At 68.7% G+C, this 55566-nt stretch carries 56 protein-coding genes (1 of these 56 cut by a window edge); 27 read left to right on the forward strand and 29 right to left on the reverse strand.

Annotated elements, in window-relative coordinates; all coding sequences use genetic code 11:
- Positions 1-1626, forward strand: the 3' portion of a protein-coding gene (locus EZ313_RS20740; protein ID WP_135265207.1) for an arginine/lysine/ornithine decarboxylase. 639 nt of this gene lie to the left of the window's left edge; 1626 of the gene's 2265 nt are visible here — the last part of the coding sequence; the start codon falls outside the window, past its left edge; its stop codon occupies positions 1624-1626.
- Between the two features lie 12 nt (positions 1627-1638).
- On the opposite strand, the gene EZ313_RS20745 is transcribed toward EZ313_RS20740, so the two are convergent.
- Together EZ313_RS20745 and fabI are read right to left on the reverse strand one after the other, a co-directional pair.
- Positions 1639-2511 carry a DNA ligase gene (locus EZ313_RS20745; RefSeq protein ID WP_240788724.1) on the reverse strand — a complete coding sequence of 291 codons (873 nt, stop codon included), beginning with the start codon at positions 2509-2511 and terminating at the stop codon, positions 1639-1641.
- Positions 2512-2541: 30 nt separating this feature from the next.
- Positions 2542-3333, reverse strand: coding sequence for an enoyl-ACP reductase FabI (gene fabI / locus EZ313_RS20750; RefSeq protein WP_135265208.1), 792 nt, complete (start codon positions 3331-3333; stop codon positions 2542-2544).
- 37 nt (positions 3334-3370) lie between these two features.
- Between fabI and EZ313_RS20755 the strand changes: the two genes are divergently transcribed.
- The 13 genes from EZ313_RS20755 to EZ313_RS20815 all read left to right on the forward strand — a co-directional run bounded on the left by EZ313_RS20755 (position 3371) and on the right by EZ313_RS20815 (position 19713).
- Positions 3371-5167 carry an extracellular solute-binding protein gene (locus tag EZ313_RS20755; RefSeq protein WP_135265209.1) on the forward strand — a complete coding sequence of 599 codons (1797 nt, stop codon included), beginning with the start codon at positions 3371-3373 and terminating at the stop codon, positions 5165-5167.
- A gap of 3 nt (positions 5168-5170) precedes the next feature.
- On the forward strand, positions 5171-6205 hold the full coding sequence (locus EZ313_RS20760; protein ID WP_135265210.1) for a microcin C ABC transporter permease YejB: 1035 nt from the start codon (positions 5171-5173) through the stop codon (positions 6203-6205).
- 103 nt (positions 6206-6308) lie between these two features.
- Complete coding sequence (locus tag EZ313_RS20765) at positions 6309-7328, forward strand: ABC transporter permease (protein ID WP_240788725.1); 1020 nt, start codon at positions 6309-6311, stop codon at positions 7326-7328.
- On the forward strand, positions 7325-8935 hold the full coding sequence (locus EZ313_RS20770; protein WP_135265211.1) for an ABC transporter ATP-binding protein: 1611 nt from the start codon (positions 7325-7327) through the stop codon (positions 8933-8935). The genes EZ313_RS20765 and EZ313_RS20770 overlap by 4 nt, the downstream gene beginning before the upstream one ends.
- A 2-nt stretch (positions 8936-8937) precedes the next feature.
- A complete protein-coding gene (arfB, locus tag EZ313_RS20775; RefSeq protein WP_135265212.1) occupies positions 8938-9357 on the forward strand; it encodes an alternative ribosome rescue aminoacyl-tRNA hydrolase ArfB in 420 nt (139 codons plus the stop codon).
- Between the two features lie 152 nt (positions 9358-9509).
- On the forward strand, positions 9510-10076 hold the full coding sequence (gene rimP / locus EZ313_RS20780; RefSeq protein ID WP_135265213.1) for a ribosome maturation factor RimP: 567 nt from the start codon (positions 9510-9512) through the stop codon (positions 10074-10076).
- On the forward strand, positions 10076-11569 hold the full coding sequence (nusA, locus tag EZ313_RS20785) for a transcription termination factor NusA (RefSeq protein ID WP_135265214.1): 1494 nt from the start codon (positions 10076-10078) through the stop codon (positions 11567-11569). Before rimP ends, nusA begins: the two co-directional genes overlap by 1 nt.
- Before the next feature lie 23 nt (positions 11570-11592).
- Positions 11593-14445: a translation initiation factor IF-2 gene (gene infB, locus EZ313_RS20790; RefSeq protein ID WP_135265215.1), complete on the forward strand. Its 2853-nt coding sequence runs from the start codon at positions 11593-11595 to the stop codon at positions 14443-14445.
- A 131-nt stretch (positions 14446-14576) separates the two neighbouring features.
- Complete coding sequence (gene rbfA, locus EZ313_RS20795; RefSeq protein ID WP_135265216.1) at positions 14577-14942, forward strand: 30S ribosome-binding factor RbfA; 366 nt, start codon at positions 14577-14579, stop codon at positions 14940-14942.
- 2 nt (positions 14943-14944) lie between these two features.
- Positions 14945-15910, forward strand: coding sequence for a tRNA pseudouridine(55) synthase TruB (gene truB, locus EZ313_RS20800; RefSeq protein ID WP_135265217.1), 966 nt, complete (start codon positions 14945-14947; stop codon positions 15908-15910).
- Positions 15907-17742 (forward strand): translational GTPase TypA, encoded by a 1836-nt coding sequence (gene typA / locus EZ313_RS20805; RefSeq protein ID WP_135265218.1) that lies wholly within the window; start codon positions 15907-15909, stop codon positions 17740-17742. The genes truB and typA overlap by 4 nt, the downstream gene beginning before the upstream one ends.
- Positions 17743-17776: 34 nt before the next feature.
- The gene (locus EZ313_RS20810; RefSeq protein WP_135265219.1) at positions 17777-18655 is read left to right on the forward strand and encodes a DMT family transporter; all 879 of its coding nucleotides are present in this window, start codon (positions 17777-17779) and stop codon (positions 18653-18655) included.
- The gene (locus EZ313_RS20815) at positions 18652-19713 is read left to right on the forward strand and encodes an enoyl-CoA hydratase/isomerase family protein (protein ID WP_135265220.1); all 1062 of its coding nucleotides are present in this window, start codon (positions 18652-18654) and stop codon (positions 19711-19713) included. Before EZ313_RS20810 ends, EZ313_RS20815 begins: the two co-directional genes overlap by 4 nt.
- 4 nt (positions 19714-19717) lie before the next feature.
- On the opposite strand, the gene EZ313_RS20820 is transcribed toward EZ313_RS20815, so the two are convergent.
- The 4 genes from EZ313_RS20820 to smpB form a co-directional block, all read right to left on the reverse strand.
- Entirely contained in the window at positions 19718-20539 is an 822-nt protein-coding gene (locus EZ313_RS20820; RefSeq protein ID WP_135265221.1) for an anti-sigma factor family protein, read from the reverse strand.
- On the reverse strand, positions 20536-21051 hold the full coding sequence (locus EZ313_RS20825; protein WP_135265222.1) for an RNA polymerase sigma factor: 516 nt from the start codon (positions 21049-21051) through the stop codon (positions 20536-20538). The genes EZ313_RS20820 and EZ313_RS20825 overlap by 4 nt, the downstream gene beginning before the upstream one ends.
- Positions 21052-21092: 41 nt before the next feature.
- Positions 21093-21485 carry a COG4315 family predicted lipoprotein gene (locus EZ313_RS20830; RefSeq protein WP_420849329.1) on the reverse strand — a complete coding sequence of 131 codons (393 nt, stop codon included), beginning with the start codon at positions 21483-21485 and terminating at the stop codon, positions 21093-21095.
- A 73-nt stretch (positions 21486-21558) separates the two neighbouring features.
- Positions 21559-22032 carry an SsrA-binding protein SmpB gene (gene smpB, locus EZ313_RS20835; RefSeq protein ID WP_135265223.1) on the reverse strand — a complete coding sequence of 158 codons (474 nt, stop codon included), beginning with the start codon at positions 22030-22032 and terminating at the stop codon, positions 21559-21561.
- A gap of 69 nt (positions 22033-22101) precedes the next feature.
- Between smpB and EZ313_RS20840 the strand changes: the two genes are divergently transcribed.
- Together EZ313_RS20840 and EZ313_RS20845 are read left to right on the forward strand one after the other, a co-directional pair.
- Positions 22102-22542 carry a type II toxin-antitoxin system RatA family toxin gene (locus EZ313_RS20840; RefSeq protein WP_135265224.1) on the forward strand — a complete coding sequence of 147 codons (441 nt, stop codon included), beginning with the start codon at positions 22102-22104 and terminating at the stop codon, positions 22540-22542.
- A complete protein-coding gene (locus EZ313_RS20845) occupies positions 22542-22856 on the forward strand; it encodes an RnfH family protein (protein ID WP_135265225.1) in 315 nt (104 codons plus the stop codon). Before EZ313_RS20840 ends, EZ313_RS20845 begins: the two co-directional genes overlap by 1 nt.
- On the opposite strand, the gene EZ313_RS20850 is transcribed toward EZ313_RS20845, so the two are convergent.
- A complete protein-coding gene (locus EZ313_RS20850; RefSeq protein ID WP_135265226.1) occupies positions 22853-23365 on the reverse strand; it encodes a DUF4124 domain-containing protein in 513 nt (170 codons plus the stop codon). The two genes, EZ313_RS20845 and EZ313_RS20850, sit on opposite strands and share 4 nt — an antisense overlap.
- 139 nt (positions 23366-23504) lie before the next feature.
- Between EZ313_RS20850 and guaB the strand changes: the two genes are divergently transcribed.
- From guaB to EZ313_RS20890, 8 genes are all read left to right on the forward strand, one after another.
- Complete coding sequence (guaB, locus tag EZ313_RS20855; protein WP_135265227.1) at positions 23505-24974, forward strand: IMP dehydrogenase; 1470 nt, start codon at positions 23505-23507, stop codon at positions 24972-24974.
- A 72-nt stretch (positions 24975-25046) separates the two neighbouring features.
- The gene (locus EZ313_RS20860) at positions 25047-25295 is read left to right on the forward strand and encodes a type II toxin-antitoxin system Phd/YefM family antitoxin (protein WP_135265228.1); all 249 of its coding nucleotides are present in this window, start codon (positions 25047-25049) and stop codon (positions 25293-25295) included.
- Positions 25292-25726, forward strand: a complete 435-nt coding sequence (locus tag EZ313_RS20865) for a type II toxin-antitoxin system VapC family toxin (RefSeq protein ID WP_135265229.1) — start codon at positions 25292-25294, stop codon at positions 25724-25726. Before EZ313_RS20860 ends, EZ313_RS20865 begins: the two co-directional genes overlap by 4 nt.
- A 4-nt stretch (positions 25727-25730) precedes the next feature.
- Positions 25731-27344 (forward strand): glutamine-hydrolyzing GMP synthase, encoded by a 1614-nt coding sequence (gene guaA, locus EZ313_RS20870; RefSeq protein WP_135265230.1) that lies wholly within the window; start codon positions 25731-25733, stop codon positions 27342-27344.
- An 85-nt stretch (positions 27345-27429) separates the two neighbouring features.
- On the forward strand, positions 27430-28050 hold the full coding sequence (locus EZ313_RS20875) for an FMN-binding negative transcriptional regulator (RefSeq protein ID WP_135265231.1): 621 nt from the start codon (positions 27430-27432) through the stop codon (positions 28048-28050).
- Positions 28017-28271 carry a hypothetical protein gene (locus EZ313_RS20880; RefSeq protein ID WP_240788726.1) on the forward strand — a complete coding sequence of 85 codons (255 nt, stop codon included), beginning with the start codon at positions 28017-28019 and terminating at the stop codon, positions 28269-28271. Before EZ313_RS20875 ends, EZ313_RS20880 begins: the two co-directional genes overlap by 34 nt.
- A gap of 26 nt (positions 28272-28297) precedes the next feature.
- The gene (gene tadA / locus EZ313_RS20885) at positions 28298-29653 is read left to right on the forward strand and encodes a tRNA adenosine(34) deaminase TadA (protein WP_135265348.1); all 1356 of its coding nucleotides are present in this window, start codon (positions 28298-28300) and stop codon (positions 29651-29653) included.
- On the forward strand, positions 29650-30570 hold the full coding sequence (locus tag EZ313_RS20890; RefSeq protein WP_135265232.1) for an LD-carboxypeptidase: 921 nt from the start codon (positions 29650-29652) through the stop codon (positions 30568-30570). The genes tadA and EZ313_RS20890 overlap by 4 nt, the downstream gene beginning before the upstream one ends.
- 12 nt (positions 30571-30582) lie before the next feature.
- Here EZ313_RS20890 and EZ313_RS20895 read toward each other — a convergent pair whose 3' ends face one another.
- From EZ313_RS20895 to mltG, 7 genes are all read right to left on the reverse strand, one after another.
- Positions 30583-30924, reverse strand: a complete 342-nt coding sequence (locus EZ313_RS20895; RefSeq protein ID WP_135265233.1) for a hypothetical protein — start codon at positions 30922-30924, stop codon at positions 30583-30585.
- A gap of 285 nt (positions 30925-31209) precedes the next feature.
- Positions 31210-31869 (reverse strand): ankyrin repeat domain-containing protein, encoded by a 660-nt coding sequence (locus EZ313_RS20900; protein WP_135265234.1) that lies wholly within the window; start codon positions 31867-31869, stop codon positions 31210-31212.
- A complete protein-coding gene (locus EZ313_RS20905) occupies positions 31866-32672 on the reverse strand; it encodes a TatD family hydrolase (RefSeq protein WP_135265235.1) in 807 nt (268 codons plus the stop codon). Before EZ313_RS20905 ends, EZ313_RS20900 begins: the two co-directional genes overlap by 4 nt.
- 42 nt (positions 32673-32714) lie before the next feature.
- Positions 32715-33071 (reverse strand): PilZ domain-containing protein, encoded by a 357-nt coding sequence (locus tag EZ313_RS20910; protein ID WP_135265236.1) that lies wholly within the window; start codon positions 33069-33071, stop codon positions 32715-32717.
- Between the two features lie 17 nt (positions 33072-33088).
- On the reverse strand, positions 33089-34084 hold the full coding sequence (locus tag EZ313_RS20915; protein ID WP_135265237.1) for a DNA polymerase III subunit delta': 996 nt from the start codon (positions 34082-34084) through the stop codon (positions 33089-33091).
- The gene (gene tmk, locus EZ313_RS20920) at positions 34081-34725 is read right to left on the reverse strand and encodes a dTMP kinase (RefSeq protein WP_135265238.1); all 645 of its coding nucleotides are present in this window, start codon (positions 34723-34725) and stop codon (positions 34081-34083) included. The genes EZ313_RS20915 and tmk overlap by 4 nt, the downstream gene beginning before the upstream one ends.
- A complete protein-coding gene (mltG, locus tag EZ313_RS20925) occupies positions 34722-35708 on the reverse strand; it encodes an endolytic transglycosylase MltG (protein ID WP_240788727.1) in 987 nt (328 codons plus the stop codon). Before mltG ends, tmk begins: the two co-directional genes overlap by 4 nt.
- Before the next feature lie 57 nt (positions 35709-35765).
- Here mltG and ygfZ point away from each other — a divergent pair, with 57 nt between their 5' ends.
- Positions 35766-36683 carry a CAF17-like 4Fe-4S cluster assembly/insertion protein YgfZ gene (gene ygfZ, locus EZ313_RS20930; protein WP_135265239.1) on the forward strand — a complete coding sequence of 306 codons (918 nt, stop codon included), beginning with the start codon at positions 35766-35768 and terminating at the stop codon, positions 36681-36683.
- On the opposite strand, the gene EZ313_RS20935 is transcribed toward ygfZ, so the two are convergent.
- From EZ313_RS20935 to EZ313_RS20945, 3 genes are read right to left on the reverse strand one after another with little or no spacing between them, the layout of a single operon-like run.
- A complete protein-coding gene (locus tag EZ313_RS20935; protein WP_135265240.1) occupies positions 36684-38894 on the reverse strand; it encodes an O-antigen ligase family protein in 2211 nt (736 codons plus the stop codon).
- A gap of 12 nt (positions 38895-38906) precedes the next feature.
- Positions 38907-39779 carry a YbgC/FadM family acyl-CoA thioesterase gene (locus EZ313_RS20940; RefSeq protein ID WP_135265241.1) on the reverse strand — a complete coding sequence of 291 codons (873 nt, stop codon included), beginning with the start codon at positions 39777-39779 and terminating at the stop codon, positions 38907-38909.
- Positions 39776-40690, reverse strand: coding sequence for an alpha/beta hydrolase (locus EZ313_RS20945; protein ID WP_135265351.1), 915 nt, complete (start codon positions 40688-40690; stop codon positions 39776-39778). The genes EZ313_RS20940 and EZ313_RS20945 overlap by 4 nt, the downstream gene beginning before the upstream one ends.
- Positions 40691-40789: 99 nt before the next feature.
- On the opposite strand from EZ313_RS20945, the gene EZ313_RS20950 reads away from it, so the two are divergent.
- A complete protein-coding gene (locus EZ313_RS20950) occupies positions 40790-41926 on the forward strand; it encodes an iron-containing alcohol dehydrogenase (RefSeq protein WP_135265242.1) in 1137 nt (378 codons plus the stop codon).
- Between the two features lies 1 nt (position 41927).
- Here the strand turns inward: EZ313_RS20950 and EZ313_RS20955 are convergent, their stop codons facing one another.
- The gene (locus tag EZ313_RS20955) at positions 41928-43025 is read right to left on the reverse strand and encodes a phospholipase (RefSeq protein ID WP_135265243.1); all 1098 of its coding nucleotides are present in this window, start codon (positions 43023-43025) and stop codon (positions 41928-41930) included.
- 5 nt (positions 43026-43030) lie between these two features.
- Positions 43031-45352: a Tex family protein gene (locus EZ313_RS20960; RefSeq protein WP_135265244.1), complete on the reverse strand. Its 2322-nt coding sequence runs from the start codon at positions 45350-45352 to the stop codon at positions 43031-43033.
- A gap of 141 nt (positions 45353-45493) precedes the next feature.
- Here EZ313_RS20960 and EZ313_RS20965 point away from each other — a divergent pair, with 141 nt between their 5' ends.
- The gene (locus tag EZ313_RS20965) at positions 45494-46060 is read left to right on the forward strand and encodes a hypothetical protein (protein ID WP_135265245.1); all 567 of its coding nucleotides are present in this window, start codon (positions 45494-45496) and stop codon (positions 46058-46060) included.
- Here EZ313_RS20965 and EZ313_RS20970 read toward each other — a convergent pair.
- The 10 genes from EZ313_RS20970 to EZ313_RS21015 are packed head-to-tail and all read right to left on the reverse strand — an operon-like array spanning position 46057 to position 55537.
- Positions 46057-46614 (reverse strand): methylated-DNA--[protein]-cysteine S-methyltransferase, encoded by a 558-nt coding sequence (locus EZ313_RS20970; RefSeq protein ID WP_135265246.1) that lies wholly within the window; start codon positions 46612-46614, stop codon positions 46057-46059. The genes EZ313_RS20965 and EZ313_RS20970 overlap by 4 nt on opposite strands.
- 5 nt (positions 46615-46619) lie before the next feature.
- Positions 46620-47525 carry an SDR family oxidoreductase gene (locus EZ313_RS20975; RefSeq protein ID WP_135265247.1) on the reverse strand — a complete coding sequence of 302 codons (906 nt, stop codon included), beginning with the start codon at positions 47523-47525 and terminating at the stop codon, positions 46620-46622.
- Positions 47522-48469, reverse strand: a complete 948-nt coding sequence (locus tag EZ313_RS20980; protein ID WP_135265248.1) for a glutathione S-transferase family protein — start codon at positions 48467-48469, stop codon at positions 47522-47524. The genes EZ313_RS20975 and EZ313_RS20980 overlap by 4 nt, the downstream gene beginning before the upstream one ends.
- Before the next feature lie 14 nt (positions 48470-48483).
- Entirely contained in the window at positions 48484-50157 is a 1674-nt protein-coding gene (locus tag EZ313_RS20985) for an isovaleryl-CoA dehydrogenase (RefSeq protein ID WP_135265352.1), read from the reverse strand.
- A 1-nt stretch (position 50158) separates the two neighbouring features.
- Positions 50159-51193, reverse strand: coding sequence for a fatty acid desaturase family protein (locus EZ313_RS20990; RefSeq protein WP_135265249.1), 1035 nt, complete (start codon positions 51191-51193; stop codon positions 50159-50161).
- 7 nt (positions 51194-51200) lie between these two features.
- Complete coding sequence (locus tag EZ313_RS20995; RefSeq protein ID WP_135265250.1) at positions 51201-52217, reverse strand: NADP-dependent oxidoreductase; 1017 nt, start codon at positions 52215-52217, stop codon at positions 51201-51203.
- 13 nt (positions 52218-52230) lie between these two features.
- Positions 52231-52662, reverse strand: a complete 432-nt coding sequence (locus tag EZ313_RS21000; RefSeq protein ID WP_135265251.1) for a PaaI family thioesterase — start codon at positions 52660-52662, stop codon at positions 52231-52233.
- Entirely contained in the window at positions 52663-53454 is a 792-nt protein-coding gene (locus EZ313_RS21005; protein WP_135265252.1) for an SDR family oxidoreductase, read from the reverse strand. It abuts the gene before it with no gap.
- Positions 53451-53702, reverse strand: a complete 252-nt coding sequence (locus EZ313_RS21010) for a hypothetical protein (protein ID WP_135265253.1) — start codon at positions 53700-53702, stop codon at positions 53451-53453. Before EZ313_RS21010 ends, EZ313_RS21005 begins: the two co-directional genes overlap by 4 nt.
- A gap of 2 nt (positions 53703-53704) precedes the next feature.
- Positions 53705-55537, reverse strand: coding sequence for an acyl-CoA dehydrogenase (locus tag EZ313_RS21015; RefSeq protein WP_135265254.1), 1833 nt, complete (start codon positions 55535-55537; stop codon positions 53705-53707).
- Between the last annotated feature and the right edge of the window lie 29 nt (positions 55538-55566).

A 55566-nucleotide genomic window follows, 5' to 3' on the forward strand; every position in this document is an offset into this window, starting at 1 on the left:
GGTCCGGTGGCGGCCAGCGAGCGCAACGCGGCGCGGATCTTCAACGCCGACCATTGCTTCTTCGTGACGAACGGAACGTCCACGTCCAACAAGATGGTCTGGCACCACACCGTGGCGCCGGGCGACGTGGTGGTGGTGGACCGCAACTGCCACAAGTCGATCCTGCACTCGATCATCATGACCGGGGCGATCCCCGTGTTCATGAAGCCGACGCGCAACCACTTCGGCATCATCGGGCCGATCCCCCAGAGCGAATTCACGCCCGAGGCGATCAAGGCCAAGATCCGCGCCAACCCGCTGCTGGCGGGCATCGACCCGGACCAGGTCAAGCCGCGGATCATGACGCTGACCCAGTCCACCTACGACGGCGTCCTCTACAACACCGAAACGATCAAGGGCATGCTGGACGGCTACGTCGACGCGCTGCACTTCGACGAGGCCTGGCTGCCGCACGCGGCCTTCCACCCGTTCTACGGGCCGTTCCATGCCATGGGCAAGAAGCGGGCGCGGCCGGAGAAGTCGCTGGTCTACGCGACGCAGTCCATCCACAAGCTGCTGGCCGGCATCAGCCAGGCCAGCCACGTGCTGGTGCAGGACGCCAAGAACAACAAGCTGGACCGCCACCTGTTCAACGAGGCGTTCCTGATGCACACCTCGACCAGCCCGCAGTACTCGATCATCGCCAGCTGCGACGTGGCCGCCGCGATGATGGAGCCGCCCGGCGGCACGGCGCTGGTCGAAGAAAGCATCCAGGAGGCGCTGGACTTCCGCCGGGCCATGCGCAAGGTGGACCAGGAGTACGGCAAGGACTGGTGGTTCAAGGTCTGGGGCCCGGACCGCCTGGCCGAGGATGGCATCGGCCGTGCCGACGACTGGATCATCAAGGGCGAGGCGCGCACCGCCAAGTGGCACGGCTTCGGCAACCTGGCCGAGGGCTTCAACATGCTGGACCCGATCAAGTCCACCGTGGTCACGCCCGGCCTGGACCTGAACGGCAAGTTCGCCAAGACCGGCATCCCGGCCTCGATCGTCACCCGCTTCCTGGCCGAGCACGGGATCATCGTGGAGAAGACCGGCCTCTACAGCTTCTTCATCATGTTCACCATCGGCATCACCAAGGGCCGGTGGAACACGCTGCTGACGGCGCTGCAGCAGTTCAAGGACGACTACGCGCGCAACCAGCCGATGTGGCGGATCCTGCCGGAGTTCTGCGCCCAGTACCCGCGCTATGAACGCATGGGCCTTGCCGACCTGTGCCAGCACGTGCACGAGCTCTACGCCAAGTACGACATCGCCCGGCTCACCACCGACATGTACCTGTCGGACCTGACGCCCGCGATGAAGCCCAGCGACGCCTACGCCCACATCGCCCACCGCAAGACCGAGCGGGTGGAGATCGACGAACTGGAGGGCAGGGTGACGACTTCCCTCGTGACGCCTTACCCGCCGGGCATCCCCCTGCTGATCCCGGGCGAGGTCTTCAACCGCAAGATCGTCGACTACCTGAAGTTCTCGCGCGAGTTCAACGCCAGCTGCCCGGGCTTCGAGACCGACATCCACGGGCTGGTGGAGGAGGCCGGGGCGGACGGCAAGACGCGCTTCTTCGCGGACTGCGTGAAGCGCTGAGAGGCGCTGCCGTCAGCTGCCCAGGTCCGGACGCGCGCGCAGGAAGGTGGGGAAGCGGGGGACGCCGGCCTCGGTCAATCCGCGATAGCGGTACGTCACCCAGCTGCCCACGGACGGCGGACGCTGCCGCTGCGCGTCGCTGAACCCGGAGCCGAGTCGGAAGCGCACACCTTCCGCCGATTCGACCAGCAACGCGCCCAGGACGCCCTCGTGCCGGCCGTTGCCGGGCAGGTGCCCGAGCACCCGCGCGTCGGCATCCAGCGAAGTCTTGTATTTGAGGAGGTCGGGGCTGCGGCCCGGGCGGTAGAGGGAATCCCAGCGGTGCAGCATCAGGCCTTCGCCGCCGTCACGCACGGTGCGCTCCAGCCGCGCCCGCAGTGCGGCAGGATCACCCAACGTGGCCTGCTGCACCAGCTGCAGCCGCTCGCCGCCTCCGAATGGAAGCGCACCCAGGGCCCGGTGGCGTTCCCGAAACGTGCCCGGATGCGCCGGCAAGTCGAACACCATGTAGCGCATGCGGCGCCAGGCCGCGGCGTCCGGTGTGCGGGTCCGGGCCGTACCCACCGCTGATTCGAAGCGGCCGCGCCCGGCCCAGAGCTCGCCATCCAGGGGCTGTGCCGGCCAGCCGGCGGTGAACCAGGGTGGCGCGACGACCGGTTCGCCGCCTCGCGTCCACAGCGCCTGCCCGTCCCAGTAGCCGCGCAGGCCGTCGTACTTCTCGCTGACGCCAAACTGCGCCAGGTCGACGCCGGGTTCGTAGGGCTGCGCCAGCATCAGCGCGGGCGGGCCGGCCTGGGCCTCCCCCGCGCGCAGGCAAGCGGCGGCCGCGAGCAAGGCGATGGCTTCGCGGCGCGACAGCTTCGCGCCGGGTGTTGGATCGTTCAAGGTGCACCTCCTGAAAAGGAGGCGCCGATGCTAGGCGGCGGGTTCCGCGATGCCACCCACCACTTGGCTGAAGCCGCCGTCGACATACGTGATCTCGGCGGAGACGCCGCCCGCCAGGTCCGACAGCAGGAACGCGGCGACGTTGCCCACGTCCTCGATCGTCACGTTGCGGCGGATCGGCGAGGTCTCGGCCACGACCGACAGGATCTTGCCGAAACCCTTGATGCCGCTGGCGGCCAGCGTCTTGATCGGGCCGGCGCTGATGCCGTTGACGCGGATGCCCTTGGGGCCGAGCGACTCGGCCAGGTAGCGCACCGAAGCTTCCAGCGACGCCTTGGCCAGGCCCATGGTGTTGTAGTTCGGGACGGTGCGGATCGCGCCCAGGTAGGTCAGGGTCAGCAGCGACGCCTTGTCGTTGAGCATGGGCGCCGCGGCCTTGGCCATCGCGGGGAAGCTGTACGCGCTGATGTCGTGCGCGATGCGGAACGCCTCGCGCGACAGGCCTTCCAGGAAGTCGCCGGCGATCGCCTCGCGCGGCGCGTAGCCGATGGCGTGCACGAAGCCGTCGAACTTCGGCCAGTGGGCCGACAGGTCGGAGAACAGCTTCGCGATCTGGGCGTCGTCGCCCACGTCGCAGTCGAACACCAGCTTCGAGCCGAACTCCCCGGCGAATTCGGTGATGCGGTCCTTGAAGCGCTCGCCCACGTAGCTGAAGGCCAGCTCGGCCCCCTGCGCGTGGCAGGCCTTGGCGATGCCGTAGGCGATCGAGCGGTTGGACAGCACGCCCGTGATCAACAATTTCTTGCCGGAGAGGAAGCCCATGCGTCTTGCGTGTTGAAAAAATCGGCAGAATTGTCTCATGCGAGGTTGGCTGGTCCTGCTGGCGTCCCTGGTGGCCGCGCCCGCCTGGGCGGCCCATGCGTATGCGCAGTTCGGGGACATCAAGTACGGCCCGGACTTCACCCACTTCTCCTACGTCAATCCGCAGGCGCCCAAGGGCGGCGAGATCCGGATGGTGCCGCCCACGCGGCCGACCAACTTCGACAAGTTCAACCCGTTCACGCTCAAGGGCACGCCGCCGTACGGCATCGGCGCGCTGATGTTCGACAGCCTGCTGACCGGCAACTCCGACGAGCCCACCACCGCCTACGGCCTGCTGGCCGAGGACGTCGAGGCGGCCCCGGACGGCCGCTCCGCCACCTTCCGGCTGCGGCCGCAGGCGCGTTTCCACGACGGCAAGCCGGTGCTGGCGGCGGACGTGGTGCATTCGTTCCGCACGCTGATCAGCAAGGAAGCGGCGCCGCAGTACCGCACCATCTACGCCGAAGTGCGGCAGGCGGTGGCGGTCGACGACCGCACCGTGCGCTTCGAGTTCGAGTCGCCCAACCCGGAGCTGCCGCTGGTGGTGGGCGGCATGCCGGTCTTCAGCCGCGAGTGGGGCAAAGGCAAGCCGTTCGACCAGATCGTGTCCGAGGTGCCGATCGGCTCCGGCCCCTACCGCATCGCCAACCCGCGCATGGGCCGCGACATCACCTACCAGCGCGACCCGGACTACTGGGCGAAGGACCTGCCGGTGCGGCGCGGTCACTACAACTTCGACCGCATCAGCTTCAAGATCTACCTGGACGAAACCGCCCGTTTCGAGGGCCTCAAATCCGGCGAATTCGACTTCCTGCGCGAGTTCACCTCGCGCAACTGGGCCCGCCAGTACAAGGGCAAGCAGTTCGACAGCGGCGAGCTGAAGAAAGCCACTTTCGAGAACAGCAACCCCGGCGACTTCCAGGGGTACGTGTTCAACCTGCGCAATCCGAAGTTCCAGGACATCCGCGTGCGCAAGGCGCTCACGCTGGCGATGGACTTCGAGTGGATGAACCGGCAGCTGTTCTACGGCCTGTACAAGCGCGTGCAGGGCTATTTCCCGAACAGCGACTTCCATGCCGAGGGCCTGCCCAAGCCGGACGAACTGGCGCTGCTCGAGCGGCTTCGCGACAAGGTGCGTCCGGAGGTGTTCGGCCCGATGCCGATCTCGCCGAGCACCTTGCCGCCGCGCAGCCTGCGCGAGAACCTGCGTGAAGCCCAGGCCCTGTTGCGGGACGCGGGATGGACGTATCGCGAAGGCGCGCTGCGCAACGAGAAGGGTGAGCCCTTCGTCATCGAGTTCCTGAACGACCAGCCGGGCCTGGTGCGCATCGTCGCGCCGTTCGAGCAGGCGCTGGCCAAGCTGGGCATCGGCTGGGTCTACCGGCAGGTGGACTTCTCGCTGAGCAAGGAGCGGATGGACAAGTTCGAGTTCGAGCTGACCAGCCGCCGCATCCCCGGCATGGTGGCGCCCGGCGGCGAGCTGCTCGAGTACTTCGGCTCGCGCGCGGCCACGACACCGGGGTCGGCCAACTACTGGGGCATCGCCGATGCGGCGGTGGACGAACTGCTGCAGAAGGTGGTGCAGGCCAAGACCCGGGCGGAGCTGAGCGCCGCGATGCGCGCGCTCAATCGCGTGCTCTCGCACGGCCACTATTCGATCCCCCACTACTACAGCGGCGCGTTCTTCATCGGCTACCGCGCGCGCCGCTTCGTGCTGCCGCCGGTGATCCCGCCTTACTACGAGGCCGACGCCTGGGCGATGTCCACCTGGTGGGCTTCGCCGGAGAACCGCTGACCCATGACCGCCTACATCCTCAAGCGGCTGCTGCTCATGGTGCCCACCCTGCTGGGCGTGCTGCTGGTCACGTTTGCCATCGTGCAGTTCGTGCCGGGCGGGCCGGTGGAGCAGATGGTCGCGCAGCTGCAGGGCCGCGATTCGGGCGGCGAGCGGGCGGCGGCCGTCGGCGCCGGGTATCGCGGACGGCAAGGCATCGACGACAAGCGCATCGCCGAGATCCGGCAGCTGTACGGCTTCGACAAGCCGGCCCACGAGCGCTTCTTCCAGATGCTCGGGCAGTTCGCCCGCTTCGACCTGGGGCGCAGCTTCTACCAGCACAAGGACGTGTGGGAGCTGGTGAAGGAGAAGCTGCCGGTGTCCATCAGCCTGGGGCTGTGGACCTTCTTTCTCAGTTACCTGATAGCGGTGCCGCTCGGCGTGGCCAAGGCGGTGAGGGCCGGCACGCGCTTCGATTTCGTCACCACGCTGATCGTGCTGGTGGGCTACGCGATCCCGGGCTTCGTGCTGGGCGTGGCGCTGCTGGTGGTGTTCGGCGGGCAGCTGCAGTGGTTCCCTCTGCGGGGCCTGACGTCGGCCAACTGGGACCAGCTCAGCTGGGGCGGCAGGATCGTGGACTACCTGTGGCACATCGCCTTGCCGGTCACCGCCATGGTGTTCGGCAGCTTCGCCGTGACGGCCATGCTGACCAAGAACGCCTTCCTGGAGGAGATCCGCAAGCAGTACGTCCTGACCGCGCGCGCCAAGGGGCTGGACGAGCGGCGGGTGCTGTGGAAGCACGTGTTCCGCAATGCGCTGATCCCGATCATCACGGGCTTTCCGGCGGCCTTCATCGGCGCGTTCTTCACCGGATCGCTCCTGATCGAGACGCTGTTCTCGCTCGACGGCCTGGGCCTGCTGAGTTACGAGAGCGTGATCCGGCGCGACTACCCGGTGGTGCTGGGCACGCTCTATCTCTTCACCCTGATCGGGCTGGTGACCAAGCTGATCAGCGACCTTTCCTACGTGCTGGTGGATCCCCGTGTCAAATTCGACTAACCCCCCCGAAGCGGCCATCGGCCGCCTCCCCCCCGGGGGGGCGCCACCAGCGGCCCGGCAAAGCCGGTTCCGCGGTGGCCCTGGTAGCCGTCCTGCAGTATCTGTGTCTCCGGGCCAGCGCGCGTGGCAGCGCTTCCGCCGCAACCGCCTTGGTTTCTTCAGCCTGGTGATCTTCTCGGTGCTGGTGGTCCTGAGCCTGTTCGCCGAGGTGCTGTCCAACGACAAGCCGCTGCTGGTGCGCTACGAGGGCAGCCTGTACTTCCCGCTGGTGCGCGACTACCCGGAAACGACTTTCGGTGGCGACTTCCATACGCCCACGGACTACCTGGACCCGTTCATCCAGAACAAGCTGGCCCAGGGCGGCAACTGGGCGATCTACCCGCCCAACCGGTACGGACCGAAGACGCTGAACTATTTCGCCAGCAGCCCGAATCCGGCGGCGCCGTCGCGCGAGAACCTGCTGGGCAGCGACGACCGCGGGCGCGACCTGCTGGCGCAATTGATCTACGGCTTTCGGGTCAGCGTGCTGTTCGGGCTGGCGCTGACGGCCATCGGCGTGGTGCTGGGCGTGCTGACCGGCGCGATCCAGGGCTTTTTCGGCGGCAAGACCGACCTGGCGTTCCAGCGCTTCATCGAGATATGGGGCTCGATGCCGGAGCTGTACCTCCTCATCATCTTTTCGGCAGTGTTCGCCCCCAGCGTGGCGCTGCTGCTGATCCTGCTGTCGCTGTTCGGCTGGATGGGGCTGTCCGATTACGTGCGCGCCGAGTTCCTGCGCAATCGCCAGATGGACTACGTGCGCGCCGCGCGGGCGCTGGGCGTGGGCAACGGCCGGATCATGTGGCGGCACATCCTGCCCAACAGCATGACCCCGGTGGTCACCTTCCTGCCGTTCCGCATGAGCGCCGCCATCCTGGCGCTCACTTCGCTCGATTTCCTGGGGCTGGGCGTGCCGCCCGGAACACCGTCGCTCGGTGAATTGCTCAATCAGGGCAAGGCCAACCTGGACGCCTGGTGGATCTCGATCTCCACGTTCGCGGTGCTGTCGATCACGCTGCTGCTCCTGACGTTCATGGGCGACGCGCTGCGCGATGCGCTGGATCCCAGGAAGGACTCCTCGTGAGCCACGAACCCCTCCTGGACGTCGCCGGCCTGCGCGTCGCCTTCGGCGGCAAGGAAGTCGTCCACGGCGTCGACTTCCGCATCCGCCAGGGCGAAAAGCTCGCGCTCGTCGGCGAGTCGGGATCAGGCAAGACCGTCACCGCGCTGTCGCTCCTCGGCCTGGTGCAGAACGCCACGGTGACGGGCTCCGCCGTGTTGCAGCCCCGCACGCCCGGGCAAGCGCCGAAGGACCTCCTGGCTTTGCCCGAGCGCGAGCTGCTGGGCATCCGCGGCGACGACATCGCCATGATCTTCCAGGAGCCGATGACGGCGCTGAACCCGCTCTACACGGTGGGCGACCAGGTGGCCGAGGTGCTGGAACTCAAACAGGCCCTGACCCGCCGGCAGGCCTGGCAGGCGGCGGTCGAAGCCCTGGCCGCCACCGGCATCCCGGAGCCCGAACGCCGCGCCCTGGCGTATCCGCATCAGCTGTCCGGCGGTCAGCGCCAGCGGGCGATGATCGCGATGGCCCTCGCCAGCAGGCCGCGCCTGCTGCTGGCGGACGAACCGACCACCGCCCTCGACGTCACGCTGCGCGGGCAGATCCTGGCCTTGCTCGCCGAGCTGCAGCGGCAGACCGGCATGGCAGTCCTGCTGATCACTCACGACCTGAACCTGGTCCGCAAGTTCGCGGACCGTGTGGCCGTGATGGAGAACGGCCACCTGGTGGAGGAGGGCGGCGTCAACGTCGTCTTCTCGCATCCGCAGCACGCGTATACGAAGAAGCTGATCGACAGCCGGCCTCGCCGCGAAGTCCATGAAGGCGCGAACGGTGATGACGAGGTGATGAGGGCCGACGGCCTGCGGGTCTCGTACCCGGTGCCGGTGCCAGGGGTGCGCGGCTGGTTCCGTCGCGGCCAGTTCATCGCCGTGCAAGGGGCGAGCTTCGGCATCCCGGCGCGCCGCACCCTGGGTGTGGTGGGCGAATCCGGCTCGGGCAAGTCCACGCTGGCTTTGGCGGCGCTGGGCCTCATCCCGCACCGGGGAGAGCTGGACGTCGTCGGCCACCAGTGGGGCCCGCACTCCGCGGCCAACAAGGCCGCGCGGCGGCAGGTGCAGGTCGTGTTCCAGGATCCGTTCTCGTCGCTCTCGCCCCGCATGACGGTCGAAGAGATCGTCGGCGAAGGCCTGCTGGTACACGAGCCGGAGCTGGGCACTCCCGGCCGGCGCGAACGCGTGCTGTCCGCGCTGGCCGACGTGGGGCTTACCGAAAAGCAATTCCCCGGGCTGCTGGACCGGTACCCGCACGAGTTCTCCGGCGGCCAGCGCCAGCGGCTGGCCATCGCCCGTGCCCTGATCGTCGGGCCGCGGCTGCTCGTCCTCGATGAGCCTACGAGCGCGCTGGACGTCACGATCCAGAAGCAGGTGCTCGGGCTGTTGCAGAGACTCCAGCGCGAGAAAGGGCTGGCCTACCTGCTGATCACGCACGACGTCGACGTGATCCGCGCGATGGCGCATGAAGTGCTCGTGATGAAGGACGGCCAGGTGCTGGAATCGGGCCCCGTCGACCAGGTGCTGGGTCGTCCGTCGCACGACTACACCCGCGCGCTCGTGGCCGCCGCTTCCTGAGCATGGTGCTCGAGCGCAGGCGAACGGTCATCCCGCCGGAAGAGGTGGAGATCACCGCGGTCCGGTCGCAGGGCGCGGGCGGCCAGAACGTCAACAAGGTCTCCAGCGCGATCCACCTGCGCTACGACATCCGCGCGTCGTCGCTGCCGCCCGACCACAAGGCCCGCTTGCTGGCTCTGCAGGACAAGCGGATCAGCCGCTGGGGCGTGCTGGTGCTCAAGGCCCAGACGCATCGCAGCCAGGACATGAACCGGGCCGAAGCCTGGGAGCGCCTGCAGGAGCTGGTGGACAGCGTGGCCGAGCCGCCGCACTTGAGAAAGCCGACGCGGCTCCCAGCTTCGGCAGGCCGCCGGCGCTTGGCGGACAAACGTCGGCGGGCCGACGTGAAGCTCATGCGTTCTGGGCGCGACCCGCTCGGCTGAACCGCTCCTTTCCGGTTGCGCAGGCGGTCCCCTCGCGGTACAATCTTTGCTTCACGACCAGGACGGGCGGGTACTCACCGGCCCTTTTTTTTTGCCCGTCGCCTTTTGGCGTCCGGACCTGGTCGCGAGGCTTGCAAGGGATAGACGCGAACGTGGCGCTGCAGGACATCGCCCAGCAAACCGTGACCGGCCTGGGATACGAGCTGGTGGAGATAGAACGCTCCGCCGGCGGCCTGCTGCGCGTGACGATCGACCTGCCCTGGAAGCCGGGGCAGGAAAATTTCGTGAACGTCGAGGACTGCGAGAAGGTCACGCGGCAGCTGCAGTACGCGCTGGAAGTCGAGGGCATCGACTACAAGCGGCTGGAGGTGTCCTCGCCGGGGCTGGACCGGCCGTTGCGCAGCGAGCGCGACTTCGAGCGCTTCGCCGGCGAGGTGGTGGACATCACCCTGAAGTCGCCGGTGGGTGCGGCCGGCGCGGGCCAGGTCGCGGCCAACCGCAAGAAGTTCCGGGGCCAGCTGGGGCGCGGCGAGAACGGCGCCTGGCAACTGGTGTGGAGCGACGAGCCCGAGCCCAAGCCGGGCCAGCGCGTCAGCCGCAAGAAGGAGCCGGCGCCGCTGCAGGCGATCGGCTTCATGCTGGACGAATTGAAGGAGGCGCGGCTCGCGCCGGTAGTGGATTTCAAGGGCCGCAGGCCCAGGCAGACAGGAGAGTCGTGATGAATCGCGAATTGTTGATGCTGGTCGAAGCGATCTCGCGCGAGAAGAACGTGGAGCGTGACGTGGTGTTCGGCGCCGTGGAGTCGGCGCTGGCCCAGGCCACCAAGAAGCTGTACGAGGGCGACGTGGACATCCGCGTGGCGATCGACCGCGACAGCGGCGAGTACGAGACTTTCCGCCGCTGGCTGGTGGTGCCCGACAGCCAGGGCCTGCAGAACCCCGACGCCGAGGAACTCCTCATGGACGCCCGCGAGCGCGTGGACGACGTCGATGAGGGCGACTACATCGAGGAGCCGGTCGACTCGCTGCCCATCGGCCGCATCGGCGCCATGGCCGCCAAGCAGGTGATCCTGCAGAAGATCCGCGACGCCGAGCGCGAGATGCTGCTGAACGACTTCATGTCGCGCGGCGACAAGATCTTCGTCGGCACGGTCAAGCGCATGGACAAGGGCGACATCATCGTGGAGAGCGGCCGCGTCGAAGGCCGGCTGCGCCGCGGCGAGATGATCCCCAAGGAGAACCTGCGCAACGGCGACCGCGTGCGCGCCATGATCATGGAGGTGGACCTGACGCTGCGCGGCGCGCCCATCATCCTGTCGCGGGCGGCCCCGGAGTTCATGATCGAGCTGTTCCGCCAGGAAGTGCCCGAGATCGAGCAGGGCCTGCTGGAGATCAAGAGCTGCGCCCGCGACCCCGGCTCGCGCGCCAAGATCGCCGTCCTGTCGCACGACAAGCGCGTCGACCCGATCGGCACCTGCGTCGGCGTGCGCGGCACCCGCGTGAACGCGGTCACGAACGAGCTGGCCGGCGAGCGTGTCGACATCGTGCTGTGGTCGGAGGACCCGGCGCAGTTCGTCATCGGCGCGCTGGCGCCTGCCAACGTCACCTCCATCGTCGTCGACGAGGAGAAGCACGCGATGGACGTGGTGGTCGACGAGGAGAACCTCGCCATCGCCATCGGCCGCGGCGGGCAGAACGTGCGCCTGGCTTCCGAGCTCACGGGCTGGAAGATCAACATCATGGACGCCAACGAGTCGGCCCAGAAGCAGGCCGAGGAGCAGAGCGGCCTGCGCACGCTGTTCATGGAAAAGCTCGATGTCGACGAGGAAATCGCCGACATCCTGATCGTCGAGGGCTTCACCAGCCTGGAAGAAGTGGCCTATGTGCCGATCCAGGAGATGCTGGAGATCGAGTCCTTCGACGAGGAAACCGTCAACGAGCTGCGCGCCCGCGCGAAGGACGCGCTGCTCACCATGGAGATCGCCCGCGAGGAGAGCGTCGAGGAGGTGTCGCAGGATTTGCGCGACCTCGACGGCCTGAACCCGCAGCTGATCGCCAGGCTGGCCGAGGCCGGCGTGCAGACCCGCGACGAGCTGGCCGATCTGGCCGTCGACGAGTTGACCGAGATTACCGGCCAGTCCGCGGACGAGGCCAAAGCCCTGATCATGAAAGCGCGCGAACACTGGTTCACCGGTGCGACCGCGCAAGCGTGACGTGATGGAGGGTTCAAGAACATATGTCCAGTACCACCGTCGCCGAGTTCGCCAGCGAACTCAAGAAATCACCCCAGACGCTGCTTGAACAGCTGCGCAGCGCAGGCGTGGCCAAGTCCGCGCCGACCGACGCGTTGTCCGAGGCCGACAAGCAGAAGCTGCTCGGCTTCCTGCAGGCCAGCCACGGCACGGCCTCGCCCGAGCGCAAGAAGATCACCCTGGTCAAGAAGTCGACCAGCGAGATCAAGCAGGCCGACGCCAGCGGCAAGGCCCGCACCATCCAGGTGGAAGTCCGCAAGAAGCGCACCTTCGTCAAGCGCGAAGAGGGCGGCGACACCGCCGTCGTCGAAGCGCCCGAGGCCGAGCTGCGTGAGCCGCCGTCGCCCCGTGCCGACGACGCCGAACTCGCCCGCCGCGAGGAAGAAGCGCGCCGCCAGGCCGAACTGATCCGCCGCCAGGAGGAAGACCTGGCCGAGAAGCGGCGCCTGCGCGAGGAGCAGGAGCGCCGCGAGCGCGAGGCCGAGGAACGCGCCGCCGCGTACGCCGCCAACGAAGAACAGAAGAAGGCCGCCCAGACCCAGGCGGAGGCCGAAGCCAGCGCCGAGGCTGCGGCTGCCGCTGCGGCCCGCGCCGCGGCGGCGGCGGAAGCCCGTGCGCGCGCGGATGCCGAATCCAAGGCCCGCGCCGACGAGGAAGCCGCGCGCGCCAAGGACCTCGAGGAACGCCGCCGCAAGGCGTTGGCGGAAGCCGAGGCCATCCGCGCCATGATGGCCGCGCCCAAGAAGGTGCTGGTCGCCAAGAAGCCCGAGGAAGCCAAGCCGGTCGCCAAGCCCGGCGACGCGGCCAAGCCGGCCGCCAAGGGCACGCTGCACAAGCCCGCCGTCACCGCGCGCGCCACCCCGGGCGCCGCGCCCGCCGGCCCCGGTGCCGGCAAGGAAGTCAAGTCGGCCAAGCTGTCCTCCAGCTGGGCCGCCGATCCGGCCAAGAAGAAGGGCATCCCGACCCGCGGCGACTCCTCGGGCGGCGTGGGCCGCAACAGCTGGCGCGGGGGCCCGCGCGGCCGCCGCGGCAATGACCGCGACCAGCGCGACGACTCGCCGCAGATCCAGCTCGAGCAGCGCGTCATCGAAGTGCACGTGCCGGAAACCATCACGGTCGCCGAGCTGGCCCACAAGATGGCCGTCAAGGCTTCGGAAGTGATCAAGGCGCTGATGAAGATGGGCCAGATGGTCACCATCAACCAGCCGCTGGACCAGGACACGGCCATGATCGTGGTCGAGGAAATGGGCCACAAGGCGGTCACGGCCGCCCTGGACGACCCCGAGGCGTTCACCGAAGAGGAAGTCGGCCAGGCCAACGCCGAGGCGCTTTCGCGCGCCCCGGTGGTCACCGTCATGGGCCACGTCGACCACGGCAAGACCTCGCTGCTGGACTACATCCGCCGCGCCAAGGTGGCGGCGGGCGAAGCCGGCGGCATCACCCAGCACATCGGCGCGTACCACGTGGAAACGCCGCGCGGCACGATCTCGTTCCTGGACACCCCGGGCCACGAGGCGTTCACCGCCATGCGTGCCCGCGGCGCGCAGGCCACCGACATCGTCATCCTGGTGGTGGCGGCCGACGACGGCGTGATGCCGCAGACGAAGGAAGCGGTCAAGCACGCCAAGGCGGCGGGCGTTCCCATCGTCGTGGCGGTCAACAAGATCGACAAGCCCGGCGCCAACCCCGACCGCGTCAAGCAGGAGCTGGTGGCCGAGGAGGTCGTGCCCGAGGAATACGGCGGCGATTCGCCCTTCGTCAGCGTCTCGGCCATCACCGGCCAGGGCATCGACGACCTGCTCGAGCAGGTGCTGCTGCAGGCCGAAGTGCTGGAACTCAAGGCGCCGGTGGATGCCGCCGCCAAGGGCCTGGTCATCGAAGCGCAGCTGGACAAGGGCCGCGGTCCCGTGGCCACGGTGCTGGTGCAGTCCGGAACGCTGAAGGTGGGCGACGTGGTGCTCGCGGGCCAGACCTACGGCCGCGTGCGCGCCATGCTCGACGAGAACGGCAAGACCATCAAATCGGCCGGCCCGTCCATCCCGGTGGAGATCCAGGGCCTGACCGAGGTGCCGCAGGCGGGCGACGAGTTCATGGTGCTGACCGACGAGCGCCGCGCGCGCGAGATCGCGACCTACCGCGCGGGCAAGTTCCGCAACACCAAGCTGGCCAAGCAGCAGGCCGCCAAGCTGGAGAACATGTTCTCGGACATGACGGCCGGCGAGGTGAAGACGCTGCCGATCATCGTCAAGGCCGACGTGCAGGGTTCGCAGGAAGCGCTGTCGCAGTCGCTGGTCAAGCTGTCGACCGAGGAGGTCAAGGTGCAGCTGGTCTACGCGGCCGTGGGCGGCATCAGCGAGTCCGACATCAACCTGGCCATCGCTTCCAAGGCGGTGATCATCGGCTTCAACGTGCGTGCCGACGCCGGCGCGCGCAAGCTGGCCGAGGGCAACGGCATCGACATCCGCTACTACAACATCATCTACGACGCGGTGGACGACCTGAAGGCCGCCATGTCCGGGATGCTGGCGCCCGAGAAGAGGGAAGAGGTCATCGGCACCGCCGAGATCCGCACCGTCTTCGTGGCGTCCAAGATCGGCACGGTGGCCGGCTCGTACGTCACGTCGGGCGTGGTCACGCGCAGCGCGCATTTCCGCCTGCTGCGCGACAACGTGGTGGTCTACACCGGCGAGATCGAGTCGCTCAAGCGGATGAAGGACGACGTGCGCGAAGTCAAGGAAGGCTTCGAGTGCGGCATCAAGCTGAAGAACTACAACGACATCAAGGAAGGCGACCAGCTGGAAGTCTTCGAGATCAAGGAAGTGGCTCGGACGCTGTAAGGCGGATAGCCGATCGCGGAAAGCGCAGAAAGGCCGCAGAAAGCACGAAAAGAGATCCCGAAGGATTCGCGGCTCTCCTGCGCTTTCTGCCCGTGATTTCAGCGTTTTCTGCGTTCCTGCCCCGTTTCCCCATGCCGAAGAAGAGCACCAAGCCCAACCGCAGCTACCAGGTGGCCGACCAGATCCAGCGCGATCTGGCCGAGCTCATCCGCGAGATAAAGGATCCGCGGCTGGGCATGGTCACGATCAACTCGGTGGAGGTCACGCCCGATTACGCCCACGCCAAGGTGTTCTTCAGCGTGCTCGTGGGCAACCCGCAGGAATGCGAGGACGCCCTCAACCACGCCGCCGGCTTCCTGCGCAACGGCCTCTTCAAGCGCCTGCACATCCACACCGTCCCCACGCTGCACTTCCAGTTCGACCGCACCACCGAGCGTGCCGCCGACATGAACGCGCTGATCGCCAAGGCGGTCTCTTCCCGCAGCAAGGACGACTAGGTTTGAAAGCGCCACGCACCAGGGTGCAGCGGCGCCCTGTGCATGGGGTGCTGCTGCTCGACAAGCCCAAGGGTCTGTCCAGCAACGACGCGCTGCAGAAATGCAAGTGGCTGCTGCGGGCGGAGAAGGGCGGCCACACGGGCACGCTCGACCCGCTGGCGACCGGGGTGCTCCCCCTGTGCTTCGGCGCAGCGACCAAGTTCAGCCAGCTTCACTTGGAAGCGGACAAGACCTATGAAGCCGTGGCCGTGCTTGGCGTGAAGACCAGCACCGGCGACGCGGAAGGGCAAGTGGTTGCCGAGCGTCCGGTCTGGGGGATCAGCGCCGAGCAGCTGGGGGCCGTTCAGCGGCAATTCACCGGCCGCATCCGCCAGCTCCCGCCGATGCACAGCGCGTTGAAGAAGGACGGCAAGGCCTTGTACGAATACGCGCGCGCCGGCGAGGAGGTCGCCCGCGAGCCGCGCGACGTCACCATCCATGCCCTAGAGCTCTCGCTGGCCGAGGACGCCGGCCGCCCGGCGGTCCGGTTGATCGCGAGGGTGAGCAAGGGCACCTACATCCGCACGCTCGGCGAGGAGATCGGCGAGGCCCTCGGCTGCGGGGCGCACCTTTCGCTGCTGCGGCGCACGGCGACCGGTCCTTTCGGCGTCGCCCGCTGCGTCACGCTTGAAGCCTTCGAGGCCTCGGACGAGGACGAGCGCGAAGCGGCGCTGCTGCCGCCCGAAGCCCTTCTCGAAGGTCACTCGCGCGTCACGCTCGACGCCGAAGATGCGGGCCGGTTCCTGTCCGGCCTGCGCCGGCGGGGCGCATGGCCCGACATGTCCGCCGTGGCCGTCTTCGGCCGGAACCCGCCGGCGCTCCTGGGCACCGCCCACGTGCGCGCCGGTGAACTGATCCCCGGGCGTCTGCTGAGCCCGATCGAAATCCAGCAAATCCTGCAGTCGCCAACCGCGACCACGACCCCATGAGCAACAACAAGCAGATCCGCAACATCGCCATCATCGCCCACGTCGACCACGGCAAGACCACCATGGTCGACCAGCTGCTGCGGCAGTCCGGCACCTTCGCCGAGCACGAGAAGGTGGTCGACACCGTGATGGACAACAACGCCATCGAGCGCGAGCGCGGCATCACCATCCTGGCCAAGAACTGCGCCGTGAGCTGGAAGGGCACGCACATCAACATCGTCGACACGCCCGGCCACGCCGACTTCGGCGGCGAGGTGGAGCGCGCCCTTTCGATGGTCGACGGCGTGCTGCTGCTGATCGACGCCCAGGAGGGCCCGATGCCGCAGACGCGCTTCGTGACCAAGAAGGCGCTGGCCCTGGGCCTGCGGCCCATCGTGGTGGTGAACAAGGTCGACAAGCCCGGCGCCAACCCCGACAAGGTGATCAACGCCGCGTTCGACCTGTTCGACAAGCTGGGCGCGACGGATGAACAGCTGGACTTCCCCGTGGTCTACGCCTCCGGCATCAACGGCTGGAGCTCGATGGAAGCGGGTGAGGCCGGCCAGCAGTGGGGCCCGGACATGTCGGCGCTGTTCGACACCATCCTGGAGCACGTGCCGGCGCACGAGGGCGACCCGCAGGCGCCGCTGCAGCTGCAGATCTCGGCGCTGGACTTCTCCACTTTCGTCGGCCGAATCGGCGTGGGCCGCATCAACGCCGGCACGCTCAGGCCGATGATGGACGTGCTGGTGATGGAGGGCGCCGACGGCAAGTCGCTCAAGGGCCGGGTCAACCAGGTGCTGACGTTCCAGGGGCTGGATCGCGTGCAGGTGACGGAGGCCGGCCCGGGCGACATCGTGCTGATCAACGGCATCCCCGAAATCGGCATCGGCGTGACGGTCACGGACCCGCTGGATCCGGCGCCGCTGCCCATGCTCAAGGTCGACGAGCCGACGCTGACGATGAACTTCTGCGTCAACACCAGCCCGCTGGCCGGCCGCGAGGGCAAGTACGTCACCAGCCGCCAGATCTGGGACCGGCTGCAGAAGGAACTGCAGTCGAACGTCGCGCTGCGCGTGAAGGAAACCGACGAGGAGGGCGTGTTCGAGGTCTCCGGCCGGGGCGAACTGCACCTGACCATCCTGCTGGAGAACATGCGCCGTGAAGGCTACGAGCTGGCGGTCTCCAAGCCGCGCGTGGTGTTCAAGGACATCGCTGGAGATCGCTGCGAGCCGATCGAACTGGTCACGGTCGACGTGGAAGAGCAGCACCAGGGCGGCGTGATGCAGGCGCTGGGCGAGCGCAAGGGCGACCTAGTGAACATGGAACCGGACGGCCGCGGCCGCGTGCGGCTGGAGTACCGCATCCCGGCGCGCGGGTTGATCGGCTTTTCCAACGAGTTCCTGAACCTCACCCGCGGCTCGGGGCTGATCTCCAACATCTTCGACAAGTACGAGCCGTTCCGCGGCGAGATCGGCGGCCGCAAGAACGGCGTGCTGATCTCCATGGACGACGGCGAGATCTTCACCTACGCCCTGGGCAAGCTGGACGACCGCGGCCGCATGTTCGTCAAGCCGAACGACCCGGTCTACGAGGGCATGATCGTGGGCATCCACAGCCGCGACAACGACCTGGTGGTCAACGCCACCCGGACCAAGCAGCTGACCAACTTCCGCGTGTCGGGCAAGGAAGACGCGATCAAGGTCACGCCGCCGATCGAGCTGACGCTTGAGTACGGCGTCGAGTTCATCGATGACGACGAGCTGGTGGAGATCACGCCCAAGTCGATCCGGCTGCGCAAGCGGTTCCTGAAGGAGCACGAACGAAAACGTGCCTTGCGCGAAGCGGCCTGAAAGCCCTGGACCGGCGCTTCCTCCAACAACAAGAATGAAGCTCAAGCTCTCCCACACGCAAGCGGTGTTCCTGATGGTCGCGGTGACCCTGATGTGGTCCATCGCCGGCGTCATCACGCGCCACCTGGAGCAGGCCCGCAGCTTCGAGATCACCTTCTGGCGCAGCTTCTTCACCGTGCTGTCGCTGCTGGTGATCCTGCCGTTCTTCCAGGGCCGTGCCGTGTTCGGGAAGATCCGCTCCGGCGGGGCGGCCCTGTGGCTGTCGGGCCTGTGCTGGAGCGTGATGTTCACGGCCTTCATGGTCGCGCTCACCCTTACCAGCGTGGCCAATGTGCTGGTGACGATGGCGGTCGGCCCGTTCCTGACGGCATTGGTCGCCCGCATCTTCATCGGCCACCGCATCCCGGGGCGCACCTGGCTGGCCATCCTGGTGGCCGGCGCCGGCATCGCCTGGATGTATGGCGCGCAGGTGTCCGGCGGGCAGCTGGCCGGCACGCTGGTGGCGCTGTGCGTGCCGCTCGCAGGCGCTGTGAACTGGACGATCACGCAGCGTTCGCACGCGCATGGGGCCGATGTCGACTTGGTGCCGGCCGTGCTGGTGGGCGCGGTGATCTCCTCGCTGGCCACGTTGCCGCTCGCGATGCCGTTCGCGGCCTCCTGGCACGACATCGGGCTGCTGGCGCTGCTGGGCCTGGTGCAACTCGCGATTCCCTGTGCGCTGTCCGTGGTCTGCGCCCGCGTGCTCAAGGCGCCGGAGATCGCCCTGCTGGCGCTGCTGGAGGTGATCTTCGGAATCCTGCTCGCCTGGGTAGGCGCGGACGAGGTGCCGACGCAGACCGTGCTGGCGGGCGGCGCGCTGGTGATCGGCGCGCTGGTGATGAACGAAGTGGTGGGGTGGAGGCGACGCGCATGAGCGATGTCATCGCGGAAATCGCGGGCAAGGCCGGCCGCATCACGCTGAACCGGCCCAGGGCGCTGAACGCGCTCTCGCTGGCGATGATCCGCGAGCTCACGGCCACGCTGCGGGCCTGGCGCGATGATCCGCGGGTGGAGGTGGTCACGGTCCGCGGCGTCGGCAAGGAAGGCCCGTTCGGCGCCTTCTGCGCGGGCGGCGACATCCGTTTCTTCCACTCGGCCGCGCTGGCCGGCGACCCGCAGCTGGGCGACTTCTTCACCGAGGAATACACGCTCAACCACCTCGTGCATCACTACCCCAAGCCGTACGCGGCTTTCATGGACGGCATCGTGATGGGCGGCGGCATGGGGATCTCGCAAGGGGCCCGCTGCCGCATCGTCACCGAGCGCACGAAGATGGCCATGCCCGAGACCAACATCGGCCTGTTCCCGGACGTGGGCGGCGGCTATTTCCTGTCGCGATGCCCCGGCCGCCTGGGCGAGTACCTGGCGCTCACGGGCGAGGTGATCGGCGCGGCCGACGCGGTGGACGCGCGGCTGGCGGACGTGGTGGTGGACTCGGATGGATTGCCGGGATTGTGGGAACGGCTGTCGACCGAGGGCGCCGCGGCCGTGCCGACGCCGCACCGCGTCGAGGGCTCGAAGCTGGCCGATCACCGGCCGGAGATCGACCGCGTGTTCGCATTGCCGACCGTCCGAGCGATCGTGGCCGAACTCGAGACAGGCGCGACCGACTGGAGCCGGCACACCGCTGCCGCCCTGCGCAAACGCTCCCCGCTGATGCTGCACGTCGTGCTGGAACAGGTGCGCCGCGCGCGCAGCATGAACCTGGCCGACGACCTGCGCATGGAGCGCGACCTGGTGCACCACTGCTTCCACCTGCGGCCCGGCGCGGCCGGCGAGACGGTGGAGGGGATCCGCGCGCTGGCCATCGACAAGGACCACGTGCCCCGCTGGAATCCGCCCCGCATCGAGGACGTGACGCCGGAAATGGTCGCGCCGTTCTTCCGCAGCCCCTGGCCCGCGAACGAGCATCCGCTGCGCCGGCTGGACTGACGGATCAGAGCTGGCGGTAGACGCTGTTCGCCAGTGGCAGCAGCTCCGCGCGGGCGAGCCGGCCGGCCAGCGCATACCCGAAACCCTGGTCCACCCAGTAGAAGCTGGAGGCTTCGCCTTCAGTGGTGAACCGGAACGCGGTTTCGCCCGTCGCGGGGGCGCCGTTCCTGCCCGGCGTGACGGCGCCGACGTACAGCGTGATGCGCTCGGCGCGCGCGTTCTGATACATGAACTGCGCGCGGGCGCCCTGTTCGCCGGGGAGCAGACGGCCGCCCACGAGTTCATAGCCCTGCGCCGTGAGGTCCGGGATCTTCAACGGCCGGCCCAGGCGCTTGGACAGCCACTGGACCAGGTGCTCCTGTTCGGCCACCGACACTTCAACCGGATGCCGCACCTCCGGCGCATAGACCCTGTGCGCGACGACCGCCTGCCGGCCGAAGTCGGCCAGGGGCCTTGCACGCGCGACAGAGCTGGATCCCTGACTGCCCCACTCTCCGTGGGCGAGCCAACCGGCGCCGAACGCAACCAGCACCGAAGCGGCCACCCCGCCCCACTGCTGCCACCGGTGGACCTGTATGCCTCGCTGTCCCATCCGGCCCGCGGCTTGCGCCAGGGCCGGGGGCACCGGTTCCTGCAGCACGTCGTCGTGCAGGGCGCGGAGCAGCTCGCGCTGCTCCTGCCAGTCCTGCAGCGCCTGCGCCGCGGCTGGATCCGTGGCGAGCTGCGCCCGCAGTTCGGCGGCGGCGTGCGGGTCGAGCTGGCCGTCGACCAGCGCGTGCAGCCGGGCTTCGTCGGGAGAAGAGGGGTCCTTTTTCATCCAGTTCATTTCATGCGCTTGAGCGGCACGATCGCGGCGCTCGAACGCGGGCCGGCATCCATCAATTCGCGCAGCCGGGTGCGCGCCCGGGACAACCGCGACATCACCGTGCCCACCGGCGTGCCGGTGATGCGCGCGACGTCCTCATAGCCCAGGTCCTGCAAGGTCACGAGCAGCAGCACCTCGCGCTGCTCCTCGGGCAGCCGCATCAGGCAGCGCTGCAGGTCCAGCAGCTGGTCGGGCGCCGAGGACGGGGCCACCAGCTCGGAATCGGCCTCCTCGATGTCCAGGCGGTGGCCCGCCTGCCGCACGGCGCGCCGCACGCCGTCCACGAACAGGTTGTGCATCACCGTGAACAGCCAGGCGCGCAGGTCGCTGCCGGCGCGCCACAGCTGCCAGCGGCCGCAGGCCCGCTCCAGCGTGTCCTGCACCAGGTCGTCGGCCGCCCACGGGTCGCCCGTCAGCGCCCGCGCGTAGCGGCGCAGGTGCGGGATCTGTCCTTCGAGGTCGGCGGGCTGCATCGGCCAGAGGCTATCCCAACCAGCGCCGGCCAGGCTCGGCTTCAGGGGCGGGCGAGACGCCAGACGTTGTTGACGTTGTCGCCGGTCTTGTCGCCGGGCTTGGTGTCCTTGACCCAGTAGTAGAGCGGCTTGCCCTTGTAGGCCCACTGCTTGGCGCCGTCGTCGCGCGTCACCACGGTCCAGTCGCCGGAGTTGCTCGCGCTGCCCTGGGCCATCAGCGGCGGCCAGGCAGTGGCGCATTGGCCGTTGCAGACGGACTTGCCGCTGCCGGACGAGTCGCGGTCGAAGGTGTACAGCGTCATGCCGTTCGGACCGACGAGCACGCCGTCCGACACCTTGGCGGGCGCCGTGCCGTTGGCCATGGAGGCGCAGGCGACGAGGCCGGCGCCAAGCACGATGGCGGCCATGCGGGTGGGAAGCGAGGACAGGACCATTGGGTTTCTCCGGTGTTGTTCCTGCCCGGATGAACGAAGCCGCCGCGCCGTTTATTCCGCGCCCGCCAAAAAGTCAGCGGTGGCGGCTCTTCATTGCGCGCTCGACCTCGCGCTTGCCTTCGCGATCCTTGATGGTGTCGCGCTTGTCGTGTTCGGCCTTGCCCTTGGCCAGCGCGATCTCGCACTTCACCCGGCCGTCTTTCCAGTGCAGGTTGATCGGCACCAGCGTGTAGCCCTTCTGCTCGACCTTGCCGACGAGCCGCCGGATCTGGTCCTTGTGCATCAGCAGCTTGCGGCTGCGCAAGCTCTCCGGATTGACGTGGGTGGAGGCGGTCTTGAGCGGGTTGATCTGGCAGCCGATGATGAAGAGCTCGCCGTTCCTGATGACCACGTAGCCGTCGGTGAGCTGGACCTTGCCTTCGCGCAGCGCCTTCACCTCCCAGCCCTGCAGCACCATGCCGGCCTCGAACCGCTCCTCGAAGAAGTAGTTGTAGGCAGCTTTCTTGTTCTCGGCGATGCGTGCGGCGCCGTCTTGCTTGGTGGCCATGGACTGACAGATGGGGGACGCGGGCCCTCTCTACAATCCCGCGCAGGCCCGCAGGGCCCCGCATTCTGTATGAAAACCGTCCACCGCTCAGTTCTCATCTGGTTCAGCGCGGAAGAGATGTACAGGCTGGTCACCGACGTGGCGCAATACCCGAAGTTCCTGCCCTGGTGCGACCACGCCAAGGTTCTGGAGCAGGACGATCACGGGATGAAGGCGGAGATCGGCATCGCGTTCAGCGGCATCCGCCAAAGCTTCGTCACGCGCAACGAACACGTGCCGGGGCGCCGCGTGGCGATGAAGCTCGTGGACGGGCCGTTCTCGAATCTCGATGGCCGCTGGAATTTCGTGCCCGTGGGCAGCGACGGCCAGCGCGCCTGCAAGGTGGAACTGGACCTGAACTACGGCTTCAAGAGCGGCGCGCTCGCGGCGATGGTGGGGCCGGTCTTCGATCGCATCGCGGGCAGCCTGGTCGATGCTTTCGTCAAGCGCGCCGAACACGTCTACGGCTGATGCCGCGCGTCACCGTCTGTCATTCGCCCGGGCCGCGCCAGGTTCGCGAGCAGGTTCTGGACCTTGCGGACGGCGCCACGGTCGCGGATGCCTTGCGTTGCTGCGGCCTCTCGCCGGCCGAGGGTGAAATCGTGGGGATCTGGGGCCGGCGGGCCGACGATGCCCAGGTGCTTCGAGACGGTGATCGCGTGGAGCTGGTCCGGCCGCTGCAGGTGGACCCGAAGGTGGCGCGCCGGGAGCGATTCCGGCGGCAGGGCAGCCGCGCCGCGGGCCTGTTCTCGGGACGCCGCCCGGGCGCGAAGCCTGGCTACTAGGCCGGCTTGCAGTCGCTCGCGATGATGCCCTCGATGCGCTTGAGCTCGCTCTGGCGCTGGCTGTCGTCGACGACCTCGCGCTCGCCCTTCGCGTTGATGCGGGCGATGCGCTGCCCCGAGTCGTAAGTGGCCTTCGCCTGGCGGGCGCGGGCGCAGTTGTCGGCTTGCACCTTGGCCTGGGCTTCGGCGGCCGCCTTGGTCTTCTCGGCCTCGGCGGCCTCGGCCTGCTTACGGCGGTCTTCCAGCGCCTTGTCCTTGCCGATGATTTTCGGCGCGCTGGCCGCCGCCGCGGTTTGGGCAGCCACCGGCGTGGCCTGCGGCTCCGCGGTCGCGGATGCGGACGACTTCATGCCCGGCTGACGCAGGATCTTGCCGGGAGGCGTCTCCGGCGGCGGCGCCTTGTCGCTGAAGACCTTGCGGCCGTGCTGGTCGAGGTACATCCACTGCGCGGAGGCGAGGACCGGGAGGGCACAGAGGCCGGCGAGGGCGAGGGCGCGAAGGGCGGTCATGGGGCCAGTGTAGTGGGGCGGCTCAGCCGTTGAAAGCCGCGCGCGCATCCGCACGAGCACTGCGTCACGCCGGGGCCACAGCCGGGCACTGGGGTTAGTACCAAGTGCCTGAGTACAATCCTTTTTTTGGAGCACTGACATGCGCCTTCTCGGCAAAGCGCTGACCTTCGACGACGTGTTGCTGGTCCCGGCGTTCTCCCAGGTCCTCCCCAAGGACACCTCGCTGGCCACGCGCCTGTCGCGGAACATCCCGCTGAACCTGCCGCTCGTCTCGGCGGCCATGGACACGGTGACCGAGGCGCGGCTGGCGATCGCGATCGCGCAGGAAGGCGGCATCGGCATCGTCCACAAGAACCTCACGCCCCAGCAGCAGGCGGCCGAGGTGTCCCGCGTCAAGCGCTATGAGTCGGGCGTCTTGCGCGATCCGGTCGTGATCACGCCGCAGCACACGGTGCGCCAGGTCGTGGCCATGCAGGAACAGCTGGGCATCTCGGGCTTCCCGGTGATCGACGGGGGCAGGGTGGTCGGCATCGTCACGGGCCGCGACCTGCGCTTCGAGACCCGCTACGACGTGCCGGTGAGCCAGATCATGACGCCGCGCGAGCGCCTGGTGACCGTGCGCGAGGGCACCAGCGCCGCCGAGGCCAAGGCCCTGCTCAACAAGTACAAGCTGGAGCGCCTGCTGGTCATCAACGACGCGTTCGAGCTCAAGGGCCTGATCACCGTCAAGGACATCACCAAGCAGACCAGCTTCCCGAATGCCGCACGCGATGCCTCCGGCCGCCTGCGCGTGGGCGCCGCGGTCGGGGTGGGCGAGGGCACCGAAGAGCGTGTCGAGGCCCTTGCGAAAGCCGGCGTGGACGTGATCGTGGTGGACACCGCGCACGGCCACAGCAAGGGCGTGATCGACCGCGTGCGCTGGGTGAAGCAGAACTACCCGGACGTGGACGTGATCGGCGGCAACATCGCCACGGGAGGCGCCGCGCGCGCCCTGGTGGAAGCAGGCGCCGACGCGGTCAAGGTCGGCATCGGGCCGGGCTCGATCTGCACGACCCGCATCGTGGCCGGCGTGGGCGTCCCGCAGATCACGGCGATCGACAACGTGGCCACCGCGTTGCAGGGCAGCGGCGTGCCGCTGATCGCCGACGGCGGCATCCGCTACTCCGGCGACATCGCCAAGGCCATCGCCGCGGGCGCGAACACGGTGATGATGGGCGGCATGTTCGCCGGCACCGAGGAAGCGCCCGGCGAGATCGTCCTGTACCAGGGCCGCAGCTACAAGAGCTACCGCGGCATGGGCTCCATCGGCGCGATGCAGCAGGGCAGCGCCGACCGCTACTTCCAGGAAGCGACCAGCACGAACCCGAACGCCGACAAGCTGGTGCCCGAAGGCATCGAAGGCCGGGTGCCGTACAAGGGGTCGCTCGTCTCCATCGTGTACCAGTTGTCCGGCGGCGTGCGGGCCGCCATGGGGTATTGCGGCTGCGCCGGCATCGACGAGATGCGCAGCAAGGCCGAGTTCGTCCAGATCACCGCGGCGGGCATGCGCGAGAGCCACGTGCACGACGTGCAGATCACCAAGGAAGCGCCGAACTACCGGGCTGAGTGACCACTCTGGCCAGAGTTGTGAAGTCTGGCCTGAACGGCTAGAATGGCCAGACTTCCACATTTCTGGCCAGCCATGCAGCGTACCGGCATCTACGAAGCCAAGAACAACTTCTCCGCCCTGATCGAGATGGTCGAGAAGGGCGAGGAGGTCCGCATCACCCGCCACGGCAAGGAGGTGGTGCGCATGGTGCCGGTCCGTCGCCGGCCCGTGATCACGGACGAGCAGATCAGCCGTGAACTGGAGCAGATTGACGCCCTGCACCGCACGATCGCCCCCGGCCCCGGCTGGCGGGAACTGCGCGACGAAGGCCGGCAGGAATGACCGCCTTCGTCCTGGACGCCTCGGTCACCGCCGCATGGCTCCTTCCCGACGAGGCCAGCGAGCACACGAGGCGCCTGTACGCCTTGATCCGGCGGGACGAAGTGGACCCGCAGGCCCCCAACCTCTGGCAATGGGAGTGCGCCAACATCATCGCCAACGGCGTGCGGCGCGGCCGGATCCCGACCTCCAGCGTGGAGGGCCTTTGGAGCGTGCTGGAGGCGGTGCGCCATCGGGTCGAACTGCACGAACTCGCTCCTGCGCAGCACAAGGCATCGCTCGCCGTGGCGCTCGATGCCGGGCTTTCGGCCTACGACGCGGGCTACATGTGGCTCGCGCGATCGCTCAACCTGCCGCTGCTGACGTTCGACCGCCGACTTTCCGAGGCCGCGCCCGCCTGCGGCGTGCGCCTGCTGGACATCGCTTCCCTCTGACCTCATGCAACACGACAAGATCCTCATCCTCGACTTCGGCTCCCAGGTCACGCAGCTGATCGCGCGGCGCGTGCGCGAGGCGCACGTCTATTCCGAAGTCCATCCCTGCGACGTCTCGGACGAGTGGATCCGGCAGTACGCGGCGGACGGCAAGCTGCGCGGCGTGATCCTCTCGGGCAGCCATGCCAGTGTGTACGAGGAGACCACCGACAAGGCGCCGCAAGCCGTCTTCGAGCTGGGCGTGCCGGTGCTGGGCATCTGCTACGGCATGCAGACCATGGCGCACCAGCTCGGGGGCAAGGTGGAGGGCGGCCACAAGCGCGAGTTCGGCTTCGCGGCCGTGCGCGCGCGCGGCCACACCGAGCTGCTGCGCGACATCGCCGACTACACCACGCCGGAAGGCCACGGCATGCTCAACGTCTGGATGTCGCACGGCGACAAGGTCGTGGAGATGCCGCCCGGCTTCAAGCTGATGGCCTCGACAGAGAGCTGTCCGATCGCGGGCATGGCGGACGAGGCCCGGCGTTTCTACGCCATCCAGTTCCACGCCGAGGTCACGCACACGGTGCAGGGCAGGGCCATCCTCGAACGGTTCGTGCTGGGCATCTGCAAGGCGCGGCCCGATTGGGTGATGCGCGACCACGTCGCCGAGGCGGTGGCGGCAATCCGCAAGCAGGTGGGCAACGAGGAGGTGATCCTCGGACTTTCGGGCGGCGTCGATTCATCCGTTGCCGCGGCGCTGATCCACCGCGCCATCGGTGACCAGCTCACCTGCGTTTTCGTCGACCACGGCCTGCTGCGCCTGAACGAGGGCGACAAGGTGATGGAGATGTTCGCCGGCAAGCTGCACGCGAAGGTGGTGCGCGTCGATGCCGCCGACCTGTTCCTGGGCAAGCTCGCCGGAGTGAGCGACCCCGAGGCCAAGCGCAAGATCATCGGCGGCCTGTTCGTCGACGTGTTCAAGGCGCAGGCCGAGAAGATCAAGCAGAGCCATTCGCGCCACGTGGCGTGGCTGGCGCAGGGGACCATCTATCCGGACGTGATCGAGTCCGGCGGCGCCAAGAGCAAGAAGGCCGTCACGATCAAGAGCCACCACAACGTCGGCGGCCTGCCCGAGCAGCTCGGGCTCAAGCTGCTGGAGCCGCTGCGCGACCTGTTCAAGGACGAGGTGCGTGAGCTGGGAGTGGCCCTGGGCTTGCCGCCCGAGATGGTCTACCGGCATCCGTTCCCCGGGCCCGGCCTGGGCGTGCGCATCCTGGGCGAGGTGAAGAAGGAGTACGCCGAGCTGCTGCGCCGCGCCGACGACATCTTCATCCAGGAACTGCGCAACTTCCGCGACGAGTCCACGGGCAAGAGCTGGTACGACCTGACGAGCCAGGCCTTCACGGTGTTCCTGCCCGTCAAGAGCGTCGGCGTGATGGGCGACGGCCGCACCTACGACTACGTGGTGGCGCTGCGCGCCGTGCAGACCAGCGACTTCATGACGGCCGACTGGGCCGAGCTGCCGTACGCGCTGCTCAAGCGGGTGTCGGGCCGCATCATCAACGAGGTGCGCGGCATCAACCGCGTCACCTACGACGTCTCGAGCAAGCCGCCCGCCACCATCGAATGGGAGTGATCGCCGGTTTCGCATCGCACTGATGCGGAATCGGCGGTGCGTGCGGCTGGAGTTGTCGCTACATTTGCGCCGAGGAGGACCTCGCATGTACCAGCCACCGCACTTCCGCTCGGAGGACCCCGCGATCGCCGCGGACCTGATGCGCGCGTATCCGTTCGCCAGCCTGGTCTCGGTGGACGACACCGGCTTCCCGTTCGTGACCCACCTGCCGCTCCATCTGGAGGAAAGGGAAGGGCGGTTCGTGCTGTTCGGACACTGCGCCAAGCCCAATCCGCACTGGCGCTACCTGAAGGAAAGGCCGCAGGCGCTGGCGGTCTTCATGGGGCCGCATGCCTACCTCAGTCCCAAGGTCTACCCGGACCGGCAGCGCGTGCCGTCCTGGAATTACCTGACCGTCCATTGCCGCGTGCGGGCCCAGATGGTGGAGGAGCCGGCGGCGAAGGACGCGCTCCTGAAAAAGCTGATCGGCGACCATGAGCCCGCCTACGCCGAGCAGTGGCGCAGCCTGGGCGACGAGTTCGCCCAGAAGATGCTGGCGGGGATCGTGGGCTTCGAGCTGCACGTGGAACAGTGGTCCTGCAAGCTCAAGATCAACCAGCACCGGCCCGAATCGCACGCGAACCTGCGCGAGGCTTACGGGGCCGGCAACGAGGACGAACGGGAACTTGCTGCATGGATGAAGCGGCTTGGAATGGAGGGCAGGTGATGCGCGCGGTGTTTGGAATCCTCAGTCTTGTCGTGGTGGTCGCCATCGTGGGCGTGCTCGCGAAGAAGCAGCTTTCGGCGGGAGTCGCTCCCGCGGCAGCGGCAGGCACTGATTCGGCGGCGGCTCGCCCGGCAACGCCCCAGCAGCAGGTCAAGCAGTTCGAACAGGCCGTGCAGGGGGCGATTCAGCCGGCGCGGGCCATGCCCAGCGACGACAAGTGAGCGCCGCCGCCCGCGACGAAGGCTTCATGCGCGAAGCGCTGGCGCAGGCCGGCCTGGCGCTCGCAGCGGGCGAAGTGCCGGTCGGCGCGGTGGTGGTGCAGGGCGATCGCGTGGTCGGACGAGGCCACAACCGCCCGGTGGCGGGGCACGATCCCACGGCTCACGCCGAGATCATGGCGCTGCGCGAGGCCGCGGCCGCGCTCGGCAACTACCGCCTGGACGGCTGCGAACTCTTCGTCACGCTGGAGCCGTGCGCCATGTGCTCCGGAGCGATGCTGCACGCCCGGCTCAAGCGGGTGGTCTTCGGCGCGCCCGATCCCAAGACCGGCGCTGCGGGCTCGGTGCTGAACCTGTTCGAGGAGCGCCGCCTCAATCACCGCACGCAATCGACGGGAGGCGTGCTGGCGGCCGAATGCGGGGAGCCGATCACCCGCTTTTTCGCCTCGCGGCGGCAGGAGGCGCGGAGCACCCAACATCCCTTGCGCGAGGACGCCGTGCGCACGCCGCAGGAGCGGTTCGCCGGCCTGCCCGGTTATCCGTGGGCGCCGCAGTACCTGAGCGACCTGCCGTCGCTGCGCGGGCTGCGGATGCACTACCTGGACGAAGGCCCGAAGGAGGCGCCGATCACCTGGCTGTGCCTGCACGGCAACCCGGCCTGGAGCTACCTGTACCGCAAGATGATGCCGGTGTTTCTCGCCGAGGGGCATCGCGTGGTCGCACCCGACATGATCGGCTTCGGCAAGAGCGACAAGCCGAAGAAGGATTCGGCCCACGGTTTCGGGTTCCACCGGCAGATGCTGCTGGAGTTCGTCGAGCGCCTGGACCTCCACGACATCGTGCTCGTGGTGCAGGACTGGGGCGGCCTGCTCGGGCTGACGCTGCCGATGGAAGCGCCCGGCCGCTACCGCGGGCTGCTGGTGATGAACACGGTGCTGGCCACCGGCGAGGTGCCGCTCAGCGAAGGCTTCCTGGCCTGGCGCGAGATGTGCGCGCGCAATCCGGAGTTCGACGTGGCCAGGCTGTTCGCGCGCGGCAATCCGCACCTGAGCCCGCAGGAATGCGCGGCCTACAACGCGCCTTTCCCGGACCGCGGCCATCGCGCGGCGCTGCGGGCCTTTCCGCCCATGGTGCCGGAGTTCCCGCATTCGGAAGGCGCGGAGGTCTCGCGGCGCGCGCGCGACTTCTGGCGCGACGACTGGCAGGGCCGCAGCTTCATGGCGATCGGCGCGCAGGACCCGGTGCTCGGGCCGCCGGTGATGCATGCGCTGCGAGCGCAGATCCGCGGCTGCCCCGAACCGATGGTGCTGCAGCAGGCCGGCCACTTCGTGCCGGAGCATGGCGAGGAGATCGCGCGCCGGGCAGTGGGATACTTCCGGCCGTGACCGACCGCTCGCGCATCTACATCTTTTCCCCCTCCAGTGCCGTTCGAGACAAACCCGCCGTCCGGCGCGGCATCGCCCGCCTGCGGGCACTGGGCCATGAAGTCGAACTCGATCCGGCTACGTTCGCCACCCACATGCGCTTTGCGGGTGACGACGATACGCGGCTGGCGGCGATCGGCCGCGCGGCGGCGAGCGGCGCGGACATCGCGCTGATCACACGCGGCGGCTACGGCCTCACGCGGCTTTTGCCGCGTCTGCCGTACAAGGCGATCGCGAAGGCGGTTCGCGGTGGAACGCGCTTCGTGGGCCTGAGCGACTTCACTGCATTCCAGTGTGCGGTGCTGGCGAAAACCGGCAGCGTCACCTGGGCGGGCCCCGCCGTCGGCGAGGATTTCGGCGTCGAAGGCGAGCCCGACGACATCATGCAGGCCTGCTTCGAGGACCTGTCCAGCGGGCAAGGCGAGGGCGCGGGCTGGCAGTTGCCGGCATCTGAGCGGGTGGAGGGATTCCGTCCTTTCAAGGGTCTGCTCTGGGGCGGCAATCTCGCGATCCTGGCGACCCTGGTCGGTACGCCATGGCTGCCGAAGGTCCGCGGCGGCATCCTGTTCATCGAGGACGTTTCGGAGCACCCGTACCGCGTCGAGCGCATGCTCACGCAGATGCTCTATGCCGGCGTTTTGCAGCAGCAGAAGGCCATCGTGTTCGGCCAGTTCAACAACTACAAGCTGGTGCCGCACGACAAGGGCTTTCGCATGAAGACCGTCGTCGAATGGCTGCGGACGCAGGTCAAGGCGCCTGTGTTCACCGGCCTGCCTTTCGGGCATGTGCCGACGAAGGTGGCGCTTCCGGTGGGCGCCGAAGTCCACCTGGCGGTGGAGGGGCGCGACGCTTTCCTACTCTGGGGGCACCGGCACTAGCCGGCCCGGAGTTCAGCCGAAAAGCGGGCTGGGGCGCGACGTCAGGCTCCCGGGCAGCAGGCCCCGGAACATGTCGGTGATGCCGCGGACCTGGCGCCGGGCCTGCGCCTCGCCGTGCATGCCGGCCAGCACCGCCATCAGATCCCCGCGCAAGTACCAGAGCGCCTGCAGGTCCGTGGCGTAGCGGATCCGCCGGATGACGTGCGGATGGCGCGGGCCATCGTCGCCGTCAATCAACTCGAGCATCTGCTCCCGGATGTCCTCCAGGCGGTTGTCCAGGAGCGATTCGCTCGGTTGCGAGTGACCCAGAAGCCCGTAAAGGCTGTTGCGAAGACTTGGTGTGATCCAGCTCATGACTGCCACTTTTGGTCCCTGATGTGCCGTAAATCGACAGCGGGCTGACAAGGTAGGTCCGGGCTCTTCAGGAAGCAAGGCCAGAAAGTGAACTACTTCACAAGCTTTCGAAGGGCTAGCCCGGCAGTTGGTAACCAAACATGGAGGCTTTGCAGGGTGTTTCTGCCAAGTAGTACGTTGGTATTGCCGTCTAGGTGCAAGCGGGCGGCCCGCATCCAGCTGCGGTCCCCGCGCAATTTGACATAATGCACATCGTATCAACTCAGAACGACAGCAAAAAGCCGCTCACCACTTGCCCTTGGGCTGCTGGCCCCGGATGTGCGCCGCGATCAGCTCCGCCGCATCCGGCCGGTTCCCGCGCCGGGCGAAATCAATCGCCGTCATCCCGAGCTTGTTCTTCATGGCCGTGTCCGCGCCGGCCTCGAGCAGCAGCTTGACCGCCGCGGTCGTGCCGTAGTGCGCCGCCATCATCAGCGGCGTGGTCCCGTTGGGCGACTCCGCGTCGATGAACGCATGGTGCTCCAGCAGGAATTCCATGATCTCCAGGTGCCCGCCGGTCGCCGCGTAATGCAGCGGCGCCCAGCCAGGCTTGTTGATGTCGGCATCGCGCTCGACAAGCTTCTTGACCATGGCCATGTGGCCCTTCAGCGCCGCAATCATCAGCGGGCTTTCGTCGTTGGCATTTCGGGCTTCGACATTGGTCTTGGGCCAGTCGATCAGCGCCTGCGCCGCCTTCAGCGAGCCTTCCCGCAGCGCCAGGTAGAGGCCGTGCTGTCCGTCCGGGCTGGGCGTGTTGGGGTCGAATCCACGCTGCAGGAGCTGGGTGATCGCCGGGCCGTCGTCCTGCTTGATGGCCGCGAAGAAGTCTTCGTAGGAACCGGCATGGGCCAGAGAAACCCAAGCGGAAACATAGAGGTAAACGGCGAACCTGAAGTACTTTCTCATGTTCGCACCCCCGCGAAAAGCCGCTCGAAATTGCGGCTCGTCAGCTCCGCGATGGCTTCCAGCGGCACCCCCCGGACCTCCGCGATCTGCCGCGCCACATAGGGAACCAGCGACGGATCATTGGTCTTTCCCCGGTACGGCACCGGCGCCAGGTACGGGCTGTCGGTTTCGATCAGCAGCCGGTCCTCGGGCACAAAGGCGGCGACTTCCCGCAGGTCGGCCGCATTCTTGAAGGTCACGATCCCGGAAAACGAAACGTAGAAGCCGAGGTCCAGCGCAGCGCGCGCCACTTCGGCGGTTTCGGTGAAGCAATGGAACACGCCCCCCGCGCTGCCAGGGGACCCGTCTTCGCCCTCCTCCTTCAGGATCGCGATGGTGTCCTGCGACGCCGCGCGGGTGTGGATCACCAGCGGCTTGCGGCATTGCCGAGCGGCCCGGATGTGCGTGCGGAAGCGCTTCCGCTGCCATTCCAGATCGGCCACGCTGCGTCCGCCCTTGCGCTCATCCATCTGGTAATAGTCCAGGCCGGTCTCGCCGATCGCGACCACCTTCGGCCGCGCGGCACGGTCCAGAAGGTCGTCCAGGCTCGGCTCCGTGACTCCCTCGTTGTCCGGATGAACGCCCACCGTGGCCCAGAAGTTGCCGTAGTCCATCGCGAGCGCGTGGACAGTCTCGAACTCCTCGAGCGTCGTACAGATGCAAAGGGCTGTGTCCACCTGCGCCTGCGCCATGGCGGCGCGGATCTCGGCCAAGCGGTTGGACAGTTCAGGAAAGCTCAGGTGACAGTGCGAATCGACGAACATCCGTCGATGATGCACCAGCGCCCGCGCGGTCCGCGGGCGGGATCAGATGGTCTGGGTGGGCCGCTCGGAGGCCAGGTGCCCGCCCAGGATCTCCTCGATCTTGAGCTTGAGCAGCTTGGACTTTTCGTCGGCCGGGAACCGGACGCCGACGCCCTGGGTGCGGTTGGCCGCCGCCCGAGGCGGTGTCACCCAGGCCACCTTGCCGGCCACGGGGTAGCGCTGCGGGTCGTCCGGCAGCGAGAGCAGCACGTAGACGTCGTCGCCCAGCTTGTAGTCGCGCGTGGTGGGAATGAACACGCCGCCGTCCGCGAAGAGCGGGATGTACGCCGCGTACAGCGCCGCCTTCTCCTTGATGGCGAGCTGGATGACGCTGGGGCGGGGCGTGGAGGGGGTGCTCATGGGCAAGGCTGAACGGATCAGCTTGCCGAGTGTAGGGCCGACCGCGCCCGGCTCACAAGCGATTCGAGCATCAGGCCGGCGTTGAACGGGTGTTCCGCTGTTTTTTGTTCCTGCGCGAGTTCACGCCACCACGCGGTGAGCGACTCGTAGCTGCCCGTGCGGGGCAGGTCGGTGGGATCGAAGAAGCGCGGGGCTGCGCCGGCGCGAGCGGCGAGCATGTCGTGGCAAACCTTCTGCAGGACGTCGATGGCCTCGGCCGGCGTGCAGTCGCCCAGGGCGGCAACATCGCCGCGCGAGATCGCCTTCGGCAGCTGGGCCCAGGCCTTCGCACTGCGACCGGCTTGCGCGAGCGCCAGCGCCTGTTCCGGGCGGCCGCCGGCAGCGCGCAACAGCACGGGCACGTCGGCCGCCGGCACGCCCTGCTCCGCCAGCCAGGCCTCGCTCTGCGCCGGCTCGGGCCAGCGCATCGTGTGTCCCAGGCAGCGGCTGCGGATCGTGGGCAGCAGCTGGTGGGCCGCCTCGCTGGCCAGCACGAAGCGCACGTCGCCCGGCGGCTCCTCCAGCGTCTTGAGCAACGCGTTGGCGGTGACCGTGTTCATCCGCTCGGCCGGATAGACCAGCACGGCCTTGCCGCGCCCGCGAGCGCTGGTGCGCTGGGCGAACTCGATGGCATCGCGCATCGCCTCGACGCGGATCTCGCGGCTCGGCTTGCGCTTCTTGTCGTCCAGTTCCTGCTGCGCCTTCTCCGGCAGCGGCCAGCCCAGCGCCTGCATCGCCGTCTCCGGCATCAGCACGCTCAGGTCGGCATGGGTCCGGACTTCGACGGCGTGGCAGCTCCCGCAGGCGCCGCAAGCGCCTTGCGGTGTCGGCTGCTCACAGAGCCAGGCCCGCGCGAGCTCCAGCGCCAGCGCGTACTGGCCCAATCCCGAGGGACCCTGCAGCAGCCAAGCGTGTCCGCGCTGCGCCAGCAAGACCTCGGCTTGCTGCGTGATCCAGGGGGCGGTCGCGCTCATGCCAGCCACCCCTTTCGCCGAACCGCATCCAGCACCTGCTGCCAGACCTGCTCACGCGGAAGGCTGCCGTCGATGCGTGCGAAGCGCCCCGGATCACCCGCGGCACGCCGGGCGTAGCCGTCGGCGACCTTGCGGAAGAACTCCACCGGCTGCGACTCGAACCGGTCCGGCGCCCTCGCCCCTGCGAGCCGCTGCGCGGCCGCCTCCGGCGACAGCTCGAACCACATCGTGAGCTGCGGCTGCCGCAGCTGCCCTGCCGGCAATGCGTCCACCGCCTGGACCCAACGCTCCAGTTGAGCCAGCACCGCGAGGTCGAAGCCGCGACCGCCGCCCTGGTAGGCGAAGGTGGCATCGGTAAATCGGTCGCACAGCACCACCTCGCCGCGCGCGAGCGCCGGCTCGATCACCTGCTGCAGGTGGTCGCGGCGCGCGGCGAACATCAGCAGCGCCTCGGTGAGCGGGTCCATCGCGGTGTTCAAGGCCAGAACGCGAAGCTGCTCGGCCAAGGGTGTGCCGCCGGGCTCGCGCGTGAGCGTCACGCTGCGGCCTGCGTCGCGGAAGGCTTGCGCGAGCGCCTCCACGTGGGTCGACTTGCCGGCGCCATCGATGCCTTCGAAGCTGATGAAGAGGCCGGCCGTCACTGGCCCCTCTGGTAACGGTTCACGGCGCGGTTGTGCTCGTCGAGCGTCTCGCTGAATTGGCTGCTGCCGTCCCCCCGCGCCACGAAGTACAGCGCCTTGCTCGGCGCCGGCTGCACCGCCGCGATCAGCGCGGCCTTGCCCGGCATCGCGATCGGCGTGGGCGGCAGGCCGGCTCGCGTGTAGGTGTTCCAGGGCGTGTCGGTCTGCAGGTCGACCTTGCGCAGGTTGCCGTTGAACGCCGCGCCCATGCCGTAGATCACCGTGGGATCGGTCTGCAGCGCCATGCCGATGCGCAGCCGGTTGTTGAACACGGCCGAGATCAGCGGCCGGTCCGCGCCGCGGCCGGTTTCCTTCTCGACGATGCTGGCCAGGATCAACGCCTCCTCGGGCGACTTGACCACGGCCTGCGGCGAGCGCTGTGCCCAGGCGTCCTGCAGGCGGCGGTCCATGGCACGCATCGCACGACGCAGCAGCGCCGTGTCGGTGCTGCCCTTCGCGTAGGTGTAGGTATCGGGGAAGAAGCGCCCTTCCGGATGCTGGCCCGCCCGGCCCAGCAGCGCCATCATCGCCGTGTCATCCAGCTTTCCCGCTTCCTGCCGCAGGCTCTCCTCCTTGGCCAGCGCGGCGCGCAGCTGGCGGATGTTCCAGCCTTCGACCAGCGTGATCGCGCGCAGGCTTTCCTCGCCGCGCGCCAGTTTCGAGAGCAGCCGGCGAGGCGTGATGCCCGCCTCCAGCTCGTAGCTGCCGGCCTTGATCTGACGCGCCTGCCCCGAGAGGCGGAAGAAGGCATAGAGCAGCTCCGGGTTGACCTTCACGCCCGCATCGCTCACCGCCTGCGCGACGCCGCGCGGCAGCGTGCCGGGCTCGATGGAAAGGTCGACGGATGGCGCCGGAAGCCGCAGCGGCTGGTGGACCCACCACCAGCCCGCGCCGGCGGCGGCCAGCAGGGCCAGCACGCCGAGCAGGAAGACCGTCTTGAGCAAGCGTGCCACTGTCCCTGATCACCCGAATGGAATTCGAGCGGCCATGATAATGGAGCGATGGTCCACCCTCTCGAAGGCCGCTGCGCACTGTCGCATCTAGGCGTGATCCGGGCGCAAGGCGAGGACGCCGCGCGCTTCCTGCACAACCAGCTCACCCAGGATTTCGCGCTGCTGCCGCCGGGCCAGGCGCGGCTGGCGGCTTTCTGCAGCGCCAAGGGCCGCATGCTGGCCAGTTTCGTGGGCGTGCCCTCGGGTCCCGAGCAGATCCTGCTGGTCACCTCGCGTGACCTGCTCGCGCCCACGCTCAAGCGGCTCTCGATGTTCGTTCTCCGGTCCAAGGCGAAGCTCAGCGACGCATCGGCGGACTTCTCGCTGTTCGGCCTTGCGGGGGATGCGGCGGTCGAGGCGCTGCAGGGCCCGGGGGAGCCGTGGACCGTGCGCCAGTCCGGCGCCGCCCAGGTCGTGTCGCTGTACCCCGCGGACGGCCAGCCGCGAGCGCTCTGGATCGCCCCCGCGGGTGAGCCGGCCCCGCCGGGCGCCGATCTGCCCTTCGAAACCTGGCAGTGGGGCGAGGTGCGCAGCGGCATCGCCACGATCACCGCACCGGTGACCGAGGCCTTCGTGCCGCAGATGCTCAACTACGAATCCGTCGGCGGCGTGAACTTCAAGAAGGGCTGCTACCCCGGCCAGGAAATCGTCGCGCGCAGCCAGTTCCGCGGCACCCTCAAGCGGCGCGGCTACGTGGTGCACGGGCCGGCCCCGATGCAGGCCGGCCAGGAGGTGTTCCACGAGAGCGACCCGTCGCAGCCGGTCGGCACGGTGGCCGAAGCGGCGCCGGCGCCGCAAGGCGGCTGGGACGCGATCGTCTCCATGCAGACGACGGCTGCGGAAGGCGGGCGCCTGAACGTGGGCAGCCCCGACGGCCCGATCCTCGATCGGCTGCCCCTCCCCTACCCGCTGCTCGCGGACGTCTGATCAGCGCTCGACGCGGGGCCGCAGCGCCGGCGGCACTTGCGCCAGGATCGCGCCCCGGCGCGCCGCGGGCGCGAGGGCCAGTGCCTCGCGCCAGCTGTCCACCGCCTTCGCCTCGTCCCTCAAAGCCCGGAACTGGAAGTCGGCCAGCAGCAGCAGGCTGTCGGCGCGCGCCGCCGGGTAGTCCTTCAGCAGGACGTCCATTGCTTCGCCGAGCAGCGAAGCGTCGCCCGTGCGCCAGCCGATCAGGAAGGCGTTTCGCAGCAGGTCCACGTCGTGGAAGCCTTCGCGGATCGCAGTGCGTGCGAGCTCGATGGCCCGAGCGTCCTGGCCCTGGCGCGAAAGCATGATCACCTCGAGCGAGCGCACCGAAGGCGCATCCGGCGAGATCGCCTTCGCGTGCTCGAGCGTCTGCATCGCTTCTTTCGGCCGGCCCAGCTGTGCATGTGCGCGCGCCACGTTCGTGAGGATGGCCACCACGTGCGGCCGCGATTCGAGCACCGATTCCCAGATCCAGGCGGCGTTCTTCCAGTCGCCCCAGCCGGCCAGTTCGTCCGCGACCAGCGGCGTGATCTTGCGGTAGTGCGGATTGATCGCGATCGCCTCGCGGGTCAGCTGCAGCATCCGCGCCTTGGACGGCTCCCATTGGGGCGCGCCCGGGCGGCCGGACGCGGTGATCTGCAGCGCGATGCTGGCGGCCTGCACGATCTTGCGCTCGCACTCGGCGGCCTGGTGCGTGATGTAGGCGGCCAGCACGGTGCAGGCGCCTGCGCCCGCCAGGGCGGCTGTCGACCAGCCGCGTGTCCACGGGAAGGCGACCGGAGCAGTCCGCCCTTGCACGCGCAAGCGCGCGTCCGATGCTGCCACCACGCCCAAGGCCAGCGCGAACAGCGCGCCCGTCGCAGCCATCCGCCACGGAAATCCCACATTGCTGACGACCAGCATTGCGAGCAGGGTGCACAGCGCGGTGGCGCGCCAAGGCCCCTCCTCGCGCGACTCGGCATCGCCGGCGTGCCAGGTGCGCCACGCCGCCTGCAGCAGCCAGCCGAACAGTCCGGCCAGGAACACCAGGCCCGCCAGCCCGTATTCGGCGAGCGCCTGCAGCACCTCGTTGTGCACGTAATAGTCGGTCTCCACCTGCGTGCCGCGGGGGAGGTACAGCGGGATCTGCACCTCCCACGCCCCGGCGCCCACACCCGTGACCGGCCGGTCGGCGATCATGCCCAGCGTCGCCTTCCACATCACCATCCGTATGCCCAGCGATTCATCGCCGGGCGCGATGGAGGCGGTGCGTTGCAGGCCCCGCACCAGCGGCGTGTCGCCGCGGCCCTCCGCCAGCAGGCGGTCGTTGCCGCTCGGGATCATGCCCAGGCCGAGCACACCGGCGAGCAGGACGCCCGCGGCCAGCGCGCGCCGGGCGGTGTCCCACCCGGCCATCGCAAACCCGTCCCGGTATCGCCACAGCATGAAGGGCAGCACGACCAGCAACTGCAGCCACAACGCGAGCAGCGCTGCGCGCGTGCCGGTCATGAGCACGGTCACGATCACCAGCGCCGTGCTGGCCGACAGCAGCGCGATGGCCGCGCTCTGCCGGGCCCGTGCGAGCAGCAGCGCCGAGAAAGGCAAGGTGCACACCACGAACTCGGCGAAGAAGTTGCGGTTGACGAAGGTCGACGCCGGCGGCGGGCCCTGCGGGAAGAAGCGCCAGTCCACCCAGAACTGCAGCGCCGCCCACAGGGAACACAGCACCGCACCGCCGTGGATGCCCCAAGCAACCAAAGGCAGCCGCGATTGCGTGAACGTGTTCAGTCCGAGCCACACCAGCAGCGCGAACACGAACCAGCGGATCGCTTCGACACCCGCCAGGTAGGTGTGCGACCAGGCCATGCTGCCGATCGCGCAGGCCATCAGCAGCAGGGGCAACCAGATCACGGGATGCCACAGCACCGGCTGCGGCCGCCGGCGCCGCTCGAAGAAGAAGACCAGTGAGGCGATCAGCGCGCCGAAGGAAACGATGATGGACTTGAGCGTGTCCTGCAGCATCAGCTCGTTGGGCACGCCCAACGCGGGCGCGAGCAGCATGATGGCCGCGAGCAGCAACGCGACCGTGCCCGATCCTCCTTGGCTGCGAGCCGCCAGGGGTGGCGCTGCCGCCGCAGGCCCGGGCGCCGCCATCGTTGCGGCTGCAGCGACGCGCGGCTTCTTCCTGGCCATTGCGGCCGCCGCTCAGCGCGCCTGAAGCGGCAGCGGCGCGGACATCTCGATGTGCGGGATGCCGGCTTCGTCGAAGGGCTCCCCCTGGGGCTGGAACCCGAGCCGGCGGTAGAAGTCCTCGGCGGTCCTCTGCGCATGCAGCACGACGCGCGTGTCACCGTGAGCCGCGGCCGCGTCCGACAGCGCCTGCAGCACCTGCCGCCCCAGCCCGCTTCCGCGCAGCACCTGGTGCACGGCCATGCGGCCGACCTTGGCTTCGCCGGGACGCGCCTGCAGCAACCGGCCGGTAGCCACGGGTTGGCCGAGCCGGTTGTAGGCGACGGCATGCACCGCGTCCTCATCCGCCTCGTCCCATTCCATCTCGGCGGGGATGCGCTGTTCTTCGACGAAGACGCTGGTGCGGATCGCGGATGCATCCTTGCCCAGATCGGCCCAGCGGCCCGTGCGCACCTCCACCACCGGTTCGCCGGCCTCGAAGCCGGTCAGGATCGCCCGCAGCGCCTGCGGCACCGGCCGCGACGTCTGCGTCGCGGGGTCGGCGAAGACATAGACCAGCTCGCAGGTGATGAGGAGTTGCTCGCCACGGAAGATCGCGCCCTGGAATGCCATGGACGAATTGCCGATGCGGCCGCAGCGCAGCCCCACGTCGAGCATGTCGTCCATGCGGGCCGAGGCGTTGAATTCCACCGTCGCCTTCTTGACGTAGAGGTCGCCGTCCAGCTGGTGCATGGCTTCCTCGTACGGCAAGGCCAGCGCGCGCCAGTAGTCGGCCACCGCGGTGTCGAAGTACATCAGGTAGTGCGCGTTGAAGACGATCTTTTGCATGTCCACCTCGGCCCAGCGCACGCGCAGGCGGTGGAAGAAGCGGAATTCGTTTCGTTTCATGGTGTGCGCAAGGCGTTGGCGAGGGCCCGGGCGGCGGCGGCATGGGCCTCGCGGGCTTCAGGGAGCGCGCGGCCCATCTTGATGAACTCGTGGGTGACGCCGCGCCAGACCTCCAGCTCGACGGCCACCCCCGCGCCGCGCAGTTTATCCGCGTAGGCGATGCCTTCGTCGAACAACGGATCGCATTCGGCCAGGCCTATCCACGTCGGCGCGACACCCTCGACGTCGGACGCGTTCAGCGGCGCGAATCGCCAGTCGTCGCGCTGCGCCGGCTCGATGTACTGGCCGAAGAAGTAGTCGATGTGGGCCTGCTCGAGCACGAGGCCGCGCCCATACCGCCGGTGCGAGCCGCTGTCCTGCCGCGCCGCCGTGCCGGGATAGAACAGCAGCTGCAGGGCCAGCGGCAGCCCTGCGTCCCGCGCGCGGATCGCGTTCACGGCCGCCAGCGTGCCGCCTGCGCTGTCACCGCCGACGGCTATGCGCGCGCCACCGAAACCCAACACCGGGCGCTGCTCCGCCAGCCAGCACAGGCCGGCCCACGCGTCCTCCACCGCGACGGGGAACCGGTGCTCCGGCGCGAGCCGGTAGCCCAGCGAGAGCACGGCGCAACCCGAGAGCGCCGTGAGCTCGCGGCAGAGGATGTCGTGGGTGGCGACGCTGCCGATGGTGAAGCCCCCTCCATGCAGGTACAGCAGCACGCCAGGAGGCGCACCGTCGAGCTGGTACAGCCTGGCCGGCAATCGAGCGCCGTCGCCCGCCGGAATTTCGAGGTCCTGCACGTGCGGCAAGGCGCGGCGCGGCAGCTCCAGCACTTCGGCCGAAACCTCGTAGGCCGCCCGCGCCGCCTGCGGCGATAGCTCGTGAAGAGGCTGCTGCCGCACCCGGGACATGCGCTCGAGCAGCGAGCGCATCCTGGGGGCCAGTTCCGGGATTTCCGGGAGGTAGGTCACGCTGACGTCGGTTTGCGGCTCGGATACAGTCGAACGGCATCTTAGGACAGCGACCGCACCATGGCCCTCATCAACTACGTCACCCAGATCCAGTTCGACTTCGGCGCCGTGCGCCTGCTGCAGGACGAATGCAAGCGCGTGGGCATCACCCGCCCCCTGGTGGTCACCGATCCCGGCGTCAAGGCCGCGGGCGTGCTGCAGAAGGCGCTGGACGCGCTCGGGCCGCTGCCGTATGCAGTGTTCGACCAGACGCCTTCCAACCCCACCGAAGCGGCGGTGCGCGCGGCCGCCAGGATCTACCAGGAGCAGCGTTGCGACGGCCTCATCGCCGTGGGCGGCGGCTCGTCCATCGACTGCGCCAAGGGCGTGGCGATCGCCGCGACGCATGAAGGTCCCCTCACCCACTACGCCACCATCGAGGGCGGCTCGCCGCGCATCAGCGAGAAAACCGCGCCGCTGATCGCCGTGCCCACCACGAGCGGCACCGGCAGCGAAGTGGCCCGGGGCGCGATCATCATCGTCGACGACGGCCGCAAGCTCGGCTTCCACTCGCCGCACCTGATCCCGCGCACCGCGATCTGCGACCCCGAGCTCACGCTCGGCCTGCCGCCAAAGCTGACGGCCGCCACCGGCATGGACGCCATCGCCCACTGCATGGAGACCTTCATGTCGGCCGCCTTCAACCCGCCCGCCGACGGCATCGCGCTGGACGGCCTGGAGCGCGGCTGGGCCAACATCGAGCGCGCCACCCGCAACGGCAGCGACCGCGAGGCGCGCTCCCAGCTGATGAGCGCTTCGATGCAGGGCGCCATGGCGTTCCAGAAGGGCCTGGGCTGCGTGCATTCGCTCAGCCACAGCCTGGGCGGCGTCAACCCGCAGCTGCACCACGGCACGCTCAACGCCATGTTCCTGCCGGCCGTCGTGCGCTTCAACGCGCAGGCCGAGTCGGTTCAGAAGGAGCGCCGCCTGGAGCGCATGGCGCATGCGATGGGGCTGTCCTCCGCAGGCGACATCCCCGATGCGATCCGCGACATGAACGCCCGCCTGGGTCTGCCCAAGGGCCTGGCCGAGATGGGCGTGCAGCGCGATTGGTTCGACAAGATCATCAAGAACGCGCTGGCCGACCACTGCCACAAGACCAATCCGCGCATCGCGGATGCGAAGGACTACGAGCGGATGCTCGCCGAGTCGCTCTGATCTAGAGCGCTTCCACGCGGCCCGGGTCCGGCCGCTCCAGCCACTGCGAGAACTCTTCGGCCAGCTGCGCGCTGGCCGAGGCCGCGGCCTGCCACACCTTCATGCGCGAGGCGAGGTCGGTGCCGTACCGCGCGAAGTCCCTGCGGTCCGGCAGCCTGCCATTTGGCAGCCCGCGAACCCACTCGGGATCAGGCGCCAGCACTACCGTGTTCTCCAGGAACGCCGTCGCGCCGTGCCGCCAGCGCCAGGCCTTGTCCAGCCAGCCCGGCACGACCGCTTTCTGGAAATGCGGGTACAGCACGAGCCCCTGCGGATGTGCCGCCGCGTAATTGAGGTGCAGGTGGTAGTCGGTGATGCCGCCGTCCCAGTAGGCGCCGCGCGGCGCGCCGGGGATGTCGTGGATCGCCTGTAGCACGAAAGGAATCGAGCAGCTCGCCTGCAAGGCCGGATGGAAGTTCTCTTCGGTCAGGTGCACCTGGCGCGTGCTGAAGTCCTGCTCGTCGAATGGCAGGCTGAGCGCCTCCGGGTCCGGTCCTGACGAAAACACCACCCGCTCCAGCCAGGCGCACAGCGCCCGGCGGTGCAGGCTGTTGGAAAGGTAGGCGCCCAGGTAGCCCACCGGCGTGCCGAAGCGGTGTTCGCGCGACAGCAGGTGGCGGCCGCGCGAGGTGACGATGTGCAGCCGGTACCGCGGATGGTCCAGCACCTGCCGCACGCGGCCGCCGTAGAAGGACGCGAGGTTCTCCGAAAATCGCTGGCTCACGTGCCGGGCCGTCGGCGTCTTACGTCCGGGCTCCAGCTCGTAGTCCTGCGCGATGTAGTCGCGCTCGAGCCGTTCGAAGGCGGGGATCGCCTCGTCGAGGCAGGCCGTGGCCATCCGCCACGCGCCGATCGAAGCGCCGACCAGGTGCACCGGCTGCTGCGAGCGAGGCAGCCATTCGCCGAAGATGAAGCGGTCGAGCGGCCCCAGCACCAGGCCCTTGGGCCCGCCCGCAGCGCCCGGGATGACGCTGATGTCCTGCGGACGCAGCCCGTGCTGCTCGATGTGGCGTCGCGCGCGCGGCCCGGCGTGGATCCTGAGCGCGCGCGCCGCGGCCATGGGCCCTACTTGCGAACCTGCTGCAGTTTCGCGAAGGCGCCCGCCATCGCGGTGTTCAACTGCTGGTTGCTGGGTGCGCGCTGGCCCCGGCCCGCGCCTTCGAAGCGGTTGTCGCGCGGGCCATCGCGCCGCGGCGTGCCCTTGGCGTCCATCTTCATGGTCAGGCTGATGCGCTTGCGGGCGGCGTCCACTTCCAGCACCTTGACCTTGACGATGTCGCCGGTCTTGACCACCTCGCGCGCGTCATTGACGAAGCGGTTGGACAGCTGGCTCACGTGCACGAGGCCGTCCTGGTGCACGCCGAGGTCGACGAAGGCGCCGAACTGCGCCACGTTGCTCACCGTGCCCTCCAGCACCATGCCTTCCTTCAGGTCGGCGATGTCTTCCACGCCGTCGTTGAAGCGGGCGACCCTGAAGTCGGGGCGCGGGTCGCGGCCGGGTTTCTCGAGTTCGGTGAGGATGTCGCGCACCGTGATGACGCCGAAGCGCTCGTTGGCGAACAGCTCCGGCTTGAGCGTCTTGAGCATCTCGGCGCGACCCATGAGCTCGGCGACGGGCTTGCCGGTCGCGGCGATCATCTTCTCCACCACCGGATAGGTCTCGGGGTGCACGCCGGTCATGTCCAGCGGGTTCTGGCCCTCGCGGATCCGCAGGAAGCCGGCGCTCTGTTCGAAGGTCTTGGCGCCCAGCCCGCTCACTTCCAGCAGCTGCTGGCGGCTGCGGAACGCGCCGTTGGCTTCGCGCCAGCGCACGAGCGACTTGGCCACGGACGATGTCAGCCCCGACACGCGCGTGAGCAGCGGCACGCTGGCCGTGTTGAGGTCCACGCCCACCGAGTTCACGCAGTCCTCGACCACCGCGTCCAGCGTGCGCGCCAGTTCCGTCTGGTTGACGTCGTGCTGGTACTGCCCGACGCCGATGGACTTGGGATCGATCTTCACCAGCTCGGCCAGCGGGTCCTGCAGCCGCCGCGCGATGCTGGCCGCGCCGCGCAGGCTGACGTCCACGTCCGGCATCTCCTGCGAGGCGAACTCGCTGGCCGAATAGACGGAGGCGCCGGCTTCGCTGACCACGATCCGCTGCAGGCCTTCGACCCGCTTGCCGAGGTCGGCCGCGAGCTTGTCCGTCTCACGGCTGGCCGTGCCGTTGCCGATGGCGACCAGGTTCACGCCGTGCTTGCGGCACAGGCGCTCCAGCGTGTGGAGGGAGCCGTCCCAGTCGCGGCGCGGCTCGTGCGGATAGACGGTGGCCGTGTCCACCAGCTTGCCGGTGGCGTCGACCACCGCGACCTTCACGCCGGTGCGGATGCCCGGGTCCAGGCCCATCACCACCTTCGGCCCCGCCGGCGCGGCGAGCAGCAGGTCGCGCAGGTTGTCGGCGAAGACCTTGATCGCGACCTTCTCCGCTTCTTCGCGCAGCCGCGTGAACAGGTCGCGTTCGAGCGACAGCGACAGCTTCACGCGCCAGGTCCAGGCCACGCACTTGCGCAGCAGATCGTCGGCGGGCCGGCCCTGGTGCGACCAGCCCAGCTGCAGCGCGATCTTCCCTTCCGCGATCGAAGGCTTGCCGGGCTCCGGCTCGACCGGCAGGGCGAGCTTGGCATCGAGGATCTCGAGCTGGCGGCCGCGGAACACCGCCAGGGCGCGATGCGAAGGCACTCGGCCGATCGGCTCGTCGTAGTCGAAGTAGTCGCGGAACTTGGCGACGTCCGGGTTGTTCTCGTCCTTGCCCGCGGCCAGCTTGCTGCGAAAGAGTCCTTCCTGCCACAGCCATTCGCGCAGGGACTGCACGAGCGCGGGCTCTTCGGCCCAGCGCTCGGACAGGATGTCGCGCACGCCGTCGAGGACAGCCGCGACGGTGGTGAAGTCCTCGCCGCCCTCGCCCTTCTCGGCCTTGACGAATGCCTGGGCTTGGGCCGCAGTGTCCAGCCCTGGATCGGCGAACAGCTTGTCCGCCAGCGGTTCGATGCCGGCTTCTCGCGCGATCTGGCCCTTGGTGCGGCGCTTGGGCTTGAAGGGCAGGTAGAGGTCTTCCAGCTCCTGCTTGGTCGGCGCGGCCTCGAAGGCGGCGCGCAGCTCGGGCGTGAGCTTTCCCTGTTCCTCGACGCTTCGGATCACCGCCTCGCGGCGCTCTTCCAGCTCGCGCAGGTAGCCCAGCCGGAACTGCAGTTCACGCAGCTGCACGTCGTCGAGGCCGCCAGTGGCTTCCTTGCGGTAGCGGGCGATGAAGGGGACCGTGGCGCCGCCGTCGAGCAGGTCGACGGCCGCCCGCACCTGCTGTTCGCCGACGCGGATCTCGGCGGCGATCTGGCGGGTGATCTTGTTCATGGGTACTGCTGGGCTGCCAACGAAGCGCGCGAGTTTGCCACAGGGAACGCACAGCAAAACGGGACTGTGGCTGACATCGGGAGAACTTGCGCATTCCAAGAATCGTTTCATCCCGTTGTTGCATTTTTCCTGGAGAACCCCATGCGCGCCCGAATGATCATCCTGGTGCTCGTGATCCTGGCCGTGGCTGGATTCGCGGCACAGAACTGGCCGGAAATCAACCGGACCTCGACGCTGAACTTCGGCGTCGTGCAAGCCGATGCCCCGATGGGCCTGATCCTGCTGACGCTGCTCGGGCTGACGCTACTGGTGTTCCTGGCGACGGCGGCCACCATGCGCAGCCGCAACCTGGTCGAATCGCGCCAGTACGCCAAGGACATCCACGTGCAGCGCGAGCTGGCGGAGAAGGCCGAAGTCTCGCGCTTCACCGACCTGCGGCAGATGCTGGACAGCCACCTTCGCGACGAGAAGCAGCGCGAGAGCGTCGCCCATTCGGAGCTGGAGCGCAGCATGGCGCAGCACCAGCGCGAACTTCGCAACCAGCTGGAGCAGATGTACCACCTGCTCACGTCCCGGCTCAGCGAGCTGGAGCGGCGGCTCGACTCGCGCCCGGGCCGGGTGGAGCGGGTCGAGGAGGTTCAGCCGACGCGCGTCGTCGAGCCGGCGCCTGCCATGCACTCGCCGCAGCAGGGGCGCGAGCGGGTCTAGGCCTCGTCGAACAAGCCGGGGCCCTGCGGACTGAGCACGGCCCTCTCGATCTCGAGCAGCCGCAGCTTCGTCACAGCCCCACCTTCGGCCGAGAAGCCACCGCTCGCGCCGTGCGCGGCGAGGATGCGGTGGCACGGCACGACCGGCGCAAATGGGTTGTGCCCCAAGGCTTGGCCGACGGCGCGTGACGCTCCGGCATCCCCGAGCTCACGCGCCAGTTCGCCGTACGTCTTCACCTTGCCCGGCGCAATCGCGCGGGCCGCTTCGTACACACGCTGCTGGAACGGCGGCACGCCTTCGTAGTCCAGCTCGACGTCCAGCATCGGATCGCGCTCGCCCTGCAGGAGCTTGTGCACACGCCCGATCACGGCGGCGATGACCGGAGGTGGTGCGGACTCCGGCACGTCGCCGCCGCGGCGGCGCAGCCTCGCCAGCGTCTTCTCGTCAGTGCTCTCCGGCAACTGCACGGCCTGCACCGCTCCCGCCGCCGTCCACGCGATACCGCAGCGGCCGATCGCGGTGTCGAACAGGCAGCAGCCAACCGCACTGGCCATCGAGATCAGCTTTCGCGCAAGGCCGCGCGCAGCTGCGTGCCGACCTCGGGCCGCTCGAGGAAGGGGTCGGGCGGATTGCGGATGTCGACGATCGCCTCCATCCGGCTGCGCACGTTGCCCAGTGCCTTGGGGTGGCTGAAGATGTAGAACTGGTCGGCGGCGATGGCGTCGAACACCTTCTGCGCCACTTCCGGCGCCGTGACCTTGCCCGAGCTCACCGCCTTGTCGCTCATGGCCTGGCCGATCAGCTGGCTCTTCGTCGGCTTCGCGGCCGGCAGCTCGCCCGGCCGGTTGCGCTGGCTCTGGTGGATGCCGGTCGGCACGAAGTACGGGCACAGCACGCTCGCGCCGATCTGGTCGGTGACCAGGCGCAGGTCCTGGTACAGCGTCTCGGTCAGGCTCACGACGGCATGCTTGCTCACGTTGTAGATGCCCATGTTCGGCGGCGTGAGCAGGCCGGCCATGCTGGCGGTGTTCACGATGTGGCCCTGCCACTTCGGGTCGGCCTTGGCCGCGGCCAGCATCATCGGCGTGAACAGGCGCACCCCGTGCACCACGCCCCAGACGTTGACGCCCAGCACCCACTCCCAGTCGGCGATGCTGTTCTCCCAGACCAGGCCGCCGGCACCGACGCCCGCGTTGTTGAAGACGAAATGCGGCGCACCGAAACGCTCCTGCACGGCCTTCGCCAGCGCCTCCATCTCCGCGGCCTTGGACACGTCGACACGGCGCGCAAGCACCTGGGCACCGGCCTGGCGCATCTCGGCCTCGGCCTTGTCCAGCGCGTCCTGCTGCACGTCCACCAGCACCAGGTTCATGCCCAGCCGGGCGCCGATGCGGGCGCATTCCAGGCCGAAGCCCGAGCCGCCGCCGGTGAGGACGGCGGTCTTGCCTTTGAAATCCGAGATCATGTCGGGTCTGCCTTTCTGAGCACGTAGCCGATGCGGGGGAAATGGACGTGGATGGCGCCGATGCGAGGGTCTTCGCGGCGGATGCTGTAGTGCGTGCGCGTCGCCGCCATCAACACGCCTTCGGTGGGCTCGGGACCGAAGGCCTCCGCAGTGATGGTCACCCGCGTGCCCAGCGGGATGCCGTGGTCGTCCTGGAATGCGCTGTCCACCAGCAGGTTCTGGCCCGGCGGCAGCGGCTCGGCGCGCTCGGCCACGGTGAGCGCATCCTCGGGCGACAGCTTCTCGAAACGGCCGTGCCCGAGCGCCGACATGCGCTCCATCCACTCCAGCAGCGAAGGCGTGGCCTGCAGGATGTCGGCCAGCACGGGCGTGCGCATGCGGGTGAACCACAGCGGGTGGTACGCCGCGAAGTCGGCCACGCAGGGTTCGGCGCCGAACAGGAAGTCGTGCTCGTCGGCCATGTGGGCGACGCGCCGCAGGTAGGAGCGATAGGCCGAAGTGGCGTCGCCCAGGCGCAGCTGCGTCATGTTGGTCCGCATCGCCTTGCGGTCGGCGAAGAACGCCTGCCCGATCTCCGGGGTCGGGAACAGCTGCGCGGCGCCGCGGGGCTGGCTGCTGTACGTCATCGCGGCCCAGAACAGCGTGGTGTCGGCCCACTGCGCGAAGATGCGCGCCACGCCCTTGATGTGCGGCGGGTACAGCGCAGGCTCGGGCTGCACGTGCTCCAGCACGTCGCAGATCAGCGCCGTGTCGCAATAGATGTCGGCGCCGACCTGCAGCACGGGCGCGCGGCGGTAGCCGCCGGTCAGCGTCACGAGATCGGGCTTGGGCATGACGGCCGGGACGCGGACCGATTCCCAGGGCAGCTTCTTGTGGCCGAGGATCAGGCGCACCTTTTCCGAGAACGGGGACTCCGGGTAGTGGTGCAGGATCAGTTCCGTCATGCAGGTCCTTGTCTTCAGCGCGGCATGGCCCGCGCGAGCAGGGTGTCGAAGTCGGTGCGGCCGCCCAGGGTGCCGAAGGCCTGACCCCAGTCGCCGCCGAGGCGCGAGTCGCAGAAGGCCGCGAACACCGCCGACGGCGCGGATTGGTACAGCAGCGCGGCCTGCACGGCCAGCGCCACGTCCTGTGCCAGCCGGCGGGCCTCGGTCTCGGTGGCCATCTCCTCGACGCGGGTCGGCAGGGCCGCCGCCATCCGGTCGAGCGCCGCATGCGCACCGCGCGCCGGGGCGAGTTCCTGCGCCAGCGCCGCGGCGGCGTCGGCCTTACGCAACGCGCGCAGCAGGTCCAGCGCCATGATGTTGCCGGCGCCTTCCCAGATCGAGTTGAGCGGCATCTCGCGGTAGATGCGCGCCATCACGCCTTCGCCGCCCTCCTCCACGTAGCCGTTGCCGCCCAGGCATTCCATCGCTTCCTGGGCGAAATGGCTGCCGCGCTTGCAGATCCAGAACTTGGCCACGGGCGTGAGCAGGCGCGCCATCGCGGCCTCGTGCGCGTCGCCCCGGCGATCGAACGCGCGGGCGAGGCGGATGGCCAGGGCGGTCGCAGCTTCGCTTTCCAGCGCCAGGTCGGCCAGCACGTTGCGCATCAGCGGTTGCTCGATCAGGCGCTTGCCGAAGGCCTGACGCTGCGAGGTGTGGTTCAGCGCCAGCGCGAGCGCGTGGCGCATCAGGCCGCCGGTGCCCAGCGCGCAATCCAGGCGCGTCATCGTGCCCATCTCCAGGATCTGGGGCACGCCGCGGCCTTCGTCGCCCACCAGCCAGGCGGTAGCGCCTTCGAACTCCACCTCGGAACTGGCGTTGGCCTTGTTGCCCAGCTTGTCCTTGAGGCGCTGGATGCGGATGGCATTGAGGCTGCCGTCCGGCAGCACGCGCGGCAGGAAGAGGCAAGAAAGGCCCGAGTTCGTCTGCGCGAGGATCAGGAACGCGTCGCACATGGGGGCGGAGAAGAACCACTTGTGGCCGGTGACGCGCATGCGCTGGCCCCAGTCGTCACTGCCGGCCGGCTCGGCGCGCGTGGTGTTGGCCCGCACGTCGGAGCCGCCCTGCTTCTCCGTCATGCCCATACCCATGGTGACGCCGGGCTTGTCGCGCCACGGCTTCAGTTGCGGGTTGTAGAGACGGCTGGTGAGCTTCGGCGCCCAGTCCCGGTAGATCGCGGCGTTGCTGCGCAGGGCGGGGGTGACCGCGTAGGTCATGGAGATGGGGCACAGGACCGAGGGCTCGAGCTCGGTGAAGAGCATGAAGCCGGCGGCGCGAAGGACGTGCGGGGAGCCAGCACCCGTCCCTTCACCGGCGGCAGGAGGGACTGGGGCGCCGGCCCACGGCGTGCCGTGCAGGCCCGCCTCGACCGCGGCGGACATCAGCGCGTGGTAGCTGGGATGGAACTCCACGACATCGACGCGGCGGCCGAAGCGGTCGTGCGTGCGCAGCTGCGGCGCGTGGACGTTCGCGAGCCGGGCATGGGTCTGCATCTCAGCGGTGCCCAGACGCGCGCCGAGTGCGGACAGCGGCGCGGTGTCCAGGCCGGGCGCGTTGAACTTCAGCGCGTCGCGCAGCGCGGCGTTGTCTGCGAACAGGTCGTAGCCGACCAGCGGCTCCGGCTGGTTGAAGACCTCGTGGGTGGCGAGCATGTCAGGCACGGGACCTCCTCGGTGCGAACACCTGGCGCCAGGTGTCCGCGAAATCGCGCACCTCGGCGGATTCGAGCGCGCCCTTCTCCACCAGCAACCGGTGCAGCGCCGGCAGGGAGTAGTGCGGCACGGCCGGGTACAGGTGGTGCTCCACGTGGTAGTTGACGTGGTGCGGGAACAGCACCAGCCGCCCGAGCCAGTTCCCGAACGACCCGGCAGTGCGGTTCGTGCGTGCGGCGGTAAGCGGCGAGCTCAGGTCCTGCGCCGCGCCGTGCTCGCAGATCGCGCGCAGCCGCAGGATGGGCTGCAGGACCGTCACGAGCGGCACGACCCACAGGACCAGGTACATCAGCAATCCGCGCGACCCGCCCACCGCGAACGCCAGCAGCGGCGCGGCCAGATGGAACCCCACGACCCACAACCGATCAGCCCGCGCGGCGGCGCGAAGCTGCGGCGAGGTGTCGTCCAGCGGGCGGATCTCGCGATTCGTCTCCGCGTTGATCGCCGGCGCACCGAAGAAGTACTTGTAGGTCTTCCAAGCGTTCAGCCCGAACAGGTCCTGCACCAGCTTGTTGAGCAGGTAGGCCCTGCCTCTCGGATAGCCACCGTGGATGGCCGTGTCCGGGTCTTCGTCGGTGTAGAGGTTGTTGTGGTGCAGCCGGTGCGTGACGCGGTAGGTGCACATGGAGACGCCGCCGATCATGCCGATGAAGCGCCCGGCCAGGTCGTTGGCGATGCGGCCGGTGAACAGCCGGTAGTGCGCCGCCTCGTGCGCCAGGACGAACAGGCCGTGCTGCGCGATGCCGATCACCACGATGGACAGCAGCATCCAGACGCTTGGCCAGGTGGCGATCGCGAGCCAGATCGCCAGTGCGATCAGCCCGAACGTGTGGACGATGGAGAGCAGCGACCGCCAGGTGGACAGGCGCGTGAGCGGCGCCAGTTCCTCTGGCCGCAGCAGCCGCCGCGCCTGGGCGTTGCGCGAGCCCGGCGCGCGGTGGTCGTCGCGGAACTCCTCGCCCTGGCGCGCTTGCACGGCCGCCTCAGACCAGCTGGACGAGCTGCTTGCCGAAGTTGCGGCCGCGCAGCATGCCGAGGAAGGCCTCGGGCGCAGACTCCAGGCCCCTGGCGATCGTCTCGCGCGGCCGCAGCTTGCCGCTGCCGACCAGCTCGCCCAGTTCCTTCAGGGCGTCGGGCCAGACCTCCAGGTGCTCGCTGACGATGAAGCCTTCGACCCGCATCCGGTTGGTCAGGATCAGCTGCGGATGCTGCATCGGGATGGGATGGCCTTCGTAGCCGGCGATCATCCCGCACATGGCGATGCGGGCGAATGCATTGGCGCGAAGCATCACCGCATCCAGCACCAGGCCGCCGACGTTCTCGAAGTAGCCGTCGACGCCGCCGGGGCACGCTTCCTTCAGGGCACCGGCGAGCGAGGTTGCATCGCGGTGCTGCTTGTAGTCGACGCAAGCGTCGAAGCCGAGTTCGTCGGTGACGTAGCGGCATTTCGCGGGGCCGCCCGCCACGCCCACGGCGCGGGCGCCGCGCGCCTTCGCGAGCACGCCGACCGCGCTGCCGACGGCGCCGCTGGCCGCGCTGACGACCACCGTCTGGCCCGGCTTGGGATCGATGATCTTCACCAGGCCGTACCAGGCGGTGACGCCCGGCATGCCGACCGCGCCGAGGTAGTGCGAGATCGGCACATGCGTCGTGTCGACCTTGCGCAGCGCGCCGGGCTGGCCGGCGTCGACCACGCTGTACTCCTGCCACCCGCCCATCCCCTGCACCTTGTCGCCGGGCTGGTACTTGGGATGCCGGCTCTCCACGACTTCGCCGACGGTGCCGCCGATCATCACCTGCCCCAGCGGCTGCGGCTGCGCATAGCTCTTGCCCTCGTTCATCCGCCCGCGCATGTAGGGATCGAGGCTCAGGAAATGGTGGCGGACCAGCACCTGGCCGTCGCGCAAGGGCGGCGTGTCCTCGGCGATCAGCCGGAAGTTGGTGGTGCTGGCTTCGCCGTGCGGGCGGTTGTCCAGCAGGATCTGGCGGTTGCGGGGCATGGTGCGGACTCCTTCAGTCGGTGCGGATCGGGTCGAGGCTCTGCGTGCTCCTGGGCCCGACCGGCAGCCGCGCAACGTACTTGAAGGTGCCGGTGGCGTGGGCGCAGGCGCGGCCCGACTCGTCGTAGATCGTGGATTCGGCGAAGGCCATGGTGGCCGTGCGGTGGATCAGGCGCCCCCTGGCGGTGAGGCGGCCGCGCGCGGCCTGCATGAAGGTGGTCTTCATTTCGATCGTCACCACGCCCATGTCCGGCTGCACGCTGCGGGCGGCGGTGGCCATCGACACATCGTGCAGGGTCATGGACGCGCCGCCGTGCACGACGCCGAAGGAGTTCAGGTGCTCCGGCCGCGCGTCGAACACGATCTCCGACTCGCCGCCCTCGAAGCGGGTGAGCTCGAAGCCGAGATGCGAGACGAACGGGATGTTGACGCCGAAACCGCGCATCTAGCCCCCCGTGACCACGCTGACGCCGCCATCCACCGCCAGCCACTGGCCGGTGATGTGCTTGCCCGCGTCCGAAGCGAAGAGCAGCGCCGTGCCCTTGAGGTCCTCGTCGTCGCCCAATCTTTGCAACGGCGCGTGAGCGGCCAGCTTCTCCTCGCCGAGACGCTCGAGCGTTCCGCGCGTCATCTTGCTGGGGAAGAAGCCCGGGCAGATGGCGTTGACGGTGATGTTGTACTTGCCCCATTCGCAGCCCAGCGCGCGGGTGAAGTTGATGACGGCGCCCTTGGACGTGTTGTAGGCCAGGGTCTGCATCTCCGGCGGGTTGCCGCCCAGGCCGGCGATCGAGGCGATGTTGATGATGCGGCCGTAGCGGCGCGGGATCATGCTCTTCTTCGCGATGTGCTGGCTGAGGATGAAGTAGCCCCGCACGTTCAGGTTCATCAGCTTGTCCCAGGCTTCGACCGGATGATCCTCCGCGGGGGCGCCCCAGGCAGCGCCGGCGTTGTTCACCAGGATGTGGACGTCGCCCATGCGCTGCATCGTCTCGTCGGCGAGGCGGCGGATGTCCTCTTCCTTCGAGGCGTCGGCCGCGATCCAGCGGGTGTCGATGCCCGCGGCCTGCAGCTCGGCGGCCGCTTCTTCCAGGTCGCCGGCCTTGCGCGAGCTCAGCATGATCTTCGCGCCCGCCTCGCCCAGCGCATGGGCCAGTTGCAGGCCGAGGCCGCGCGAGCCTCCGGTCACGAGCGCAGTCTTGCCCGTCAGGTCGAACAGCTGCTGGATCGTTCGGGTCATCGCGTGTCTCTTGGTTGTCGTTCGTCCGATGATTGTGCGCCGCCGGGCGGTGTCTCGCGCAGCCGCGAGCGGACCCAGATCAGCACGACGCCGGCGGCGACGGCGATGCCGCCGAGCACCCCGAGCGACCAGCCCGCGATCAGATGCGCCCCGCCGGTGGCCAGGCCGAGGATCACGGCGAAGAGGCCGCCATAGATGAGCAGCCAGACGAGCCGCTCGACCCAGGCCAGGGCGCGCGCGGACGCCATTCTCAGAACGCCTCTTCCGGCATCTGGGCGCAGGTGGGATCGCGGGTCTCGACCACGGCCAGCCAGGCCGGGACCTTGGGCAGCTCGTAGTGGAAGAAGTAGCGGGCGGCGTGGACGCGCCCGACGTGCGCCGGCGTTCGCGCCTGCTCTTGCGCGGGGACGGTGAGCAGCACGTCCAGCCACATCCACGCGATGACCAGGTGCCCGAAGGCCTGCATGTAGGGCACGGCGTTCGCGAGCGCCGCCGAGGGGTCACCCGTCGCCCAAGCTGCCTTGGTGGCGGCGCCCACACGCTGCAAGGCCTTGGCCAGCGCATTGGCGTGCTCTGCGAGGTGCGGGCGCTGCAGGGCCGCTTCGATCGTCGCGTTGATGCGGCCGGCCAGCAGCTGCAGGCCGCGGCCGCCTTCCATCACCACCTTGCGCCCGAGCAGGTCGGCCGCCTGGATGCCGTGCGTGCCCTCGTGGATCATGTTCAGGCGCTGGTCGCGCCAGTACTGCTCGACCGGGAAGTCGCGCGTGTAGCCGTAGCCGCCGTGCACCTGGATGGCGAGCGAATTGGCCTCCAGGCAGAACTCGCTCGGCCAGCTCTTGGCGATGGGCGTCAGCACTTCCAGCAGCAGGCGCGCTTCGTCCGCCGCCTCCGGCGCGCCGGTGTGCTGTTCGTCGACCAGGCGGGCGCAGTACAGCATCAGCGCCAATGCGCCTTCGCCGTACGACTTCTGCGCGAGCAGCATCCGCTTGACGTCGGCGTGCTCGATGATGCGCACCTGCGGCTGCCCAGGGTCCTTGCCGGCGGGCCCCACGGGCCGCCCTTGCGGACGCTGCTTCGCGTAATCGAGCGAGGCGTAGTAGCCCGCCAGCCCGAGGGCCGTGGCGGCCATGCCGATGCCGATGCGCGCCTCGTTCATCATGTGGAACATGCAGCGAAGGCCTTCGCCGGGTTTGCCGACCAAGTAGCCGATCGCGCCCGCCCCGCCTCGCACCGGGAACTTGCCTTCGCCGAAATTCAGCAGCGTGTTGGTGGTGCCGCGCCAGCCCAGCTTGTGGTTCAGGCCGGCCAGCGCGATGTCGTTGCGCTCGCCGGTGAGCTGGCCGTCGGGGCCGACCAGTTTCTTGGGCACGAGGAAGAGCGAGATGCCGCGGGTGCCGGCCACCAGCTTGCCGTCCGGACCCGGGATCTTGGCGAGCACGAGGTGGACGATGTTCTCGGTGAGTTCATGTTCGCCGGCCGAGATCCACATCTTGTTGCCGCGAACGCGGTAGCGCGGTCCGAGCGGGTCGCTCTCGAAATCCGGGCCGTCGGGCGTGGCGCGCGTGGCCACGTCGGAGAGCGACGAGCCGGCCTGCGGCTCGGATAGGCACATGGTCCCGGAGAACCGCCCGTTGAACTCGTTCAGCGCAAACACCTGTTTCTGCAGGTCGGTGCCGTGCGCCATCAGCAGGTTGGCATTGCCCACCGTGAGCAGGCCGCCGCCGATGCTGACCGAGGCGACCGCGAAGAACGCACCGGCCGCCGCTTCCACCGTGTAGGGAAGCTGCATGCCGCCGATGTCGTAGTCCTGCGCGGCGCTGAGCATGCCGGACTCGGCGTAGGCCTCCCAGGCCTGTTTGGTGGCGGCCGGCAGCACCACCTTCTCGCCGTCGAAGCGCGGCTCCTCGGTGTCGACCAGCCGGTTGTGCGGCGCGTACTTCTCCCGCGCGATCCTCTCGCAGGTGTCCAGCACCGCGTCGAAGGTGTCGCGCGAGTGGTCGGAGAAGCGCGAACGCTGCGAGAGCTGGTCGACCTTGAGCCAGTCGTACAGCAGGAAGTCGACGACGGGGCGGAGCGAGGACATCTTCTACGCGGGCTTTTTGGGTTGGGCAG

The organism is Ramlibacter henchirensis (assembly GCF_004682015.1).
GTDB classification, from domain to species: Bacteria; Pseudomonadota; Gammaproteobacteria; order Burkholderiales; family Burkholderiaceae_C; genus Ramlibacter; species Ramlibacter henchirensis.

Coding starts and splice junctions, on each gene's coding strand:
- fabI (WP_135265208.1), bottom strand. CDS start 3,333: ATGGGCTTCCTCTCCGGCAAGAAATTGTTGATCACGGGCGTGCTGTCC.
- EZ313_RS20755 (WP_135265209.1), top strand. CDS start 3,371: ATGCGAGGTTGGCTGGTCCTGCTGGCGTCCCTGGTGGCCGCGCCCGCC.
- EZ313_RS20760 (WP_135265210.1), top strand. CDS start 5,171: ATGACCGCCTACATCCTCAAGCGGCTGCTGCTCATGGTGCCCACCCTG.
- arfB (WP_135265212.1), top strand. CDS start 8,938: ATGGTGCTCGAGCGCAGGCGAACGGTCATCCCGCCGGAAGAGGTGGAG.
- nusA (WP_135265214.1), top strand. CDS start 10,076: ATGAATCGCGAATTGTTGATGCTGGTCGAAGCGATCTCGCGCGAGAAG.
- infB (WP_135265215.1), top strand. CDS start 11,593: ATGTCCAGTACCACCGTCGCCGAGTTCGCCAGCGAACTCAAGAAATCA.
- rbfA (WP_135265216.1), top strand. CDS start 14,577: ATGCCGAAGAAGAGCACCAAGCCCAACCGCAGCTACCAGGTGGCCGAC.
- typA (WP_135265218.1), top strand. CDS start 15,907: ATGAGCAACAACAAGCAGATCCGCAACATCGCCATCATCGCCCACGTC.
- EZ313_RS20810 (WP_135265219.1), top strand. CDS start 17,777: ATGAAGCTCAAGCTCTCCCACACGCAAGCGGTGTTCCTGATGGTCGCG.
- EZ313_RS20815 (WP_135265220.1), top strand. CDS start 18,652: ATGAGCGATGTCATCGCGGAAATCGCGGGCAAGGCCGGCCGCATCACG.
- EZ313_RS20820 (WP_135265221.1), bottom strand. CDS start 20,539: ATGAACTGGATGAAAAAGGACCCCTCTTCTCCCGACGAAGCCCGGCTG.
- EZ313_RS20825 (WP_135265222.1), bottom strand. CDS start 21,051: ATGCAGCCCGCCGACCTCGAAGGACAGATCCCGCACCTGCGCCGCTAC.
- EZ313_RS20830 (WP_420849329.1), bottom strand. CDS start 21,485: ATGGTCCTGTCCTCGCTTCCCACCCGCATGGCCGCCATCGTGCTTGGC.
- smpB (WP_135265223.1), bottom strand. CDS start 22,032: ATGGCCACCAAGCAAGACGGCGCCGCACGCATCGCCGAGAACAAGAAA.
- EZ313_RS20840 (WP_135265224.1), top strand. CDS start 22,102: ATGAAAACCGTCCACCGCTCAGTTCTCATCTGGTTCAGCGCGGAAGAG.
- EZ313_RS20845 (WP_135265225.1), top strand. CDS start 22,542: ATGCCGCGCGTCACCGTCTGTCATTCGCCCGGGCCGCGCCAGGTTCGC.
- EZ313_RS20850 (WP_135265226.1), bottom strand. CDS start 23,365: ATGACCGCCCTTCGCGCCCTCGCCCTCGCCGGCCTCTGTGCCCTCCCG.
- guaB (WP_135265227.1), top strand. CDS start 23,505: ATGCGCCTTCTCGGCAAAGCGCTGACCTTCGACGACGTGTTGCTGGTC.
- EZ313_RS20860 (WP_135265228.1), top strand. CDS start 25,047: ATGCAGCGTACCGGCATCTACGAAGCCAAGAACAACTTCTCCGCCCTG.
- EZ313_RS20865 (WP_135265229.1), top strand. CDS start 25,292: ATGACCGCCTTCGTCCTGGACGCCTCGGTCACCGCCGCATGGCTCCTT.
- guaA (WP_135265230.1), top strand. CDS start 25,731: ATGCAACACGACAAGATCCTCATCCTCGACTTCGGCTCCCAGGTCACG.
- EZ313_RS20875 (WP_135265231.1), top strand. CDS start 27,430: ATGTACCAGCCACCGCACTTCCGCTCGGAGGACCCCGCGATCGCCGCG.
- EZ313_RS20880 (WP_240788726.1), top strand. CDS start 28,017: ATGGATGAAGCGGCTTGGAATGGAGGGCAGGTGATGCGCGCGGTGTTT.
- tadA (WP_135265348.1), top strand. CDS start 28,298: ATGCGCGAAGCGCTGGCGCAGGCCGGCCTGGCGCTCGCAGCGGGCGAA.
- EZ313_RS20895 (WP_135265233.1), bottom strand. CDS start 30,924: ATGAGCTGGATCACACCAAGTCTTCGCAACAGCCTTTACGGGCTTCTG.
- EZ313_RS20900 (WP_135265234.1), bottom strand. CDS start 31,869: ATGAGAAAGTACTTCAGGTTCGCCGTTTACCTCTATGTTTCCGCTTGG.
- EZ313_RS20905 (WP_135265235.1), bottom strand. CDS start 32,672: ATGTTCGTCGATTCGCACTGTCACCTGAGCTTTCCTGAACTGTCCAAC.
- EZ313_RS20910 (WP_135265236.1), bottom strand. CDS start 33,071: ATGAGCACCCCCTCCACGCCCCGCCCCAGCGTCATCCAGCTCGCCATC.
- EZ313_RS20915 (WP_135265237.1), bottom strand. CDS start 34,084: ATGAGCGCGACCGCCCCCTGGATCACGCAGCAAGCCGAGGTCTTGCTG.
- ygfZ (WP_135265239.1), top strand. CDS start 35,766: ATGGTCCACCCTCTCGAAGGCCGCTGCGCACTGTCGCATCTAGGCGTG.
- EZ313_RS20935 (WP_135265240.1), bottom strand. CDS start 38,894: ATGGCCAGGAAGAAGCCGCGCGTCGCTGCAGCCGCAACGATGGCGGCG.
- EZ313_RS20940 (WP_135265241.1), bottom strand. CDS start 39,779: ATGAAACGAAACGAATTCCGCTTCTTCCACCGCCTGCGCGTGCGCTGG.
- EZ313_RS20945 (WP_135265351.1), bottom strand. CDS start 40,690: ATGCGCTCGCTGCTCGAGCGCATGTCCCGGGTGCGGCAGCAGCCTCTT.
- EZ313_RS20950 (WP_135265242.1), top strand. CDS start 40,790: ATGGCCCTCATCAACTACGTCACCCAGATCCAGTTCGACTTCGGCGCC.
- EZ313_RS20955 (WP_135265243.1), bottom strand. CDS start 43,025: ATGGCCGCGGCGCGCGCGCTCAGGATCCACGCCGGGCCGCGCGCGCGA.
- EZ313_RS20960 (WP_135265244.1), bottom strand. CDS start 45,352: ATGAACAAGATCACCCGCCAGATCGCCGCCGAGATCCGCGTCGGCGAA.
- EZ313_RS20965 (WP_135265245.1), top strand. CDS start 45,494: ATGCGCGCCCGAATGATCATCCTGGTGCTCGTGATCCTGGCCGTGGCT.
- EZ313_RS20970 (WP_135265246.1), bottom strand. CDS start 46,614: ATGGCCAGTGCGGTTGGCTGCTGCCTGTTCGACACCGCGATCGGCCGC.
- EZ313_RS20975 (WP_135265247.1), bottom strand. CDS start 47,525: ATGATCTCGGATTTCAAAGGCAAGACCGCCGTCCTCACCGGCGGCGGC.
- EZ313_RS20980 (WP_135265248.1), bottom strand. CDS start 48,469: ATGACGGAACTGATCCTGCACCACTACCCGGAGTCCCCGTTCTCGGAA.
- EZ313_RS20985 (WP_135265352.1), bottom strand. CDS start 50,157: ATGCTCGCCACCCACGAGGTCTTCAACCAGCCGGAGCCGCTGGTCGGC.
- EZ313_RS20995 (WP_135265250.1), bottom strand. CDS start 52,217: ATGCCCCGCAACCGCCAGATCCTGCTGGACAACCGCCCGCACGGCGAA.
- EZ313_RS21000 (WP_135265251.1), bottom strand. CDS start 52,662: ATGCGCGGTTTCGGCGTCAACATCCCGTTCGTCTCGCATCTCGGCTTC.
- EZ313_RS21005 (WP_135265252.1), bottom strand. CDS start 53,454: ATGACCCGAACGATCCAGCAGCTGTTCGACCTGACGGGCAAGACTGCG.
- EZ313_RS21010 (WP_135265253.1), bottom strand. CDS start 53,702: ATGGCGTCCGCGCGCGCCCTGGCCTGGGTCGAGCGGCTCGTCTGGCTG.
- EZ313_RS21015 (WP_135265254.1), bottom strand. CDS start 55,537: ATGTCCTCGCTCCGCCCCGTCGTCGACTTCCTGCTGTACGACTGGCTC.